Source organism: Rubrivivax gelatinosus (assembly GCF_016583785.1).
In the GTDB taxonomy this organism is placed as follows: Bacteria; Pseudomonadota; Gammaproteobacteria; order Burkholderiales; family Burkholderiaceae_C; genus Rubrivivax; species Rubrivivax gelatinosus_B.
In genome coordinates this window covers 1-42,841 of the sequence record NZ_NRRU01000044.1, presented here as the reverse complement: position 1 = coordinate 42,841, position 42,841 = coordinate 1, and the positions used below count along the sequence as shown (strand labels likewise).

32 protein-coding genes and 1 pseudogene are annotated in these 42,841 nt (G+C 70.3%); 18 read left to right on the top strand and 15 right to left on the bottom strand.

Annotated features, from left to right (window positions below):
- The coding region (locus CKO43_RS13085; RefSeq protein ID WP_200378911.1) for a hypothetical protein at positions 1 to 668 on the bottom strand (668 nt) is incomplete at its 3' end.
- Entirely contained in the window at positions 665 to 2,167 is a 1,503-nt protein-coding gene (locus CKO43_RS13080; RefSeq protein WP_200378910.1) for a hypothetical protein, read from the bottom strand. The genes CKO43_RS13085 and CKO43_RS13080, both read right to left, overlap by 4 nt.
- Before the next feature lie 196 nt (positions 2,168 to 2,363).
- On the opposite strand from CKO43_RS13080, the gene CKO43_RS13075 reads away from it, so the two are divergent.
- Complete coding sequence (locus CKO43_RS13075; RefSeq protein ID WP_200226075.1) at positions 2,364 to 3,992, top strand: 3-(methylthio)propionyl-CoA ligase; 1,629 nt, start codon at positions 2,364 to 2,366, stop codon at positions 3,990 to 3,992.
- A 281-nt stretch (positions 3,993 to 4,273) separates the two neighbouring features.
- Positions 4,274 to 5,086 carry a Crp/Fnr family transcriptional regulator gene (locus tag CKO43_RS13070; protein WP_242477772.1) on the top strand — a complete coding sequence of 271 codons (813 nt, stop codon included), beginning with the start codon at positions 4,274 to 4,276 and terminating at the stop codon, positions 5,084 to 5,086.
- Positions 5,087 to 5,154: 68 nt separating this feature from the next.
- Here the strand turns inward: CKO43_RS13070 and xdhC are convergent, their stop codons facing one another.
- Genes xdhC through xdhA form a run of 3 tightly spaced genes read right to left on the bottom strand, consistent with a single transcriptional unit; the run spans position 5,155 to position 9,730 of the window.
- Entirely contained in the window at positions 5,155 to 5,937 is a 783-nt protein-coding gene (xdhC, locus tag CKO43_RS13065; protein ID WP_200378909.1) for a xanthine dehydrogenase accessory protein XdhC, read from the bottom strand.
- The gene (gene xdhB, locus CKO43_RS13060) at positions 5,934 to 8,273 is read right to left on the bottom strand and encodes a xanthine dehydrogenase molybdopterin binding subunit (RefSeq protein WP_200378908.1); all 2,340 of its coding nucleotides are present in this window, start codon (positions 8,271 to 8,273) and stop codon (positions 5,934 to 5,936) included. The genes xdhC and xdhB overlap by 4 nt, the downstream gene beginning before the upstream one ends.
- Positions 8,270 to 9,730 (bottom strand): xanthine dehydrogenase small subunit, encoded by a 1,461-nt coding sequence (gene xdhA, locus CKO43_RS13055; protein WP_200378907.1) that lies wholly within the window; start codon positions 9,728 to 9,730, stop codon positions 8,270 to 8,272. Before xdhA ends, xdhB begins: the two co-directional genes overlap by 4 nt.
- A 228-nt stretch (positions 9,731 to 9,958) precedes the next feature.
- On the opposite strand from xdhA, the gene guaD reads away from it, so the two are divergent.
- The 5 genes from guaD (at position 9,959) to CKO43_RS13030 (ending at position 16,117) form a co-directional block, all read left to right on the top strand.
- On the top strand, positions 9,959 to 11,287 hold the full coding sequence (gene guaD, locus CKO43_RS13050; protein ID WP_200378906.1) for a guanine deaminase: 1,329 nt from the start codon (positions 9,959 to 9,961) through the stop codon (positions 11,285 to 11,287).
- A gap of 102 nt (positions 11,288 to 11,389) precedes the next feature.
- Positions 11,390 to 12,898 carry an ABC transporter ATP-binding protein gene (locus tag CKO43_RS13045; protein WP_200378905.1) on the top strand — a complete coding sequence of 503 codons (1,509 nt, stop codon included), beginning with the start codon at positions 11,390 to 11,392 and terminating at the stop codon, positions 12,896 to 12,898.
- The gene (locus tag CKO43_RS13040) at positions 12,892 to 13,971 is read left to right on the top strand and encodes an ABC transporter permease (RefSeq protein WP_200378904.1); all 1,080 of its coding nucleotides are present in this window, start codon (positions 12,892 to 12,894) and stop codon (positions 13,969 to 13,971) included. Before CKO43_RS13045 ends, CKO43_RS13040 begins: the two co-directional genes overlap by 7 nt.
- Before the next feature lie 6 nt (positions 13,972 to 13,977).
- Complete coding sequence (locus CKO43_RS13035) at positions 13,978 to 14,904, top strand: ABC transporter permease (RefSeq protein WP_200378903.1); 927 nt, start codon at positions 13,978 to 13,980, stop codon at positions 14,902 to 14,904.
- Positions 14,905 to 14,950: 46 nt separating this feature from the next.
- Positions 14,951 to 16,117, top strand: a complete 1,167-nt coding sequence (locus CKO43_RS13030) for a BMP family ABC transporter substrate-binding protein (RefSeq protein WP_200378902.1) — start codon at positions 14,951 to 14,953, stop codon at positions 16,115 to 16,117.
- Between the two features lie 338 nt (positions 16,118 to 16,455).
- On the opposite strand, the gene CKO43_RS13025 is transcribed toward CKO43_RS13030, so the two are convergent.
- The 4 genes from CKO43_RS13025 to CKO43_RS13010 all read right to left on the bottom strand — a co-directional run bounded on the left by CKO43_RS13025 (position 16,456) and on the right by CKO43_RS13010 (position 24,243).
- On the bottom strand, positions 16,456 to 17,511 hold the full coding sequence (locus CKO43_RS13025; protein WP_200378901.1) for a porin: 1,056 nt from the start codon (positions 17,509 to 17,511) through the stop codon (positions 16,456 to 16,458).
- 261 nt (positions 17,512 to 17,772) lie between these two features.
- Positions 17,773 to 19,674 carry an oligoendopeptidase F gene (pepF, locus tag CKO43_RS13020; RefSeq protein ID WP_242481156.1) on the bottom strand — a complete coding sequence of 634 codons (1,902 nt, stop codon included), beginning with the start codon at positions 19,672 to 19,674 and terminating at the stop codon, positions 17,773 to 17,775.
- Between the two features lie 145 nt (positions 19,675 to 19,819).
- On the bottom strand, positions 19,820 to 20,791 hold the full coding sequence (locus CKO43_RS13015) for a response regulator (RefSeq protein WP_200378900.1): 972 nt from the start codon (positions 20,789 to 20,791) through the stop codon (positions 19,820 to 19,822).
- A complete protein-coding gene (locus CKO43_RS13010) occupies positions 20,788 to 24,243 on the bottom strand; it encodes an ATP-binding protein (RefSeq protein WP_200378899.1) in 3,456 nt (1,151 codons plus the stop codon). The genes CKO43_RS13015 and CKO43_RS13010 overlap by 4 nt, the downstream gene beginning before the upstream one ends.
- Before the next feature lie 66 nt (positions 24,244 to 24,309).
- On the opposite strand from CKO43_RS13010, the gene CKO43_RS13005 reads away from it, so the two are divergent.
- From CKO43_RS13005 to ureC, 3 genes are read left to right on the top strand one after another with little or no spacing between them, the layout of a single operon-like run.
- On the top strand, positions 24,310 to 24,612 hold the full coding sequence (locus tag CKO43_RS13005) for an urease subunit gamma (protein ID WP_200226101.1): 303 nt from the start codon (positions 24,310 to 24,312) through the stop codon (positions 24,610 to 24,612).
- An 8-nt stretch (positions 24,613 to 24,620) separates the two neighbouring features.
- Positions 24,621 to 24,926 (top strand): urease subunit beta, encoded by a 306-nt coding sequence (locus tag CKO43_RS13000; RefSeq protein ID WP_200226103.1) that lies wholly within the window; start codon positions 24,621 to 24,623, stop codon positions 24,924 to 24,926.
- Positions 24,926 to 26,707, top strand: a complete 1,782-nt coding sequence (gene ureC, locus CKO43_RS12995) for an urease subunit alpha (RefSeq protein ID WP_200378898.1) — start codon at positions 24,926 to 24,928, stop codon at positions 26,705 to 26,707. Before CKO43_RS13000 ends, ureC begins: the two co-directional genes overlap by 1 nt.
- Before the next feature lie 138 nt (positions 26,708 to 26,845).
- On the opposite strand, the gene cphA is transcribed toward ureC, so the two are convergent.
- Together cphA and CKO43_RS12985 are read right to left on the bottom strand one after the other, a co-directional pair.
- Positions 26,846 to 29,431, bottom strand: a complete 2,586-nt coding sequence (gene cphA, locus CKO43_RS12990; protein WP_200226107.1) for a cyanophycin synthetase — start codon at positions 29,429 to 29,431, stop codon at positions 26,846 to 26,848.
- Positions 29,432 to 29,442: 11 nt separating this feature from the next.
- Positions 29,443 to 31,599: a cyanophycin synthetase gene (locus tag CKO43_RS12985; RefSeq protein ID WP_200378897.1), complete on the bottom strand. Its 2,157-nt coding sequence runs from the start codon at positions 31,597 to 31,599 to the stop codon at positions 29,443 to 29,445.
- A 121-nt stretch (positions 31,600 to 31,720) separates the two neighbouring features.
- On the opposite strand from CKO43_RS12985, the gene CKO43_RS12980 reads away from it, so the two are divergent.
- Positions 31,721 to 33,961, top strand: coding sequence for a cyanophycin metabolism-associated ABC transporter (locus CKO43_RS12980; RefSeq protein ID WP_207185024.1), 2,241 nt, complete (start codon positions 31,721 to 31,723; stop codon positions 33,959 to 33,961).
- 11 nt (positions 33,962 to 33,972) lie between these two features.
- Complete coding sequence (locus tag CKO43_RS12975; RefSeq protein WP_200378896.1) at positions 33,973 to 34,443, top strand: cyanophycin metabolism-associated DUF1854 family protein; 471 nt, start codon at positions 33,973 to 33,975, stop codon at positions 34,441 to 34,443.
- Positions 34,444 to 34,695: 252 nt separating this feature from the next.
- Here the strand turns inward: CKO43_RS12975 and CKO43_RS12970 are convergent, their stop codons facing one another.
- From CKO43_RS12970 to CKO43_RS12955, 4 genes are all read right to left on the bottom strand, one after another.
- Positions 34,696 to 35,259 (bottom strand): ORF6N domain-containing protein, encoded by a 564-nt coding sequence (locus tag CKO43_RS12970; protein WP_200378895.1) that lies wholly within the window; start codon positions 35,257 to 35,259, stop codon positions 34,696 to 34,698.
- Positions 35,260 to 35,388: 129 nt separating this feature from the next.
- Entirely contained in the window at positions 35,389 to 36,468 is a 1,080-nt protein-coding gene (locus tag CKO43_RS12965; RefSeq protein WP_200378894.1) for a tartrate dehydrogenase, read from the bottom strand.
- Positions 36,469 to 36,541: 73 nt separating this feature from the next.
- Positions 36,542 to 36,778 carry a DUF1653 domain-containing protein gene (locus tag CKO43_RS12960; protein ID WP_200378893.1) on the bottom strand — a complete coding sequence of 79 codons (237 nt, stop codon included), beginning with the start codon at positions 36,776 to 36,778 and terminating at the stop codon, positions 36,542 to 36,544.
- Entirely contained in the window at positions 36,775 to 37,458 is a 684-nt protein-coding gene (locus CKO43_RS12955; protein ID WP_200378892.1) for a TetR/AcrR family transcriptional regulator, read from the bottom strand. Before CKO43_RS12955 ends, CKO43_RS12960 begins: the two co-directional genes overlap by 4 nt.
- A 130-nt stretch (positions 37,459 to 37,588) precedes the next feature.
- On the opposite strand from CKO43_RS12955, the gene CKO43_RS12950 reads away from it, so the two are divergent.
- The 6 genes and pseudogenes from CKO43_RS12950 to CKO43_RS12925 all read left to right on the top strand — a co-directional run.
- On the top strand, positions 37,589 to 38,800 hold the full coding sequence (locus CKO43_RS12950; RefSeq protein WP_200378891.1) for a Tm-1-like ATP-binding domain-containing protein: 1,212 nt from the start codon (positions 37,589 to 37,591) through the stop codon (positions 38,798 to 38,800).
- A gap of 38 nt (positions 38,801 to 38,838) precedes the next feature.
- The gene (locus CKO43_RS12945) at positions 38,839 to 39,675 is read left to right on the top strand and encodes a phosphoenolpyruvate hydrolase family protein (protein WP_200226127.1); all 837 of its coding nucleotides are present in this window, start codon (positions 38,839 to 38,841) and stop codon (positions 39,673 to 39,675) included.
- A gap of 108 nt (positions 39,676 to 39,783) precedes the next feature.
- Positions 39,784 to 40,173 (top strand): 4a-hydroxytetrahydrobiopterin dehydratase, encoded by a 390-nt coding sequence (locus CKO43_RS12940; RefSeq protein WP_200378890.1) that lies wholly within the window; start codon positions 39,784 to 39,786, stop codon positions 40,171 to 40,173.
- Positions 40,174 to 40,346: 173 nt separating this feature from the next.
- Positions 40,347 to 41,351, top strand: coding sequence for a beta-ribofuranosylaminobenzene 5'-phosphate synthase family protein (locus CKO43_RS12935; RefSeq protein WP_200378889.1), 1,005 nt, complete (start codon positions 40,347 to 40,349; stop codon positions 41,349 to 41,351).
- Positions 41,352 to 41,371: 20 nt separating this feature from the next.
- A complete protein-coding gene (locus CKO43_RS12930) occupies positions 41,372 to 42,286 on the top strand; it encodes an NAD(P)-dependent methylenetetrahydromethanopterin dehydrogenase (protein WP_200226133.1) in 915 nt (304 codons plus the stop codon).
- Positions 42,287 to 42,291: 5 nt separating this feature from the next.
- Positions 42,292 to 42,841 (top strand): annotated as a pseudogene (locus CKO43_RS12925) (ATP-grasp domain-containing protein); the annotation flags it as partial.

Here is a 42,841-nt window from a genome sequence, read left to right as displayed (position 1 = left end):
GTGCGGGTGTCAGCGGGGTCGTCGGGGGGCATGGCGCCGCGAGCCGACTGGCCGCGAATGAGGAACTGGGCACAACCGACCGCAGCGGGAAGGTAGACGCCGCTGATGAGCACTTCTTGCCCGCTTTCGATGCGGACTGAGTTGCTCGGGCGGTATATCGGCCAAGTATTGGGTGGATTCAGTGGCCCACGAGACCTCTCATCGTAGCCCTTCGTCAGGAACCCAGGCTCCCAAGTGCAGTAGTAGGTGTGATAGATGTTCATCGCCATCAACCAAGCCAGCGCACGCTCAAGACAATACGTCTCTCGATAAGCGTCTGGCATCCAATCTGACGCGTAATCGCGAGATATGGAAGCAAACGTTGTACTGACGTTTCCGCACATACCCATCCCATCTAGGCTGCCGTGCGACACATCGATATAACCTCGATTCAAGCCATCGAGAGCCCATCGCATGTTGGGAATAACTCGACCACCCCAGACGACATCAGGCTGCTGCCACAACTCCAGGCCACGATAATTACGCGGCAAACTCCGCATAAATTCCTCAAGCGCCTCCTCTGCTGCGAGAACACACCTCCCAAAGTGATCACGCATCGCACCAAAGTACTCTAGCGAGGCATAGCGGTCGAGCAAATAGACTTCAGCAGGATCCAAGACAACAGTCATTTCTTTCCTTCCCGCCAGTTATTGTTGAGCACAGGCAAACCGATCGGCGCAACCACGTCGTCACTTACTTCGCTGGCGTACCCCCATCCAGTCTTCCCACGCTTACTTAGATGAGATGGATCCAAGTCCGCCGGATACACAGCGATCTGCTCCGCCCCTCCTCCAAGCCACAAGCTCTTTCCATCCCATCCAACAACAGGCCCGCCATTCGAGTCAAGCAGCTGCTGTGACGCGGCGGGGCCACGCCACACCCTCAGTCCGGGCCCCGGAGGAACTTCGTAGACAACGTACTCACCATTACCGTTCCAATGGTGCCAAACCGCGAACCTTGATCGCCAAGACTCTTTACTCTTCAGCGCCTTGAAATCGCTTTCCAGCATCCAGTAAACACCATTATCGACCGACTGAGGATCAACCACGCGCACAAGACGCGTCCCCGGCCTCAACACGTCTGGCACGACTCGCTTAGAGAAGGTCGCATAGACGCCAGTCATCGGATCTTTGGCTAGCGAGCCAATATCAAAATGCCCAGGCGGAACCTGTGGCTCCACCCCCAAACTAGGGTGAGGAGGGTCAATGGCGCGGATTACTGAACCCGGAGAACGACGAACTGACGCCACCACGCGATTGACCGGCATCTTGGTAGGCACAACAAGGTGGTCATTCCGGGCATTCACCATCGCCCGGTACTGCATATCCCCCTGCACCTCCAGCCGTCGTGCCAGGCAGTCGAGCCAATGTCGCAGCGGTTCCAGTGCCAGCGCAAGACCGTCGTTCAAGCGCCCGCGGATCCGGACCAGCGACGCCAACAGTTCGCCGGCGGCACCGCTGCTCGCAGACGCCCCCCAACGCTGCACGCGACTCAGCACCCATTCCAGCGCGTCGAGCGCACGGTCGTAGGCGGCACGCAGGCTCTTGGTATCGAGCGAGGAAGCCAACGCGCGGATCTCCTGCGACAGATAGCGATACGGCTCGTCGATACGCAGCCCGGCGAGTGCCTTGCGCATCGGCGCGCTGGCCAGCAGCGCATCCAGGCGCCCGATGCCGCGTTCGACAGACGCAGCCGTCTCCTTCCAGAGCTTGCTGCCTTCGAGCCGGTTGCGGCCTTTGTAGGCGACCTTCCCGACCCGATACACCTCCCGCCTCGCCTCCGCCACCACCACCTTCAACCCGGCCTTCACCGGACTGCCCAGCGTCGGAAACAGCCCCAGCAGCGTCAACGCCAGCGCCACCCAGCGCCACGGATCGTTCTCGTCCTCCCGCAGCGCCCGCACGTTGGCGACCAGGTCGCGCAGGTCGCTCAGCTGGTCGACCAGCGGGATCATCGAGATCAGCCCGCCGGTGATCGTCTGCGCGGTCGTCGGGTCGTCGGCGAAATCGCCCTGCAGCACGACCCAGACCCACTCGGCCACGCCCTCGGCTTCGCCGAGCCAGCGGGCCGGCGCGCTGGCGAACCAGGCGAGCGCGTTTTCCAGCGGGTTGGCGGCGGGCGTGGGCATCGGCGCGGTGATACGCGCCGCCGTGCCGCCCCGCATCGCCCCGGCGGGTGGGCCGCCCCATCCGGGCGCCAGTCACCTTAGCGACCGCTGCGGGCCACCCCGCATGCGGCAGGGCCAGGGCCTTGGACAGAATGGGCCACGACAAGGCCGCGCCGCGTCGGACACGGCCCACGCCAGAACAGACCAGGAGACAAAAATGAACGGCCTGATGATGCAGCAGCCGCTGCTGATCTCTTCCCTGCTGGTGCACGCCGAGCGCCACCACGGCGAACGCGAGGTCGTCTCGCGCCGCGTCGAAGGCGACATCCACCGCTACACCTACCGCGAGCTCGCGGCGCGCTCGCGCCGGCTGGCCAAGGCGCTGGCGGCGCTGGGCGTCAAACCCTCGGAACGCGTCGGCACGCTGGCCTGGAACGGCTACCGCCACATGGAGCTGTACTACGCCGTCTCCGGCGCCGGCTCGGTGCTGCACACGATCAACCCGCGCCTGCACCCCGACCAGATCGTCTACATCGCCGACCACGCCGAAGACCAGGTGCTGTGTTTCGACCTCAGCTTCCTGCCGCTGGTGCAGGCGGTGGCGGGGCGCACCAAGACGATCCGCCACTTCGTCGCGATGACCGACCGCGCCCACATGCCGGCGGACCCGAAGATCCCGAACCTGCTGTGTTACGAGGACCTGGTCGACGGCCAGGACGACCGTTACGACTGGCCGGTGTTCGACGAGAACACCGCGAGTTCGCTCTGCTACACCTCGGGCACCACCGGCAACCCCAAGGGCGTGCTCTACAGCCACCGCTCGACGGTGCTGCACACCTTCGCGATCGCGCTGCCCGACGCACTCAACTGCTCGGCGAGCGACGCCATCCTGCCGGTCGTGCCGATGTTCCACGTCAACGCCTGGGGCCTGCCCTATGCGGCCTGCATGACCGGTGCCAAGCTCGTGTTCCCTGGCCCGGGGCTGGACGGCAAGTCGCTGTACGAATTGTTCGAGGCCGAGCAGGTGACGGTCTCGGCCGGCGTGCCGACCGTCTGGCAGGCGCTGCTGGCCTACGTCGACGCCAACGGGCTTAAGTTCAGCACGATGCGCCGCACCGTCGTCGGCGGCTCGGCCTGCCCGCCGGCGATGCTGCGCCAGTTCGCCGAGGACTACGACGTGCACGTGCTGCACGCCTGGGGCATGACCGAGATGAGCCCGGTCGGCACCGTCGCCGCGTTCAAGCCGCAGCATCTGGCGCAGCCGGTCGAAGAGCGCTACGCGGTGATGTCCAAGCAGGGCCGCGCCGTCTACGGCGTCGACATGAAGATCGTCGACCCGGCCGGCCGCGAGCTGCCCTGGGGCGGCGCCGCTTCCGGCGACCTGCTGGTGCGCGGGCCCTGGGTGCTGTCGCGCTACTTCAAGGGCGAAGGCGGCGAGGCGCTGCGCGACGGCTGGTTCCCCACCGGCGACGTCGCCCGCATCGACGCCGAGGGTTACATGCAGATCACCGACCGCAGCAAGGACGTCATCAAGTCCGGCGGCGAGTGGATCGGTTCGATCGACCTGGAGAACATCGCGATGGCGCACCCGGCGGTGGCGATCGCCGCCTGCATCGCGGTGCCGCACCCGAAATGGGACGAACGCCCGCTGCTGGTGGTCGTGAAGAAGCCCGGCGCCGAACTGACGAAGGAAGAGCTGCTCGGCTTCTACGAAGGCAAGATCGCCAAGTGGTGGACACCCGATGACGTCGTCTTCGTCGACGCCATCCCGCTGGGCGCCACCGGCAAGATGCAGAAGAACCGGCTGCGCCAGATGCTGAAGGACTACCGGCTGCCGGTGGCCTGAGCACGCCGCGCAGGGGCCGGGGCCATCGCAGCGGCGCAGGCCGTGCGCGCGCCAGCGCGCTGACATGTTGGATCCGCGCGCACGCATCGCGCGCGCGAAGGCCCGCAGGCGATGGAACCGCTTCGTAACCGGCCTGCGCATGGGCAAGCCACTTGTCCTGGCGCAGATGCCGTTTTGCCGGGCCGCATACAGCGCCTCGCACTTGATCTGGCGCAATCGGCGCCTCGGAGGGGTACTGGAAAGTGGCTCCACCCGCCTGTAGGCCGGGTAGGGGTGAACACATGCAACACAGTTACCAGATGCCCGACGGCGCCCTGGCTGAACGATCAGCGCGCCCGCCATTGCGTCCGACGACGGCTCGCCCGACGGGCGCCGCGCCGGTGCGCGACGACGAACGGACCGAGACTCGCGGTCCGGACGCGCGCACCTGGCAAGGTCTTTTCGGCTCGCCAGCGCTGTCCACCGCCGAGCAGCTCGCGCTGTCTTCGGTGGCGCGCATGCGCACCGTGCCGGCGGGTGCCGCCGTCTTCGACCGCCGCGACAGCGCCAATGCGCTGGTGCTGGTGCAGAGCGGCGACGTCGCGCTCGGCTACCGCGGCAGCGATGGTGTCTTCCACATCGAACGTCCGGTGCGCGGCCCGGCCTGGCTCGACCAGAGCTCGGCCTGGCTGCACGAGAACCACGCGATGGACGCCCGCGCGACGACCGAAGCCGTCGTCGTCGAGCTGCCGCGCGACGCGGTCCAGGCGCTGATCGAGCGTTACCCCGCGCTCGGCCGCCACCTCGTCGCCAGCCTCGCGCGCGAAGTGCAGACGCTGCAGATGAACACGCACGAGCTGATGCACAAGGACGCGCCGGCGCGTTTCGCCGCGTGGCTGGTGCAGCGCATCGAGCTGACCGACGCCGCCGGCATGCGCGGTGTCGTGCGCCTGACCGAACGCAAGCGCGACATCGCGTCGCAGCTCGCGATCACGCCCGAGACGCTGTCGCGCCTGATGCGCAGCCTGACGCGCCAGGGCGTGATCTCGGTGGCCGGCTACAACGTCCAGGTGCTCGACGCACCGGCGCTGCGCCAGATCGCCGCCGGCGGCTGATTCCGCCTCAAGGAAGAACGTCGAAAGACTTCGGGGGCCGATGGCCCCCGTTTTTCTTGCTGCCGCCGCTAGCCGGGCAAGGCCAGCAGCTGGGCGACGACCGCGACCGCGATCACAGCCGGCTCCTTGCCGGCGATGCCCGGCAGCCCGATCGGGCAGACCAGCCGCGCCAGCGTCTCGCTCGTGTGCCCACGTTCGGCGAGCCGGGCGCGGAAACGTTCGCGCTTGGTCTGCGAGCCGATCAGGCCGACGAAGGCGGTGTCGGCGCGGCGCAGCAGCGTGTGCACGATCTCCAGGTCGAGGTCGTGGCGGTGCGTCAGCACCAGGTGGCAGGCGCCGGCCGGCGCGCGCGCGGCTTCGTCGGGTGCCGACGCGGCGACGACGGGCTCGATGTGCGGCGGCAGGTCCAGGCCGTCGAAGGCCTCGTCGCGCTCGTCTATCCAGCGCACGCGGCAGGGGATCTCGTCCAGCAGCCGCACGATGGCGCGGCCGACGTGACCGGCGCCGTGCAGCTCGAGCACGAAACGCGGCGCCGGCAGCGGCCAGTCGGGGCAGTCCGACAGCGGCACGAAGGCCAGCGTGACGTGGCCGCCGCAGCACTGGCCCAGCGCCGGCCCCAGCGGCACGGCCCACTCGGGCGCCAGCGCCTCGCCGCGCAGCAGCGCACGTGCACGCTCGATCGCCTTCAGCTCGAGGTGGCCGCCGCCTATCGTGCCTTCGACCGCGTCGGCGGCCACCAGCATGCGCGTGCCGGCCGCGCGGGGCGCCGAACCGCGCACCGCGCGCAGCTCGACCACGAGCGCCGGCCGGCGCTCGCGGCGCCAGCGCAGCGCGGTCGCGGCCAGCCTCATGCGGCCGCCCGCACCGCCTGCACCGCGGCCAGGATGGCTTCGCCGGTCGCCGGCGCCGACAGCGGCGGGTCGACGCGGTGGCCACCGGCGGCCGAGACCGCGTCGCGGATCGCGAAGAACACGGAGAACGGCAACAGCAGCGGCGGCTCGCCGACCGCCTTGCTGCGGTGGATGCTGTCGCGTGCGTTCGGCCGGCCGTACAGGCGCACCTTGAATTCGGCCGGCACATCGTTGGCGGTCGGGATCTTGTAGGTGCTGGGCGCGTGTGTCGCCAGCGCGCCGGTGCGCGGGTTCCAGACCAGCTCTTCCATCGTCATCCAGCCCATGCCCTGGATGAAGCCGCCTTCGATCTGGCCGATGTCCAGCGCCGGGTTCAGCGAGGCGCCGACGTCGTGCAGCACGTCGGCACGCACGAGCCGCCACTCGCCGGTCAGCGTGTCGATCAGCACCTCGCTGCAGGCGGCGCCCCAGGCGAAGTAATAAAACGGGTTGCCGCTCATCGTCTGCCGGTCCCAGGACAGGCCGGGCGTGGCGTAGAAGCCTTCGCTCCAGAGCTGCACACGCTCGAGGTAGGCGGCGTTGCAGAGTTCGGCGAAGTCCATCGCCTGCCCGGCGACCACGACGCGGCCGTTGGCGAACAACACCTCCTGCGGCTCGCCACCCCAGCGTTTTGCGGCAAAAGCCGCCAGGCGCTCGCGGATGCGGCGTGCCGCGTCCTGCGCCGCCTTGCCGTTCAGGTCGCTACCGGTCGACGCGGCCGTGGCGGAGGTGTTGGCGATCTTCTGCGTGTCGGTGGCGCTGACACGCACGGCTTCGAAGGGCAGCCCGAGTTCGTGCGCGACGACCTGCGCGACCTTGGTGTTCAGGCCCTGGCCCATCTCGGTGCCGCCGTGGTTCACCAGCACCGAGCCGTCGAGGTAGACGTGCACCAGCGCCCCGGCCTGGTTCAGGTGCACGACGTTGAACGAGATGCCGAACTTCAGCGGCGTCAGCGCCAGCCCCTTCTTCAGCACCGGGCTGGCGGCGTTGAAGGCGGCGACGGCCTCGCGCCGCGCGGCGTAGCCGCAGCCCGCGGCCAGTTCGTCGACCAGCGGCGCGATGATGTTGTCGTCGACGTGCTGACCGTAAGGCGTGGTGTCGCGTTCGCCGACGCCGTAGAAGTTGGCGCGGCGCACCTCCAGCGCGTCGCGGCCCAGGCGGCGCGCGACGCTGTCGAGCGCGTATTCGATCGCGAACGCACCCTGAGGCCCGCCGAAACCGCGGAACGCGGTGTTGCTCTGGGTGTTGGTGCGCGCCGCGTAACCCTGCATCGCGACGTTCGGCAGCCAGTAGGCGTTGTCGAAGTGGCACAGCGCGCGTGTCATCACCGGCCCCGACAGATCGGCCGAGTGGCCGGCGTTGGCGACCATCACCACCTCGGCGCCGAGCACACGGCCTTCTTCGTCGTGGCCGAGCGCGAGCCGGTAGCGGAAACCGTGGCGCCGGCCCGTGATCAGGAAGTCGTCGTCGCGGTCCAGCCGCAGCTTGACCGGCCGCCCCGTGCGCCGCGCCGCGACCGCGGCGACGCAGGCGATCAGCGCCGACTGCGACTCCTTGCCGCCGAAACCGCCGCCCATGCGCCGGCACTCGACCTGCACCGCGTGCGACGCGCAGTGCAGCGCGTGCGCGACCAGGTGCTGCATCTCGCTCGGGTGCTGGGTCGAACAAAGGACCTTCATGCCGCCCTGCTCCTGCGGCAGCGCGTAGGCGATCTGGCCTTCCAGGTAGAAGTGCTCCTGGCCGCCGACGCCGAAGTCGAGCTCGACACGATGCGGCGCCGCCGCCAGCGCCGCGGCGGCATCGCCTCGCGCCAGCTTCAGCGGCGGCACGACGTACTGGCCGGCGGCGTGGGCCTGGAGCGCGTCCAGCACCGGCGGCAGCGTCTCGGCGCTGATGACCTCGCGCGCCAGCGCCGCGGCGCGGCGTGCGGCTTCGCGCGTGCGGGCGACGACGGCGTAGACCGGCTGGCCGACGTGGCGCAACGTCGCGCCCGGGCCGCCGGCGAGGATGGGGTCGTCCTTGACCAGGGAGCCGCACTGGTTCTCGCCCGGGATCGCGTCGGCGCAGAAGGCGTCGACGACGCCTGGCATGGCGCGCACACGCGCCAGGTCGACCGCGCGCAACACGCCGTGTGCGAGCGGCGACAGGCCCAGCGCCGCGTGCAGCGTGCCGGCGAGTTCGGGCAGGTCGTCGGTATAGGGCGCGCGGCCGGCGACGTGGGCCGCGGCCGACTCGTGCGGGCGCGAGCGGCCGACTTCGGCGGCGGTGTCGGCGGGCAGGGTCTCGGGCCGGTTCATGCCCGGAGCTCCAGCGCCGCGGTCGGCAGCGGCGCGTCGGGGCGGGTTTCCAGCCAGAGCCGTTCGAGCAGGTTCTTCGCCACCTGCATCCGGTAACCGGCGCTGGCGCGCAGGTCCGACAGCGGCTGGTAGTCGGCTTCGAGCGCCGCCTGCGCGGCGCGCAGCGCGGCTTCGTCCCAGCGCCGGCCGGCGAGTGCGGCTTCGGCGGCGGCGGCACGTTTCACCGTCGCCGCCATGCCGCCGAAGGCGATGCGCTGCTCGGCGATGCGGCCGTCTTCGTCCAGCCGCAGCCGGAACGCGGCGCAGACCGCCGAGATGTCGGAGTCCCAGCGTTTGGAGATCTTCCAGCCGCGCACGACGCTGCCCGGTGGCGCCTGCGGCACGACGATGGCCTGCACGAACTCGCCCGCCTCGAGCCGGTTCTTCATGTAGTCGACATAGAACTGGTCCAGCGCCAGCTCGCGCACGCGCTCGCCGCGGCGCAGTACCAGGCGCGCGTCCAGCACCAGCAGCACCGGCGCCGAGTCGCCGATCGGCGAGCCGTTGGCGACGTTGCCGCCCATCGTGCCGGCGTGGCGCACCGGCGGCGACGCGAAGCGCCGCCACAGATCCGTCAGCTGCGGGTGCTCGGCCGCGAGCGCGGCCCAGGCGTCTTCCAGCGAGGCCGCGGCGCCGATGACGAGCGCGTCGTCGCGGCGCTCGACCCGGCGCAGCTCGGCCACCTCGCCGGTCCAGATCAGCTCGGGCAGCACTCGCAGCTGCTTGTTCACCCACAGGCCGATGTCGGTGCCGCCACCCAGCAGGCGCGCGCCGGGTCTGGCCTCGTGCAGCGCAGCGAGTTCGTCGACGCTGCGCGGCGCGTGGAAGCCCGAGGCGGTGTGCAGCGCCGGCTGCGCACGCAGGCTTTGCAGCGCGGCAGCGACGGGCGCGTGGTCCAGCCGCAGCGGCGGCGCATCGAACATCGCCAGCCCGGCGTCGAGGATGGGCCGGTAGCCGGTGCAGCGGCACAGATTGCCGGCCAGTTCGTCGGCCAGTTGCTGGCGCGTCGGGCGTGTGCCGGTGTCCTGGTGGCGCTCGTAACAGGCCCACAGCGACATCACGAAACCCGGCGTGCAGAAGCCGCACTGCGAGCCGTGGTGCTCCACCAGCGCCTGCTGCACCGGGTGCAGCAGGCCGCCGGGCGCCAGGTCCTCGACGGTGAACAGCGCGCGCCCGTCCAGCGTCGGCAGGAAACGGATGCAGGCGTTGACGGTCTCGAGCTTCAGCCGGCCGTCGTCGGCCAGTTCGCCGACGACGACGGTGCAGGCACCGCAATCGCCCTCGGCGCAGCCTTCCTTGGTGCCGACGGCCTGTTCGTCCTCGCGCAGCCAGTCGAGCACGCTGCGGGTGGCCGGCGCGTCGGCGATCTCGACGATGCGCTGCCGGTGGAAGAAGCGGATCGGGCGGGTCAGGGTCATGTGTCGGCCGGGTGATTCAGGACAGGACAAGACGCATGGCGCGGGCGTTCGACACGGGCAAAATACGCGTTTTCCGCGAAACGGCCGGATCCCGTCGTCTCGCGCCCCACCCCCGCCGAACTTGTACTCCGAACGCAGCGTCCTTGCGGCCGACCTGCGGGCCGCCGCCGGCCCGTGTCTGCGCGCGCCTTTTTGCATGCAAACCGCGGGCCCGGTCGGACGCACACGATGAACAAGCTCGCGCTGCACGGCGACCTGCTGGACTTCAGCGCCACCCCGGGCTGGGGCGACCCGTCGACCGCCGGCGTGCGCTGGCGCCCCGACCACTGGCTGCTGATCGAGGACGGCCGCATCGCCGGCACCCTGCCCGGCCACCAGCCGCCGGGCGAGGACTGGCGGCGCGAGGAGCACAGCGGCCGGCTGCTGATGCCGGGTTTCGTCGACACCCACGTGCACTGCCCGCAGCTGGACGTGATCGCCAGCTGGAGCCCCGGGCTGCTGCACTGGCTCGAGACCTACACCTTCCCGGCCGAGCAGCGTTTTGCCGACCCGGCGGTCGCCGCCACCGGCGCCGCGCTCTTCCTGGACGCGCTGCTGGCGCACGGCACGACCAGCGCCGTCGTCTTCCCGACGGTGCACGCGGCCTCGGCCGAGGCGCTGTTCGCCGCCGCGTCGGCGCGTGGCATGCGCCTGGTCGCGGGCAAGGTGCTGATGGACCGCGGCGCGCCGCCGGCGCTGACCGACGACGTCGCCAGCGCCGAACGCGACTGCGAGGCGCTGATCGCACGCTGGCACGGCCAGGGCCGCAACGCCTATGCGCTGACGGTGCGGTTCGCGATCACGAGCACGCCGGAACAGCTGGCGATGGCCGGCCGGCTGCTGGCGCGCCACGAGGGCCTGTTCATGCAGACCCACGTCGCCGAGAGCCGCGACGAGGTCGCCGAGGTCGCGCGCCTGTTCCCCGAGGCGCGCAGCTACCTCGACGTCTACCACCGCCACGGCCTGCTGGGCCCGCGTTCGGTGCTGGCACACGGCATCTGGCTCGACGACGAGGACCGGCGCCTGCTCGCCGCCACCGGCGCCCAGATCGCCTTCTGCCCGACCAGCAACCTGTTCCTGGGCAGCGGCCTGTTCGACTGGCAGGCGGCGGTGGACCACGGCCACAAGGTCTCGGTCGCGACCGACGTCGGCGGCGGCACCAGCCTGTCGCTGCTGCGCACGCTGGCCGAGGGCTACAAGGTGCAGGCGCTGCGTGGCACCCGGCTCACCGCCTGGCGCGCGCTGCACGCCGCCACGCGCGGCGCCGCCGAGGCGCTGGGGCTGGACACCGAGATCGGCCACTTCGACCCCGGCGCGACGGCCGACGTCGTCGCCTGGGACTGGGCCCACGGCCCGGCGGCGCACCATCGTGACGCGGTGGCACGCGGCGCGGTCGCGACGCTGCCGGCCCAGGACCTGCACGCGCGTGTCTTCGCCTGGATGACGCTGGCCGACGAGCGCAACGTCGCCGCGACCTGGGTCGCCGGCGCGCCGCGTTTCGAACGCGGGTGGCGATGATTCAAAATGTAGACATTGGCACGGGCTTTGCGACCCGTCCCCTTCCACAAGACCTCCAACAAGCCGGCGCCGACGATGCCGGTTCGCGGCAGCCCTGAGCCCATGTACCGCCTCGAACTCGACGGCATCACCAAGCAGTACCCCGCGGTCCGCGCCAACGACGGCGTCGCCCTGCGCGTCAAGCCCGGCGAGATCCACGCCGTGCTGGGCGAAAACGGCGCCGGCAAGTCGACGCTGATGAAGGTGATCTATGGCGCGGTGCAGCCCGACGCCGGCACGATCCGCTGGAACGGCCAGCCGGTCGCGGTGAAGAGCCCGGCCGAGGCGCGTGCGCTGGGCATCAGCATGGTCTACCAGCACTTCTCGCTGTTCGACACGCTGACCGCGGCCGAGAACGTCTGGCTCGGCCTGGACAAGGCGATGAAGCTGCCCGAGGTGATCCGCCGCATCAACGAGGTCGCGCACACCTACGGCCTGGACGTGGACCCGCTGCGCCCGGTGCACACGCTGTCGGTCGGCGAGCGCCAGCGCGTCGAGATCGTGCGTGCGCTGCTGACCGACCCCAAGCTCTTGATCCTGGACGAACCGACCTCGGTGCTGACGCCGCAGGCGGTGGACAAACTCTTCGTCACGCTGCGCCAGCTCGCCGAGCGCGGCACCAGCATCCTCTACATCAGCCACAAGCTCGACGAGATCCGCGCGCTGTGCCACCACTGCACGGTGCTGCGCGGCGGCCGCGTCACCGGCGAGGTCGACCCGACGCAGGAAAGCAATGCCAGCCTGTCGCGGCTGATGATCGGCGCCGAGCCGCCGCAGCTGCAGCACGGCACACGCCCGGCGGGCGAGGTGGTGCTGGCGGTGCAGGGCCTGTCGCTGGCGCGCGAGGACCAGTTCGGCATGGACCTGAGCGACATAGCCTTCGAGGTTCGCGCCGGCGAGATCGTCGGCATCGCCGGCGTCTCGGGCAACGGCCAGCAGGAACTGATGGCCGCGCTCTCGGGCGAGGACACACGCTCGCCGCGCAACAGCATCCGCCTCTTCGCCCGCGACATCGCCCAGCACAGCGCGCGCCGCCGCCGCCACGAAGGCCTGCACTTCGTGCCCGAGGAACGCCTGGGCCGCGGCGCGGTGCCAACGCTGAGCCTGGCGCAGAACACGCTGCTGACACGCACCGAGGCGGTGACGGGCAGCGGCTGGATCCCGACGGCCCAGGTGACGACGCTGGCCGGCCGCATCATCGAGCGCTTCAAGGTCAAGGCCGGTGGCCCGGCGGCGGTGGCCAAGAGCCTGTCGGGCGGCAACCTGCAGAAGTTCATCGTCGGCCGCGAGATCGACGCCAACCCCAAGCTGCTGATCGTCAGCCAGCCGACCTGGGGCGTGGACGTCGGCGCCGCGGCGCTGATCCGCGGCGAGCTGCTCAAGCTGCGCGACGCCGGCTGCGCGCTGCTGATCGTCAGCGAGGAACTGGACGAACTCTTCGAGATCAGCGACCGGCTGATCGTCATCGCGCAGGGGCGCGTGTCGCCGTCTGTTCCCGTGGCACAGGCCACGGTCGAGCAGATCGGCGAATGGATGAGCGGCCTGTGGGCGCCGCGGGAGGCGGCATGCTGAAGCTCGAGGCACGGCCCGAGCCGTCGAAGTGGATGGCGATCGCCTCGCCGCTGCTGGCGCTGGCGATCACGGTGGTGATCGGCGTCGCGCTCTTCGCTCTGCTGGGCAAGGACCCGGTGCGCGGGCTGCAGGTGTTTTTCGTCGAGCCGGTGAAGAACCTCTACGCGCTGTCCGAGCTGTCGGTGAAGGCGACGCCGCTGATCCTGATCGCGCTCGGGCTGTCGGTCTGCTACCGCAGCAACGTCTGGAACATCGGCGCCGAAGGCCAGTTCGTCGTCGGCGCGCTGGCCGCCGGTTGGGTCGCGATGCAGGCACCGGCGCTGGCCTGGATGGGGCGCGGCATCGTCGTCGTGATCCTGTTCGCCGGGGTGCTGGGCGGCATGTTCTGGGCGGGGATCGTCGCCGCGCTGCGCGACCGCTTCCACGCCAACGAGATCCTGGTCAGCCTGATGCTGGTCTACGTCGCCGAGATGATCCTGGGCTGGCTGGTCTACGGCCCCTGGAAGGACCCGAACGGCTACAACTTCCCGCAGAGCATCACCTTCGACGCGGTGACCAAGATCCCGCGCCTGGTGGACGGCCTGCGCGCCAACATCGGCGTCGTCATCGCACTGGCGGCGGTGGTCGGTTTCTGGGCCTTCATGTTCCGCACCTACCGCGGCTTTCAGCTGCAGGTCGGAGGCCTGGCGCCGGCGGCGGCACGCTACGCCGGCTTCTCGTCGCGCAGCGCGCTGTGGACGGCGCTGCTGCTGTCGGGCGGCATGGCAGGACTTGCCGGCGGGCTGGAAGCGGCCGGGCCGCTGGGCCAGCTGACGCCGTACCTGCCGGCCGGCTACGGCTTCGGCGCCATCATCGTCGCCTTCGTCGGCCGGCTGAACCCGCTCGGGATCGTCTTCTCGGGCATCCTGATGAGCATGTTCTACATCGGCGGCGAACTCGCGCAGTCGCGCCTGGGCCTGCCCAAGTCGCTGACCGGCGTCTTCCAGGGCCTGCTGCTGTTCACGCTGCTGGCCTGCGACACGCTGATCCACTACCGCGTGCGCTGGTGGCACACGGTGCGAGCCAAAGGCTGATCCCGGATGGACTTCACCACCCTGCCCCTGCTGATCGCGGCGACGCTGAACGCCGGCACCGTGCTCGCGATCGCCGCGCTCGGGCTGCTGATCAACGAACGTGCCGGCATCGTCAACCTCGGCGCCGAAGGCCTGATGCTGGTGGCCGCGATCGCCGGCTTCGCGACCGCGGTGCACACCGGCAGCGACTGGCTGGGTTTCGCCGCCGGCGCTGCCGCCGGCGGCACGCTGGCGGGGCTGTTCGGGCTGCTCGTCATCTGGCTCAACACCAACCAGTACGCCAGCGGCCTGGCGCTGAGCCTGTTCGGCGCCGGCTTCTCGGCCTTCGTCGGCATCGACTACGTGCAGGGCAAGCTCGGCGAACGCCCCGAGTTCCACATCCCCTTCCTGGCCGACCTGCCCTTCGTCGGCCCGGCCTTCTTCCGCCAGCACCCGATGGTCTACGGCGCGATCGCACTCGCGGTCGGACTGACCTGGTTCCTGTACCGCTCGCGCGCCGGGCTGGTGCTGCGTGCGGTGGGCGAATCGCCCGAGTCGGCGCACGCGCTGGGTTATCCGGTGCGCAAGATCCGGCTCGCGGCGGTGGTCGTCGGCGGCGCGCTCTGCGGTGTCGCCGGAGCCTACATCTCGGTCGTCTATACGCCGCTGTGGGTCGAGGGCATGGTCGCCGGCAAGGGCTGGATCGCGCTGGCGCTGACCACCTTCGCCACCTGGAGGCCGGCACGCGTCCTGCTCGGGGCCTACCTGTTCGGCGGCGTCACGATGCTGCAGTTCCACCTGCAGAGCCAGGGCGTCGAGATCCCGAGCCAGTTCCTCAGCATGCTGCCCTACCTCGCGACCATCGTCGTGCTGGTGCTGATCTCCCGCAACCCGGCGTGGATCCGGGTCAACATGCCGGCCTCGCTGGGCAAACCGTTTTTCCCCGGCTCGTGACCCGAGCCAATAATTTCCCTTTCCTCACCCCCTGGAGAGAAGACCGATGTCTTTCGAATCGAAGCGCTCGCTGCTGAAGCTGGCCGGCTGGTCCACGCTGGCTGCTGCCGCCGCCCTTGCCGGCTGCGGCAAGAAGGACGAAGCGCCGCAGGCGGCGGCCGAACCGGCGTCGGCGCCGGCCTCGGCCCCGGCGGCCAAGCCTGAACCGCTGAAGGTCGCCTTCGCCTACGTCGGCCCGGTCGGTGACGGCGGCTGGACCTTCGCCCACGACAACGCGCGCAAGAAGCTCGAAGCCGAGTTCGGCGACAAGATCGTCACCACCTTCGTCGAGAAGGTGCCCGAGGGCGCCGACGCCGAACGTGTGTTCCGCGACCTGATCGGCCAGGGCAACAAGCTGGTCTTCGGCACGACCTTCGGCTACATGGAGCCGATCCAGAAGGTCGCGGTCGACGCCAAGGACGTCAAGTTCGAACACGCCACCGGCTACAAGCAGGGCGAGAACGTGCGCACCTACGACAGCCGCACGTATGAAGGCGCGTACATGGCCGGCGTCATCGCCGGCTCGGTGACCAAGAGCAACACGCTGGGCGTGGTCGGCTCGGTTCCCATTCCCGAGGTCATCCGCAACATCAACAGCTTCACGCTGGGCGCGCAGAGCGTGAACCCGAAGATCAAGACCAAGGTGGTCTGGGTCAACGAGTGGTTCAACCCGCCCAAGGAAACCGAAGCCGCGCAAAGCCTGATCAACGGCGGCGCCGACATCCTGTTCCAGAACACCGACTCGTCGGCCGTGCTGCAGACCGCCGCGAAGAACAAGAAGTTCGCTTTCGGCTGGGACAGCGACATGACCGCCTACGCGCCGGAAGCGCACCTGGCCTCGTCGATCATCGACTGGACGCCGTACTACATCAAGGCGACCAAGGAAGCGCTGGAAGGCACCTGGACCGGCGGCAGCCACACCTGGTGGGGCGTGAAGGAAGGCGCGATCGACATCGTCTCGATCAGTGACAAGGTGCCGGCCGAGGCCAAGGCCAAGGTCGACGAAGTCAAGGCCGGCCTGAAGGACGGCAGCTTCGTGATCTGGAAGGGCCCGATCGTCAACAACGCCGGCAAGGAAGTGCTGAAGAAGGACGAGGTCGCCGACGACAAGTTCCTGGGCGGCATCAGCTTCTTCGTCAAGGGCGTCGAGGGCAAGGTTCCTACTGGGAAGTGAGCCCCCGGTCGCCTGGCGACCGCCCCCCCGAGGGGGGGCAACCTGACCGGACCGGGAGACCCGGATCCGGTCAGGCGCGTTAACACCGCCGCTCCCCCTGACCGCCTTCGGCGGTCTGTCCCCGAGGGGAATGCAAAGGCCACCGAGGTTCGCCCGGTGGCCTTTTCTTTGTCCGCTCCCCTGACCGCCGTTGGTGGTCTGTCCCCAGAGGGGAAGAAATCAACAGCCACCGTGGTCTGCCCCCGGTGGCTGTTTTGTTTGGTGCGGGCAATAAAAAGCGGCACCCGAAGGTGCCGCGTGAAGCTGAGGTACCGAGGCGGGGTTGCCCCCGCGAGGGTTTAGAACTTGTGGCGGATGCCGACGGCGTAGGTGTCGCCGGAGTCGAAGCCGGTGACCTTGTCCTGCATGTAGATCGCGTAGACCTCGGTGCGCTTGGACAGGTTGTAGTCGTAGCCCAGGGTCAGCGTCTTGTTGGTCTTCTCGACCGCATTGCCGTCTTCCTTGGCGTGGCCGTACTGGGCCAGGACCTTGCCGCCGGCCAGCGGGATCGAAGCGCCGACGCCCCAGATGTCGGTGCCGGTGTCGGTCGCCGCCGTCGTGTCGACCGCGGTGTACTGGCCGAAGAGCTTGGCGACGCCGAGGTCGTAGGAAGCGCCGAACTGCTTGGTTTGCTGGTCTTCGAAGCCGGCCGGCACGCCGTTGACGAAGTCCTTCACATCGTTCTTGACCTTCGAGTACGACAGCGTCGCGGCCAGAGGGCCGTTCAGATACAGCACGTTGCCGGCGATGTTGTTGCCGAAGGACGTCGGGCTCGAGCCTTCGCCGACGTTGGCTTGCACGTTGAAGCTCAGGCCGTTCCAGCTCTTGCTCTTGAACAGCACCGAGTTGCTCCAGCCGGTGTCGCCATACCAGGCGAGCATGCTGGCGCCGCCCGGGCGGGTGTCGGTCTGCGGGGTCAGGACCTGCAGGATGCTGGGCGAGAACGCGAACGAGTCGCCGATCGCGTTGAACATCAGCGTCGAGACGAACATCGTCGTCGTCGTGCGGCCGAACTGGTACTCGCCGTAGTTCGTGGCCAGGCCGACGTAGGCGTTGCGCGCCCAGAAGCGGTCACCGACAAAACGGCCGGCGGTGCCGGCATCGGCTTGCAGGAAGTGCTCCATCGCGAACGTGACCTTCAGGCCGTGGCCGAGATCTTCGCTGCCGCCGAAGCCGATGTACGAGGTGGTCATGTTGCCGCTCTGGACCTTGGTGGTCGAGTCGGCGCCGGCCATCTGGAAGCTACCGGCGGCGGCGTCCATCAAACCATAGATGTTGACGTTGGACTGGGCGTGGGCCAGGCCGAAACACAGCAGCGCGGCAGCGCCAGCGACGGCCTTCAGCGAACGGGACATGAGGACTCCTGGGACGGGTGATGAAGAGGAAAGAGGAGGAAAACCACTTGTCTGGAAGCAAGCGTTATGCCGCTTCTGTATACAAGTCAGCGGTGCGGTAGTCATTGTGTGACATACCCGTGACGCGACCGGGGGTTTTCCCAGGTGCACCGCGATGGGCGTGGGCGAGGCACCACAGGCGAGCGGGTGCACCGTCCGGAATCACGCGATCCACAAGAAAAAGGCCGCCCCGGAGGGCGGCCTGGCCTGTCGCGGCGGCGCTCAGCGCGCGGCCGGCGCGAGCTTGGCGGCTTCGGCTTCCATGCGCGTCACCAGCGCGTCGAGCTGGTCGACGACGGCCTGCACCGTCTGGCGCTGCGTCAGGTCGACACCGGCCTTCTGCAGCTGCTTCATCGGCTGGTCGTTGCCGCCCGAGGACAGCAGCTCGGTGTAGCGCTTGACCGCGGCCTCGCGCTGCGCCTTGGGGCCTTCGTTCATCGCCTTGAACAGCTGCGCCGACGAGGCGAAGCAGGTCGCGTACTGGAAGACGTAGTACGGCGTGTTGAAGAAGTGCGGGATGCGCGCCCAGGTGTACTGGTAGAACTCGTCGTGGGCGATCGCGTCGCCCCAGTAGTCCTTCAGCACGCCGGCGTAGAGCTGGTTCAGCACCTCGGTCGTGACCGGCTCGTCGCGTTCGACCAGCTGGTGCGCACGCAGCTCGAAGTCGGCGAACAGCACCTGCGTGTAGAAGGTGCCGACGATGGCGTCGACCGCTTCCTGCAGCAGCAGGAAACGCTCCTTCGGGTCGGTGGTCTGCTTCAGCAGGTGCTCGAGCAGGAAGCGTTCGTTGGTCGTCGACGCGACCTCGGCGACGAAGATCGTGTAGTCGGAGGTGGCGTAGGGCTGGTGCTCGTAGGACAGCACGGTGTGCATCGCGTGCCCCGCCTCGTGGGCGAAGGTGAACATCGCGTCGCGCGTGTCGTTGTAGTTCATCAGCAGGTAGGGGCCGACGCCGTAGACGCCGGCGTTGTAGGCACCGCTGCGTTTGCCCTCGTTCTCGTAGACGTCGACGCGGCCGCCGCTGACGAACTTCTCGTAGCGCTGCACATAGTCCTTGCCCAGCGGCGCCACCGAGGCGATCGCCTGCTTGCGCGCCTCTTCATAAGGCCAGGTCTTGTCGCTGCGGAACACCGGCACGAACTGGTCGTAGAGGTGGTAGCTGGGCAGCCCCAGCAGGCGTTGGCGCAGCCTGGCGTAGCGCTGCAGCGGGCCGGTGCCATGGCGCGCGACGTCGATCAGCGTCTCGACGACCTGGCGCGGGATCGCGTTTTCGTCCAGCGCCGCGTCCAGCGTCGTCGGGAAGTTGCGCGCGCGCGCCATGAACCAGTCGCGCTGCAGGATGCCGTTGTAGATCGCGGCGTAGGTGTGCGCGGTCTGGCCGTAGGTGCCGACGTGGGCGGCGGCAGCGGCGGCGCGGTCGGCCTGCACCAGGTTCTCGGAGAGCAGCGCCGAGTAGTTGCCCGGCGTCAGCGTCACGTCCTTGCCGTCGGACAGGCGCACGGTCGGGAACTTGATGTCCGAGGTGCTGAGCTCGCTGTAGGTCTCGTTGGACGCACGGTTGCTGCGCGCGGCCAGCGACAGCAGGCGTTCGCCCTTCTCGTCGAGCACGTGCGCCTGGCGGCGGTAGACCTCGGTGATCGGGAAGCGGTAGGGCGCGAGCGCCGGGGTCTTCGCGAGCCAGGCGCTCATCGTCGCTTCGGGCACGGTCAGCAGCTCGGGCGTGAACCAGGCGCTGGCGGTGTCGAACTTGGCGAACAGCGCGCCGACCCGCTGGAAGCGGCCGGCGACGTTCTGGTCGCGCGTGTCGGTGTCGCGCTGCAGCTGCGGGTAGCGATAGATGCGGTACTGCAGCTTGCCGATCTCGTCGTAGGCCTGGTAGGCGGCCAGCACCGCCTCCGGGCCGTTCTTCAGCGTGCCCTGCAGCTTGGCGAAGGCGTCGATGCGCTGGTCCATCTCGCGCATGCCCGCTTCCCAGGCTTCCCAGTTGGCGTAGATCGGGCTGAAGTCCCAGCGGTACTGCGACGGGATCTCGGCACGCACGCGGGTCGTGGGCTTGGCGGCCATCGCGGAGGCGGCCATCGAGACGGCTGCGGCGCAGACGGCGCCGGCGACGAAGGTGTGCATCTTCAAGGTGTGGAGGGCACGGCACGGGCCGCGCGCGGGATTCTGCGGTGGATTCGAAGGTGGGCCGGCCCGAAGGGCCGTCCCGGCGAAAGAGGAAGAGTGTTCCGCCCCGGCGACGAAGGTCAAGCGCCGTGCGACGAACGGCCTACGCGCCGCGACCAAGCTGCGGCACACGCGCCATCGCCAGCCCGGCGGCGGCGGTGCGGGTCTCGACGCCGAGCTTCTCGAACACGTGCTCCAGGTGCTTGGTGACGGTGCGGTGGCTGGTGCCGAGGATCTCGCCGATGTCGCGGTTGGTCTTGCCCTGCACCACCCAGTACAGCACCTCGGCCTCGCGCGCCGTCAGCTCCAGCGCCAGCGCCATCGCCTCGACGATGGCGGCGTCGTCGCTCTGGCGCAGCACCACCAGCCACTCGCCGCCGCCGGCCTCGGCGTCGTCCTCGGGCATCGGGTGCAGCGCGAAGCTGATGCGGCGCGCGCCGCGCGCCACCGTCAGCCCGGCCGGGTCGGCGCCGGCGCGGCGGCGCAAAGCCTCGCGTGCGACCCAGGCCATCAGCTCGGGCGGCGTCGCCGTGTCCTCGCCGCCGAAGTGTTCGGACAGCATGCGCCGCGCCAGCGCCGTCTGCCAGAGCCGGCGGCCGTCGCGCTCGCGCACCACCAGCGTCGCGTGGCCGAAGGCGTCGAGCGCGTTGCGCGCCTGGCGCTGGCTGCGCGCCTGATGCAGGTGGGCGGCAATGCGCGCCAGCACCTCGCGCGGACGGATGGGCTTGGTGACGTAGTCGGTGCCGCCGGCACCGAAGGCGGCGACCACGTGTTCGGTCTCGGTCAGGCCGGTCATGAAGACGATCGGGATCTGCGCCGTGTCGGCGTCGGCCTTGAGCCGGCGCGCGACCTCGAAACCGTCCAGGCCCGGCATCACCGCGTCCAGCAGCACGATGTCGGGCTGGGCGCGGGCCGCCAGCGCCAGCGCCGCTTCGCCCGAGGTGGCGACGAGCACGGTGTAGCCGGCTTCGTCGAGCGCGTCGTTGAGCAGCGCCAGGTTGTCGGGCACGTCGTCGACGACGAGCACGACGTCGGCGTCGCCGCGGGGCTCGTCCTCAGGCCGTTCGGGATTCATGGTGGGCATTTCGCCAGGATCTGGTTCATCGCTTCGTAATTGAACTGACGCGCCAGCAGGCGCATCTTGGCGGCAAAACCCGCGTGCGCGGGGTCGGCGGCCTCGATCAGGTCGAGCTGGCGCGCGACGCCGCGCACATGGCCCAGTTCGAGCGCGTCGCGCAGCGGGCGCAGCAGTTCGGCTGGCGGCAGCGCTGGATTCGCCGGCGGCGGTGCGGCCGGTTCGGGCGGGCGTTCGGCGACACGCCAGCTCAGACCCAGGCGCGCGCCCAGCCAGTCCAGCAGCTCGCCGACCCGCACCGGCTTGACGAGAAAGTCCTCGCCCGGCAGGCCGACGTCGTTGTCCAGGCGTTTGTCGAAGGCGTTGGCCGAGATCACCGCCACCGGCATCGTGTGGCCGGCGCCGCGCAGCCGGCGGATCGTCTCCCAGCCGTCGATGCCGGGCATCGCCAGGTCCATGAAGACCGCGTCGTATGGCGGGTCGGCGGCCAGGCGTTCGAGCGCTGCTTCGCCGCTGGCGGCGCCTTCGACCTCGAAACCCAGCGGCTGCAGCAGGTCGGCGACGAGGCGCCGGTCGGCTTCTTCGTTGTCGACCGCGAGCACGCGCCGCGGCGCGCCTTCGTAGCCGATGCGGCGCGCGTGCAGCGCCTCGACGCCCACGGCAGCGGCTTCGGGCAGGAACAGCCGGATGCGGAAGGTGCTGCCGGCACCGGGCGTGCTCGCCACCGTCATCTCGCCGCCCATCAGCTCGCAGAGCATGCGCGCGATCGTCAGCCCAAGGCCGGTGGAGCCGGCCGACTGGCCGCTGGCGGCCGAGCCGCGTTCGAAGGGTTCGAAGACACGCGCCAGTTCGTCGGGCGTCATGCCGGGGCCCGTGTCCTCGATCTCGAAACGCGCCATCTCGCGCTGGTGGGCGACCCGCAGCGTCACCTGGCCGGTCTGGGTGAACTTGATCGCGTTGCCCAGCAGGTTGATCAGGATCTGGCGCAGGCGCTTCTCGTCGGCGCGCACGACGGCCGGCAGCCGGCCCTCGACGACGAAGCGGAAAGCCAGCCCACGGCCGGCGGCCTGCAGCTCGAACAGGCGCGCGATCTCGGCCAGGCCGTCGGCAAAACGCATCGCGCGCACCTCCAGTGCCAGCTTGCCCGACTCGATGCGCGCGATGTCCAGCGTGCCTTCGATCAGGCTCAGCAGGTGGTCGCCGCCGCGGCGGATGACCGAGACCGCCTGGCGCCGGTGGGCCGGCATCGCCTCGTCCTCCTCCAGCAGCTGGGCGTAACCGAGGATGCTGTTGAGCGGCGTGCGCAGCTCGTGGCTGATGGTGGTGATGTAGCGGCTCTTGGCGCGGTTGGCGGCTTCGGCGTGGCCGCGGGCACGGTCGGCTTCCTCGCGCGCGGCCTGCAGCGCGGCGTCGGTGCGTGCGTGCGACTCGATCTCGCGCTGCAGCGCCAGCGTCTGGCGGTTGGACTCCTCCTGCGCCGCGACGCGGCTGCGGTGCGCCAGCACGCCCCACCAGACGCCGATGCCGGCGGCGATCCACAGCAGCAGGAAGCTGCTGACGAAGCCTTGCGCCAGGGTCGGCCCCAGGACCGCCGCCTGATCGCCCAGCAGGCGCAGCGCCTGGCGGTGGGCGATGCCCAGCACCAGCGCCAGCAGCGGCGTGACGATGCCCATCAGCAGCAGGTAGTCGGCGAGCCCAGCGTCGAGCTGCGGCGCCATGCGCGCCGGCAGCAGCCGGCCGAGCAGCGCGCGCCACTGCGCCATCAGCTTGGCCTGCGGTTTGCACAGGTCGTGGCAGCGCGCGTCCAGCGTGCAGCACAGGCTGCAGATCGGCGCCTGGTAGGCCGGGCAGAAGGCCATGTCCTCGACCTCGTACTCGCTCTCGCAGACCGTGCAGCGGTGGCGCAGCCGGGCGTAGCGGCCGTCGGCGGCGGCGCCTTCGGCGACGATCGGGATGCTGCCCGCCGGCAGCGTGCTGCTGCGCGCCAGGTAGTAGCGGCCCTTGGTCGCCCAGGCGATCAGCGGCGAGGCGACGAAGGCGGTGACGAGCGCGATCGCCGCCGAATAAGCCTGCGCCAGTTCGCCGAAGGCGCCCAGGTGCGCCGCCACCGACAGCAGCGAGGCGATGCCCATCGCGCCGACACCCACCGGGTTGATGTCGTAGAGATGCGCACGCTTGAACTCGATGCCCGGCGGCGACCAGCCCAGCGGCTTGTTGACGACGAGGTCGGCCACCACCGCCATCATCCAGGCGATGGCGACGTTGGCGTACAGGCCGAGCACGTGCGACAGCGCCTGGAAGACGTTCATCTCCATCAGCACCAGCGCGATGCCCGTGTTGAACACCATCCAGACCACGCGCCCCGGGTGCGCATGCGTCAGCCGCGAGAAGAAGTTGCTCCAGGCCAGCGAGCCGGCGTAGGCGTTGGTGACGTTGATCTTCAGCTGCGAGACGAGCACGAAGGCCGCCGTCACCGCGACCGCGAGGCCGTAGTCGGAGAACACGGTCTCGTAGGCCGCCAGGTACATCTGGTTCGGGTCGACGGCACGTTCGGGCGGCACCATGCGCGTGATCGCCAGATAGGCCAGCAGCGCGCCGCCCAGCATCTTCAGCACGCCCGGCAGCACCCAGCCGGGGCCGCCGGCCAGCACCGCCAGGTGCCAGCGCCAGCCGCGGCGCTCGGGCATGAACCGCAGGTAGTCGGCCTGCTCGCCCATCTGCGTGATGAGCGCGATGCCGACCGTGGTCGCGGCGCCGAAGGCGAGCACGTCGAAGCTCGCCGCACCGTGTTCACCGCCGTAGCTCGTCAGGCCCGCCAGCAACTCGGGCTCGGCGCGGAAGACGAAGACATAGGGCACGACCAGCATCGCCAGCCACAGCGGCTGGGTCCAGACCTGCAGCCGGCTGATCGCGGTGACGCCGTGCGTCACCAGCGGGATCACGACCAGCGCGCAGAGCAGGTAGCCAAGCGCCGGCGGGATGTCCAAGGCCAGCTCCAGCGCATAGGCCATCACCGCCGCTTCGAGCGCGAAGAAGATGAAGGTGAAGCTCGCGTAGATCAGCGAGGTGATGGTCGAGCCGATGTAGCCGAAGCCGGCGCCGCGGGTCAGCAGGTCCATGTCGACGCCGTGGCGCGCGGCGTAGACGCTGATCGGCCAGCCGGCGAGAAAGATCACCAGGCCCGTGGCCAGGATCGCCAGCGCCGCGTTGACGAAGCCGTGCTGCACCAGCAGCGTCGCGCCGACGGCTTCGAGGATCAGGAAAGACGAGGCGCCGAAGGCGGTGTTGGCCACCCGCCACTCGCTCCAGCGCCGGAACGAACGCGGCGTGAAACGCAGCGCGTAGTCCTCGATGGTCTCGCGCGCCACCCAGGCGTTGTAGTCGCGGCGCGTCTTCACCACGCGCTGCGGCGCTTCGTTCGGGGCGGCAGCGGGGTCGGCCTGGGGACTCATCGAGGCATGGCAATCAAGAAGCGCACCAGCCTTGACATGGCGCCGGACTTGCAGAGAAATCCGCCCATGGACCTGACCCCGAGAGAAAAGGACAAGCTGCTGATCTTCACCGCCGCGCTGCTGGCCGAACGCCGCCAGGCGCGCGGGCTGAAGCTCAACGTGCCGGAGGCCATCGCGCTGATCACCGCCGCCATCCTGGAAGGCGCGCGCGACGGGCGCACGGTGGCCGAGCTGATGAGCGCCGGCAAGCAGGTGCTGTCGCGCGCCGAGGTGATGGACGGCGTGCCCGAGCTGATCCCCGAGATCCAGGTCGAGGCCACCTTCCCCGACGGCACCAAACTGGTGACGGTGCACCAACCGATCGCATGAGGGCGGCCATGATTCCCGGAGAACTGCTGACCGACGACGGCGAGCTGACGCTGAACCCCGGCCGCCCGGCGCTGACCCTGGTGGTCGAAAACGCTGGCGACCGGCCGATCCAGGTCGGCTCGCACTATCACTTCGCCGAGACCAACCCGGCGCTGCGTTTCGACCGCGCCGCCGCCCGCGGCATGCGCCTGGACATCGCCAGCGGCACCGCGGTGCGTTTCGAGCCCGGCCAGCAGCGCACCGTGCAGCTGGTGCCCTACGCCGGCGAGCGCCGCGTCTGGGGCTTCCGCGGCGACATCCAAGGGGCCTTGTGATGAGCACCACCATCGGCCGGCGCGCCTACGCCGAGATGTACGGCCCGACCGTGGGCGACCGCCTGCGCCTGGCCGACACCGAGCTGATCGTCGAGATCGAAGCCGACTACACGCTGCGTGCCGGCGGTTACGGCGAAGAAGTGAAGTTCGGCGGCGGCAAGACCATCCGCGACGGCATGGGCCAGGGCCAGGCGGTCAACGGCCCCGGCCACCACGAGGCCTGCGACTGCGTCATCACCAACGCCGTCATCGTCGACCACTGGGGCATCGTCAAGGCCGACATCGGCCTGAAGGGCTGCCGCATCGCCGCCATCGGCAAGGCCGGCAACCCCGACGTGCAGCCGGGTGTCGACATCGTCATCGGCCCTGGCACCGAGATCATCGCCGGCGAAGGGATGATCGTCACCGCCGGCGGCATCGACAGCCACATCCACTTCATCTGCCCGCAGCAGATCGACGAAGCGCTGAACTCGGGCGTGACGACGATGCTGGGCGGCGGCACCGGCCCGGCCACCGGCACCTTCGCGACCACCTGCACACCGGGGCCGGAGAACCTGCACCGCATGCTGCAGGCGGCCGACGCCTTCGCGATGAACCTCGGTTTTCTCGGCAAAGGCAACGCCAGCCGGCCCGAGGCGCTGAGCCAGCAGATCGCCGCCGGCGCCATCGGCCTGAAGCTGCACGAGGACTGGGGCACGACGCCGAGCGCGATCGACAACTGCCTGGACATCGCCGAGGCCACCGACACCCAGGTCTCGATCCACAGCGACACGCTCAACGAGTCGGGTTTCGTCGAGGACACGATCGCCGCGACGCACGGGCGCACGCTCTGCGCCTTCCACACCGAAGGCGCCGGCGGCGGCCACGCGCCCGACATCCTGCGGGTCGCCGGCGAGCCCAACTTCCTGCCCAGCAGCACCAACCCGACCATGCCCTACACCGCGAACACGGTGGACGAGCACCTGGACATGCTGATGGTCTGCCACCACCTCGACGCCGGCATCGCCGAGGACCTGGCATTCGCCGAAAGCCGCATCCGGCGCGAGACCATCGCCGCCGAGGACGTGCTGCACGACCTGGGTGCGATCAGCATGATGAGCAGCGACAGCCAGGCCATGGGCCGGGTCGGCGAAGTCATCATCCGCACCTGGCAGACGGCGCACAAGATGAAGCTGCAGCGCGGCTGGCTCCAGGCCCCCTCTCCCGCAGCGCGGGAGAGGGCGGGGGGTGAGGGCGGTGTCGCGGAGCAGAACTCCCGCAACGACAACTTCCGCGTCAAGCGCTACGTCGCCAAATACACGATCAACCCGGCGATTGCCAACGGCATCAGCCACGAGGTCGGTTCGGTCGAAATCGGCAAATGGGCCGACCTGGTGCTGTGGAAGCCGGCGTATTTCGGCGTCAAGCCCAGCCTGGTCTTGAAGGGCGGCTTCATCGCCACTGCGGCGATGGGCGACCCCAACGCCAGCATCCCGACGCCGCAGCCGGTGCATTACCGGCCGATGTTCGGCAGCTACGGCCGCGCACGCACGGCGACATCGCTCACCTTCGTCAGCCAGGCGGCGCTGCGTGCCGACATCGGCGACGAACTCGGCCTGGCCAAGCGCCTGGCCGCGGTGCAGCACTGCCGCAGCGTGAAGAAGGGCGACATGGTGCACAACGGCTGGCTGCCGAAGATGGAGATCGACCCGCAGACCTACGAGGTGCGGGCCGACGGGCAGCTGCTGACCTGCGAGCCGGCGACCGTCCTCCCGCTCGCCCAGCGCTACTTCTTGTTTTAGCCCCCAAGCTCGCTGACGCTCGCTACCCCCCAAGGGTGCCGTCCGCCGACGGACCGGCAAAGCCGGTCCGTGGCGGGAAGCTTGATGGGCGAACCAGCGTCTGCAACGCGTGCTCGCTGACCGGCCCTGGCCGGGGCCTCAGGCCGGCACCGGCTCCGAAGCTTCGGCGATGCGGCGCTCCAGGTGCGCCAGCGCTTCTTCGACCTGGTCGACGAGCACCAGGCACAGGTCACCGGGCTGCAGCGCCTCGAGCGCGCGGTCGATGGCGACGAACTCGCCGTGGATCTCGTCGACCTGGCTCGTGCGCGGCGCGTCGCGCAGTCCCTGGCGCAGCAGCGCCATCACCTCGCCGTCACCGCGGCCGCGCTGGGCGGCGTCCTGGTACAGCAGCACGCTGTCGAAGGCCGCGCCCAGGATCTGCGTCTGCTCGCGGATGTCCTGGTCGCGGCGGTCGCCGGCGGCGCTGATGACGACCGAGCGCCGGTTGGCCGGCATCGCCTCGACGGCACCGACCAGCGCCCGCATCGCGTCCGGGTTGTGGCCGTAGTCGGCGATGATGGTCGCGCCGCGGTAGTCCATGACGTTGAAACGCCCCGGCGCGTTGTGCGCGTCGTTGACGAAACTCGCCAGGCCGGCGCTGACGGCGTCGAAGGACAGCCCGCAGCCCCAGGCCGCGGCAACTGCGGCGAGCGCGTTCTCGACCTGGAAGCCGATGGTGCCGCCGCGTGTCAGCGGCACCTCGCGCAGCGGCAGCTGGGCGCGGGCCGAACCTTCGACGGCGACGATGTGGCCGTGTTCGACGAAGACCGACCGTTTGCCCTGGGCGCGGTGCGCGACCAGAGCCGGGTGGTGGCCGTCGACCGCGAACAGGATCACGCCGCCCGGGCAGTGCTGGGCCATGGCCAAGGTGATCGGGTCGGCGGCGTTGAGCACCGCGAAGCCGCTCTCGGCGACGTTCTGCACGACGACTCGCTTCAGCACCGCCAGGTCCTCGACGGTGGTGATGTAGTTCAGCCCGAGGTGGTCGCCGGCGCCGACGTTGGTGACGACGGCGACCTGGCAGCGGTCGAAACCCAGGCCTTCGCGCAGCATGCCGCCGCGCGCGCATTCGAGCACCGCAGCTTCGGTGTCGGGGTGCATCAGCACGTTGCGCGCGCTCTTCGGGCCGCTGCAGTCGCCGCTGTCGATCTGGTGGCCGTCGACCCAGACGCCGTCGGTGTTGGTCATGCCGACCTTCAGCCCGGCGGCGGCGAAGAGCTGCGCGATCAGCCGCGTCACCGTGGTCTTGCCGTTGGTGCCGGTGACGGCGACGACCGGCACGCGCCCGTCCTGGCCGACCGGGAACAGGCGCTCGACGATGGCTTCGCCGACCGGCCGCGGCTTGCCGAAGCTCGGCGCCAGGTGCATGCGCAGCCCGGGCGCGGCGTTGACCTCGACGACGCCGCCGCGCTGCCGCTCCAGCGGCACGCCGACGGTCTCGCAGACGACGTCGACGCCGCAGATCTCGAGCCCGACCATGCGCGCCGCCGACACCGCACGCGCGGCGACCTCGGGGTGCACGTCGTCGGTGACGTCGGTGGCGCTGCCGCCGGTGCTGAGGTTGGCGTTGTGGCGCAGCACGACCCGCTGGCCGTTGGCCGGCACGGCGTCGGGCGCCAGGCCCTGCAGGTCCAGGCGCGCCAGCGCGATGTCGTCCAGGCGGATGCGTGTCAGCGCGTTGGCATGGCCGTCGCCGCGGCGCGGGTCGGCGTTGACGATGTCGACCAGCTGGCGCACCGTGTGCACGCCGTCGCCGACGACGTAAGGCGGGTCGCGGCGCGAAGCGGCGACCAGCTTCTCGCCGACGACCAGCAGGCGGAAGTCGTGGCCGGGCAGGAACTGCTCGACCATGACTTCGCCGATCTCGTCGGCGGCGCGGTAGGCGATCTCGTAGTGGGCGCGGTCGGCGACGTTGACGGTGACGCCCTTGCCCTGGTTGCCGTCGCGCGGCTTGACGACGATGGGCAGGCCCAGATCCAGCGCCGCGGCCCAGCCGTCTTCCAGGTCCTTGACCGGACGGCCGCGCGGCACCGGCACGCCGGCGGCGGCGAGCAGGCGTTTCGTCAGGTCCTTGTCCTGGGCGATGGCCTCGGCCACGGCGCCGGTGGAATCGACCTCGGCGGCCCAGATGCGGCGCTGGCGCGCGCCCCAGCCGAACTGCACCAGGCTGCCTTCGGTCAGGCGGCGGTACGGGATGCCGCGCACCAGCGCGGCGTTGACGATGGAGCCGGTGCTCGGGCCCAGGCGCACGTCCTCGTCGATCGCCCGCAGCTGCGCGACCGCGGCTTCGGTGTCGAAAGCCTGGCCGCCGGCGGCCGCGGCGAGCAGCTGCTGCGCCAGCTCGAGCGCACGCCGGCCGACCTTCTCTTCGGTGTATTCGACGACGATCTGGTAGACGCCGTCCTCGGGTGCGAGCGCGGTGCGCGAAAAGCTGACGCGGCAGCCGGCACGCGCCTGCAGCGCCAGCGTCAGGTGTTCCAGCCAGCGCGCCAGCGGCACGGCCTCGGCGGTGCCGACGGCGCGCAGCGGGCCGACTTCGGGCAGCAGTTCGCGCAGCCGGCGCTCCAGCGGGGCGCCGCGCTCGATCGCGCGTTCCTCGGGCGCGCAATGCACCACGGCTTCGATCGCCGTCTGCCGGCTCCAGAGATTGGGACCGCGCAGCGCGCGGATTCGGGTGACGTCCATGACGGGTGCCTTCAGCGGGTCTCGGCAGGGGATTGGGCTTCGAAGGTGTCGATGCCGGCGGCCAGCAGCGCCGGCGCCAGGCCGAAGGCCCAGGCGGCGGCGACGGCCGGCAGCAGCACCGCCGGCGGCAGCACGCTGCGGCCACGCAGCGCCAGCGGCGTCTCGGCATGGCCTTCGCAGAGCCAGATGCGGCCGTCGCGCAGCAGCACGGCCTGCCCGCCGCGCTCCAGGTGCGCGGCCAGCGGCGCCGCCTCGGTGGCGTAGAGCGTGATCTCGCCGTCGCAATGGTCGGCGAGCGCGGCGATACGTTCGTCGTCGGCGTTGAGCACGCCGATGCCGTCGCCGAGCACGACGTCCATCTGCGTGCGCAGCACACGCGGCAGGTCGCCGGCTTCGTGGATGTCGTGGCGCTCCAGCGCCTGGGCACCGTCGAGGTCGGTGACGACGCCGATGCGGCAGCGGTCGTAGACCAGGCCTTCGTCGAGGATGGTGGCGGCGCCGTTCTCGAACACCGCGGTGTCGATGTCGCGGTTGAGCAGCAGGCGCTCGGAGATCGTGCCGTGGGTCGCGTCGCGTTCGTCGACGCGGCGCGTGTTCAGGAACAGGCCGTCGCGGCAGGCCAGGCCGACGTGGCGGCCCGAGAGCTGCAGCAGCCAGGCGACGAGCCGCGCCAGCGGCGTCGCCACCGCGTCGCCGCCGGCGATGCCGACGATCGGGATGCGGCCGTCGTCGCCGGGCGGGAACAAGCGGTCGATGATCGCCTTGCCCACCGGGCGCGGCGAGCCGACCGCGGGCTTGGTGTGCGCCAGCAGGCCCGGGCCGGCGTTGACCTCGACTACCGCCGCCTGCTGCGCCCGCAGCGGCCGCGAGATGTCCTGGGCGACGAGGTCGATGCCGGCGATGTCCAGGCCGACGGTGCGTGCCGCCAGCGAGGCGATGCGCGCGAAATCGGGGTGGACTTCGTCAGTGCAGTCGTTGGCGACGTTGCCGTTGCGCTGGATCAGCACGCGGCGGCCGGCGGCCGGCACGTCGTCCGGGCCCAGGCCCTGGCGGCGCAGGTCGACGAGGATCGCGCCGTCCTCGCGCACGCGGATGCGGCCCAGCGGGTGGTCCTCGGTCTCGCCGCGGCGCGGGTCGCTGTTGAGCTGCTCGTCGACGAGCGCGGCCACGGCCTGGCGGCCGTCGCCGACGATCCAGGCGGCTTCGCCGCGCGCGGCAGCGACGAGCTTGCCGTCGACCACCAGCAGCCGGTGTTCGTCGCCGGGGATGTAGCGCTCGACGATGACCTCGCTGCCTTCTTCGGCAGCCAGGGTGTAGGCGGCCTCGATCTGCTCGCGCGTGGACAGGTCCAGCGTGACGCCACGGCCGTGGTTGCCGTCGCTGGGCTTGACGGCCACCGGCAGGCCGACGTCCTCGGCCGCGTCCCAGGCTTCGGCGGCACTGCCGACGATGCGGCCATCGGGCACCGGCACGCCGACGGCGGCGATCAGGCGCTTGGTCAGGTCCTTGTCGCGGGCGACGCCTTCGGCGATCGCGCTGGTGCGGTCGGTCTCGGCGGTCCAGATGCGGTGCTGGCGGTTGCCCTGGCCGAGCTGCACCAGGTTGCCGTCGTTCAGACGCAGGTGCGGGATGCGGCGCTCGGTGGCGGCGGCGACGATGTGCGCGGTGCTGGGGCCCAGGTAGGCCTCGTCGATCGCGTCGCGCACCGCCTGCACCGCCGCCGGCACGTCCAGCGGCGCGGCGTTGATCACCGCCATCAGCAGCCGGTGGCCGTGTTCCAGCGCGCAGCGCGCGACGGCCTCGTCGCGCGCCCGGAACACCATGCGGTAGACGCCGGTGCGCGAGGTGCTGCGCGTCTGGCCGAAGCCGGTGGGCATGCCGGCCAGGTTCAGCAGCTCGATGATCACGTGCTCGAGCACGTGGCCCATCCAGGTGCCGGCGTTCAGGCGCAGCAGGAAGCCGCCGCGTTCGCCGACACCGCAGTGGTGTTCTTCCAGCGCCGGCAGCGCAGCCAGCAACCGGTCGACAAAACCGGGCAGCTTGTCCGACGGATGCTGCTCGAGTTCGCCCAAGTCGAGCCAGACCTCCAGCGCCGAACGGTAGGTCCAGAGATTGGGGCCGCGCAGGTACGTCGCGCGCAGCAGGCGGATATCGTCGAAAGTCTTCATCTTTTTCGTGCAATCACGCCGCTTCGGCGCACGGCGGCGCGGATTATTCGCAGATGGCGGTCGGCGTACCGCCTGGTCGGCGCGTTACGCGACAATCGCGCGCCCGCCGCTTTTCCGACCCATGCCTTCATCCGATCCGTCTCCTGTGCTCGTCGCGACGCCTTCGACGCCGCTCGAACCAGGGGAAAACGCACTGGCCAGCCTGGACGTTGACCTGGACGCGTCGGAGCGCTTCGCCAGCAGCGAAATAGTTCTCACCGATCGCCGTCTGCTCGCCCGCGACACCGCCGGTGGCTGGCGCGCCTGGCCGATTTCGCCCGCGCTCACCCTGCAGCACGCCGACCAGGGCGGCGTCGGCCAGCTCTCGCTGCACGACGACTCGGCGCGCCTGGCCGTCTGGCGCTACACGCTCGGCCACGACCCGGACGCGCTGCGCCTGCTGGCGCTGTTCGAGCGCCAGCGCCGGCGCCTAGCCGCCGGCGACGCCGAGCCCGAAGACGAAGCCGAGGCCGAAGAAACCGACTTCGGCGTCGAGTCCGCCGTGCCGCCGTCGACCTGGGTGCTGCTGCGCCTGGGCCGTTTCGCCAAGCCCTACCGCTGGCAGCTGGCGCTGGGTTTCGTGCTGACGCTGGCGGCGACCGCGGCGTCGCTGGTCGCGCCCTATCTGACGATCCCGCTGATGGACGAGGTGCTGATCCCGTACCAGAACGGCAAGCAGATCGACACCGTGCTGGTGTGGAAGCTGCTGGCCGGGCTGCTGGGCGCCGCGCTCGTCGCCTGGGCGCTGGGCTGGCTGCGCACCTGGCTGCTGGCGCTGGTCAGCGAACGCATCGGCGCCGACCTGCGCACCGCCACCTTCGACCACCTGCTGCGGCTGTCGCTGGACTATTTCGGCAGCAAACGCACCGGCGACCTGATGTCGCGCATCGGCAGCGAGTCCGACCGCATCTGCGTCTTCCTGTCGCTGCACGCGCTGGACTTCGCCACCGACGTGCTGATGATCGTGATGACGGCGACCATCCTGTTCAGCATCAACCCGTCGCTGGCGCTGGTGACGCTGCTGCCGCTGCCTTTCATCGCCTGGATGATCCACCTGGTGCGCGACCGGCTGCGCACCGGCTTCGAGAAGATCGACCGCGTCTGGGGCGAGGTGACGAGCGTGCTCGCCGACACCATTCCCGGCATCCGCGTCGTCAAGGCCTTCGCCCAGGAACAGCGCGAGGCCGAGCGCTTCCGCCGCGCCAACCGCGCCAACCTCGAGGTCAACGACAAGCTGAACAAGACCTGGAGCCTGTTCACGCCGACGGTGTCGCTGCTGACCGAGATCGGCCTGCTCGTCGTCTGGGCCTTCGGCATCTGGCTGGTGAGCCGCAACCAGATCACGGTCGGCGTGCTGACCGCCTTCATCGCCTACATCGGCCGCTTCTACGGCCGGCTCGATTCGATGAGCCGCATCGTCTCGGTGACGCAGAAGGCCGCGGCCGGCGCCAAGCGCATCTTCGACATCCTCGACCACGTCAGCAACGTGCCCGAGCCGGCGCAGCCGGTGAAGATCGAGCGCATGCAGGGCGGGCTGTCACTGCAGGGGCTGGGGTTCCGCTACGGCAGCCGGGCGGTGATCCGCGGCGTCGATCTCGAGATCCGCCCGGGCGAGATGATCGGCCTGGTCGGCCACAGCGGCTCGGGCAAGAGCACGCTGGTCAACCTGATCTGCCGCTTCTACGACGTCACCGACGGCGCGATCAAGGTCGACGGCGTCGACCTGCGGCGTTTCGGCGTCGCCGACTACCGGCGCCACATCGGTCTGGTGCTGCAGGAGCCCTTCCTGTTCTTCGGCACCGTGGCCGAGAACATCGCCTACGGCAAACCCGGCGCGACGCGCCAGGAGATCGTCGCCGCGGCGCGTGCCGCGCACGCGCACGAGTTCATCCTGCGCCTGCCGCACGGCTACGACTCGCTGGTCGGCGAACGCGGCCAGGGGCTGTCGGGCGGCGAGCGCCAGCGCATCTCGATCGCACGCGCGCTGCTGATCGACCCGCGCATCCTGATCCTCGACGAGGCCACCTCCTCGGTCGATACCGAGACCGAGAAGGAGATCCAGAAGGCGCTGGACAACCTGGTGCAGGGGCGCACGACGATCGCCATCGCCCACCGGCTGTCGACGCTGCGCCGCGCCGACCGGCTGGTGGTGATGGACCGCGGCCGCATCGTCGAGGTCGGCACCCACGACGAGCTGCTGGCGCGCGAAGGCGCCTACTGGCGGCTGTACGAGGCGCAACTGCGCCAGGTCGACGAAAGCGGCGTCGATCACGGCCCGCTGCCGGCGCCGGTGCCGGCGGCGCATCCGGCGGGCATGGTCTGAGGACGAAGCCGATGAACGACATCCTGGACATCCGCCTCACGCGCGACCCGCACGGCCGGCTGGTGCTGCACGACGCCGAAGGTGACCACGTCGGCGTGCAGCCGGTGCGCGCTTTCCCGCTGACCGATGCCGATGGCCCGGTGTCGGTGGTCGGCCCCGACGGCCGCGAGCGGCTCTGGATAGACCGCCCCGAGACGCTGCCGCAAGAAGCCCGGGCCGTGCTGGCCGAAGAACTGGCGCGGCGCGAGTTCGCGCCGGTGATCCAGCGCCTGGTCGAGGTCTCGACCTTCTCGACGCCCAGCACCTGGACCGTGGTGACGGATCGTGGCCCGGCCAGCCTGGTGTTGAAGGGCGAGGAAGACATCCGCCGCCTGGGCGGCAGCGCCTTGCTCGTCACCGACAGCCACGGCATCGGCTACCGCATTGCCGACGCGAAGGCGCTGGATCGGCGGTCCAAGCGCTTGCTCGAGAGGTTTCTTTGAGCCCCCGAGCTCGCTAGCGCTCGCTACCCCCCGAGGGGGCCGTCCGCCGACGGTCCGGCGGAGCCGGACCGTGGCGGGAAGCTTGATGGCGGATGACGCGGTGTTTTGGCGGCGCTCGCTGACATCGCTGACATCGCTGACATCGCTGACATCGCTGACATCGCTGACATCGCTGCCGCGGCCTGCAAGGCCGCCCACCGCCCACGACGTGCGGCTCTACCGCGCTCCCATCGGCTATTCGTTCCGGTCCCCTTAGGGTACGAACCCGATCGGCCGCTTGGGCGGATCGGGCGGCGTCATCAGCTCGCGCAGGGCGTCAAAGACCTGCTTGAGCTGGTTGCGCGTGTTTCGGCTGAAGGTGTCGTGGTGCATCGCCAGCGCCTCGGTTTTCTCTTCCAACTCGGCCAAGCGTTTGGCCAGGTCGCCGTGCGTCGCCGCCAGCTCACGCATGTGCACGAAGGCTCGCACCACGTACACCGAGACCTCGATGGCGCGCGGGCTGCTCAGCAGGTTCGCGGCCATGATCGTTCCATGCTCGGTGAAGGCATAGGGCAGGTACTTGCGGTGCCGGCCGCGCCCGCCGGGCGCCGCGTCCAAGGTCGCAAACTGCGACCTTAGAGCCGCCCACTCCTGGGCGGTGAGCTGGAACATGAAGTCGGCCGGGAACTTGGCCAAGTTGCGCCGAACCGCCTCGTTGAACCGCTTGGTCTCGACCTCGTAAAGCGCGGCCAGGTCAGCGTCCAGCAGCACGCGCTGGCCACGCACGGTGGCGATGCGCAACGTGATCGCCTCGGGCGCGAGCAGTTGCGTGCTCATGGAACCGAGCCGCCTGTCGCGCCGCGCACGCGCATTTCGAGGCTAGCCACTCTGCCGGCCTCCTGTCCGGCACTGTGTGCGCCGCCGACGCCACCGGCAAGGCGGGACTCGTCCCCCGAAGGGGCGCGCTCAGATCAGTGCCGCCACCGCCGCGCCGAGCTCGCTGGTGCTGGCCGTGCCGCCCAGGTCGCGCGTGCGCGGGCCCTCGCGCAGCACGGTCTCGATCGCGCCGACGATGGCGTCGTGCGCGGCGCGGCCGGCGCCCTGGCCGGCGGTCAGGAAGTCCAGCAGCAGCGCGCCCGACCAGATCATCGCGATCGGGTTGGCGATGTTCTGGCCGAAGATGTCGGGCGCCGAGCCGTGCACCGGCTCGAACAGCGACGGGAAACGCCGCTCCGGGTTCAGGTTCGCCGACGGCGCCAGGCCGATGGTGCCGGCAGTGGCCGGCCCCAGGTCGGACAGGATGTCGCCGAACAGGTTGCTGGCGACGACGACGTCGAAACGCTGCGGCTGCAGCACGAAACGCGCGGCCAGGATGTCGATGTGCTGCTTGTCGACCTGCACCTGCGGGAAGGCCCTGGCCATCTCGTCGGCGCGTGAATCCCACCACGGCATGCTGATCGCGATGCCGTTGCTCTTGGTCGCCACCGTCAGGTGCCGGCGCGCGCGCGAAGCCGCCAGTTCGAACGCGTACTTCAGCACCCGGTCGGTGCCGTGGCGGCTGAAGACCGACTCCTGGATCACGATCTCGCGCTCGGTGCCGGCGAACATCGTGCCGCCGAGGTTGGTGTACTCGCCCTCGGTGTTCTCGCGCACGATCAGGTAGTCCAGGTCGCCCGGCTTGCGCCCGGCCAGCGGACAGGGCACGCCGTCGAATAGCCGCACCGGGCGCAGGTTCACGTACTGGTCGAACTCGCGCCTGAACTTCAGCAGGCTGCCCCAGAGCGAGACGTTGTCGGGCACCGCGGCCGGCCAGCCGACGGCGCCGAAGAAGATCGCGTCCATGCCGGCGAGTTGCTGCTTCCAGTCGGCCGGCATCATCGTGCCGTGTTCGAGGTAGTAGTCGCAGCTGGCCCATGCGATGTCGGTCAGCTCGAGCTGCAGGCCGAAACGTTCGGCCGCGCGCCGCAGCACGCGCACGCCCTCGGGCGCGACTTCCTGGCCAATGCCGTCTCCGGGGATGACGGCGATGCGATACGGGCGGTTCATGCGGCTCCTGGCGGTGTCGAGGCGGCGGCGATGCTAAACGCGCGCGCCGCCACGCGCCGGCGCAGGGTCGGCCTCAGCCGACGCGCTCGAAACGCGGCCGCAGCCGGCCATCGAGCTCGACGGCTTCGCCGAACATCGCGAACGGCCGCACCCAGGTGTCGGCGCTGGCGTACAGCGGCCGGTACAGCACCAGCGGCTCCAGCGTCTCGCTGTGGCGCACGACGCCCAGCACCTCGTACTCGCCGCCCTTGTAGTGGCGGTAGCGGCCGGCCGCGATCGTCGGCAGCGGTGGCAGGCTGTCGTCTTTCATGTAGAGACTTTCGTGCGTGTGCGGCGCGCCGGTGGCGCAGCCTCGGCCTCGCGCAAGGAACTCGTGACCAGCGCGTCGGCCATCCAGGCGACGATGGCGTCGACCTCGGCGTCGGCCAGGCCCCAGATGTCCTTCAGCACGACGCGCGGCTCGATGCCGTAGAGCACCGACAGCGCCCGGTGCAGCCGCTCCAGCGCCGCCGCCGGCAGCACCGGCTGCAGCGGCGCCAGCGCGTGCGCGAGGATGCCGACGCGGTGGCCGCGCCGGTACGGCACCTCGTCGAGCAGGCCGGCACGTTCGCGCGCCCAATGCTCCAGCGCCAGCTGCGCGGCGGCGCGCATCTGCGGCTCGAACTCGCGAAAACGCGGAAAGGTCGACTCGAACAGCTCGGCCACGCGGCGGCGGCCGTCGGGCTCGGCCGAGTCGAAGCAACGCAGCGGACCGAGCGAGACGTCGATCACCGCGGTGATCAGCGCGCTGCGGCTGGGGAAGTAGCGGTAGGCGGTGGCACGCGAGACCTGGGCGCGGCGTGCGACCTCGGGCAGCGTCGGCACCTGGCCTTCGCGGATCAGCAGCATCGCCGCCTCCAGCAGCAGCCGGCGCGTGGCGCCGCGGATGCCGCCTTCGATCTCGACGACCGGCGGCGGCGCGGGCAGGGGCTGGCGGGTGGTCTTCGACATCGCGGCAACGGCGGGCGTGGTCAGGATTGCAACACAAGTCCGCCGATGAGACACTTGTCTCACCCTTTTACCCCCTATCTCAGCCGTCGCGCGTGAGCTCGCGTTCCTGCTCGGCGCCCCAGGAGCTCCCATGATCTCGTCCGCATCGAGCCCCCGCCTGGCCTACGTCGCCGGCACCTTCGACACCAAGGCGCGCGAACTCGGCTACCTGGCCGAGCGCCTGGCGGCGATGGGCGTTCCCGTCTGCACCGTCGACCTGTCGACCAGCGGCTGCGAGTCGGCCGCCGACGTCCGGCCGCAGGAAGTGGCGCTGCACCACCCGCAGGGCGGCGCCGGCGTCTTCACCGGCGACCGCGGCAGCGCGGTGACGGCGATGGCGCTGGCCTTCGAGAACTTCATCCTCACCCGCACCGACGTCGGCGGCCTGCTGTCGGCCGGGGGCTCGGGCGCCACCGCGCTGGCGACGCCGGCGATGCGTGCGCTGCCGGTGGGCGTGCCCAAGCTGATGGTCAGCACCGTCGCCTCGGGCGACGTGCGGCCCTACGTCGGCCCGAGCGACATCTGCATGATGTATTCGGTCACCGACGTGCAGGGCCTGAACCGCATCAGCCAGCGTGTGCTGGCCAACGCCGCGCACGCGCTCGGCGGCATGGTGCTGGAGCGCGCCGAGGTGCTGGCCACCAAGCCGGCCATCGGCCTGACGATGTTCGGCGTCACCACGCCCTGCGTGCAATCGGCCACCGCGCTGCTGGAGGCCGACTACGACTGCCTGGTCTTCCACGCCACCGGCACCGGTGGCCAGTCGATGGAGAAGCTCGCCGACTCGCGGCTGCTGGCCGGCGTCATCGACGTCACGACGACCGAGATCGCCGACGAGCTGATGGGCGGCGTCTTCAGCGCCGGCGCCGAGCGCCTGGACGCGATCGCGCGCAGCCGCGTGCCTTATGTCGGCAGCTGCGGCGCGCTGGACATGGTGAACTTCGCCGCGCTCGAGACCGTGCCGGTGCGCTACCGCGAGCGCAAGCTCTACCGCCACAACGCCAACGTGACGCTGATGCGCACCAGCGTCGATGACAACGTCGCGATCGGCCGCTTCCTCGCCGAGAAGCTCAACCGCATGACCGGCCCGGTGCGTTTTTTCCTGCCTGAAGGCGGCGTCTCGATGCTCGACGCACAAGGCCAGCCCTTCTGGGACCCGGCCGCCGACCAGGCGCTGTTCGACACCCTCGAGATCGAGTTCCACGCCAGCGCCGAGCGCCAGCTGCTGCGTTCGCCGCTGCACCTGAACGACCCGGGCTTCGCCGCCCAGCTCGTGCACGCCTTCAAGGAGATCGCCGGCTGACAGCCGGTGCCGCCAGCCCCGAAAGAGAGAGACGCACCATGGCACGCATTCCCCGACAGCAGATCCTCGAGAGCTTTCGCGCCCAGATCGCGCGCGGCGAACCCATCATCGGCGGCGGCGCCGGCACCGGGCTGTCGGCCAAGTGCGAAGAAGCCGGCGGCATCGACCTGATCGTGATCTACAACTCGGGCCGCTACCGCATGGCCGGGCGCGGCTCGCTCGCCGGGCTGCTGGCTTACGGCAACGCCAACGAGATCGTGCTCGACATGGCGCGCGAGGTGCTGCCGATGGTGCGGCACACGCCGGTGCTGGCCGGCGTCAACGGCACCGACCCCTTCATGCTGCGCGAGCACTTCCTGCAGCAGCTGATCGCGGTCGGCTTCTCGGGCGTGCAGAACTTCCCGACGGTCGGCCTGATCGACGGCAACTTCCGCGCGAACCTGGAAGAGACCGGCATGGGCTACGGCCTGGAAGTCGACATGATCCGCGCGGCGGCGGAGCTGGACCTGCTGACCACGCCCTACGTCTTCGACGAGACCAGCGCCGCCGACATGGCGCGCGCCGGCGCCGACATCATCGTGCCGCACATGGGGCTGACGACCGGCGGCGCGATCGGCGCCGAGACCGCGCTGACGCTGGCCGACTGCGTGCCGCGCATCAATGCCTGGGCCGAGGCCGCACGCCGCGTGCGCCCCGACATCATCGTGCTCTGCCACGGCGGCCCGATCGCCCAGCCCGAGGACGCACACTACATCCTCGAGCACTGCCCCGTCGTCGACGGCTTCTACGGCGCTTCCAGCATGGAGCGGCTGCCGGTCGAAGGCGCACTGGTCGAGCAGACGAAGAAGTTCAAGGCGATCGTGCGCTCGCGCTGACGGCGCCCGAGGCCGCGGCGGCGGAAACCCCGCCGCCGTGTCGCCCGACGCCGCATGCCATCGTCGCGGCCGACCGCCCCGCACCGCGGGCGCAGCAAGGACCGCACGATGAGCACCTGGCGCAGAAAGCCGGCGAACGAACCGTTCACCGACGACGAAACCGAAGCCCGGCTGAAGGACGAACTGCCAGGCTGGACGCTGGAAGGCGGCTGGATCCGCCGCAAGTTCAAGACCTCGGGCTGGAAGGGCACGCTGATGGTCGTCAACACCGTCGGCCACCTCGCCGAGGCCGCCTGGCACCACCCCGACCTGGCGGTCTCCTACGCCTTCGTCACGGTGAAGCTGCAGACGCACGACGCCAAAGGCATCACCGAGAAGGACTTCGCGCTGGCGAAGAAGATCGACGAGGTCGTGATGTGGCAGCCCGGCCGCGAGGCCGAGCCGGTGTTCGAAGGCACGCCCGACGACCCGCGTTTCAAGTACATCAAGTACGACTGAGGGCCGCGCGCTGGGTTGACACAGTGTCCCCGGCGCGGCACAGCGGCCGGGCCGGGAGCCTCGTTTTGCGCGGGTAATCCCGGGGTTCGGGGCCCCGCCAGACCCCGCACCGACAGGGAACATGTCTTGCAATGAACGGGCATGCACCTCCCGCTTCCTGCGGCCCGCCGGCCATGATCTCGACGCTGCCCGCCCGCGCCGATGCCCTCGCGCGTGTCGCAGTGCGCGCGCCCGGCCGGCTGCACCTGGGTTTCCTCGACCCGGCGGGCACGCTGGGCCGGCGTTTCGGCAGCCTGGGGCTCGTGATAGACGGTTTCGAGACCGAGCTCGAGCTCGGATTCGCGGAACACGACTCGGCCTGCGCCGACAGCGACGACGGCCAGGCCGAACTCGGGCGTGCGCTCGAGCACCTGCGCCTGCTGCGCGAGCGCAGCGGCCACGACGCGCCGCTGGCGCTGCGCCTCGTGCGTGTGCTGCCGCCGCACGCCGGTTTCGGCTCGGGCACCCAGCTCGCGCTGGCGCTGGGCCGCGCCTTCGCACGCCTGCACGCGCTGGAGCTGACGACGCCGCAGCTCGCCGCCTGGCTGGGCCGCGGCCGGCGTTCGGGCATCGGCATCGCCGGTTTCGACGCCGGCGGGCTGATCGTCGACGGTGGCCCGGGACGCGACGGCGCGCCGGCACCGGTGCTCGCGCGGCTGGCGCTGCCTGCGGCCTGGCGTGTGATCGTCGTGCGCCATCCAGGGCGCCGCGGTCTGTCAGGCGACGAAGAGAAGCGCGCCATCGCCGCGCTACCGCCGCTGCCCCTCGAAGGCGCAGCCGAACTCTGCCACCAGGTGCTGATGCGCGTGCTGCCGGGCGCCGCGGGCGACGACTTCACCGCGTTTGCCGCCGGACTGAACCGCGTACAGGACCTGCTCGGCGGCCACTTCGCGCCGGCCCAGGACGGCAGCGCCTACACCAGCGCCGAGGTCGGCCGGCTGCTGCAGTGGATCCGCAGCGAAGCCGGCGACGCCGCCGCCGTCGGCCAGAGTTCCTGGGGCCCGACCGGCTTCGCGATCCTGCCCTCGGCCGCCGCCGCGGCGCGGCTGCTCGACGCGGCGCTGGCCGCCGGCGTCGTCTCCCCGGCGCTGGCCATCACCACCGTGGCCGCCCGCGCCCACGGCGCCCGCGTCGCCTGACCTCTTCGAAGAGCGAAACGATGGAACGTCCGTACATCCTGCACATGTTCACGCCGGGCAAACAGATGAGCCCGTTCGACGTCAACATGGCCGCCGACGCCGGCTACCAGATCATCGTGCCCTATGGCGAAGTCGGTCTGGACGCGGTCGCTGGCATGACGCAGGACGCGATCTTCTCGCGCGGCCCCAAGGGCGTCGCACGCACCGGCATCTTCATCGGCGGGCGCGACGCGCTGCTCGCCGCCGACATGCTGAAGAAGGCTCAGGCGGCGATGGTCAAACCCTTCGTCGTCTCGCTGATGGCCGACCCGAGCGGCGCCTACACCACCGCCGCGGCGATGGTCGCCTGCGTCGAGCAGGCGCTGAAGAAGAGCGGCGCCGGCCTCGCCGGCCAGCGCATCGTCGTGCTCGGCGGCACCGGGCCGGTGGGACGCATCGCCGCCGTCATCGCCGCCCAGGCCGGCGCACGCGTGCTGCTGTCCAGCCGCCAGGGCATAGACGCCGCCGAGGAGGCGGCGAGCGAGACCGCGAAACACTTCGGCGTCACGCTGCACGGCATCTCGGGCGGCGACGCCAACGCGGTGCGTCACTCGCTGGCCGAGGCCGACGTCGTGCTCTCCTGCGCCAAGGCCGGCGTGCAGGCGGTGTCGGCCGAGGACCTGAAACACGCGCTCGCGCTGAAGGTCGCCGCCGACGTCAACGCGGTGCCGCCCGAAGGCATCGCCGGTGTCGGCGTGATGGACGACGCCAAGCCGCTGGCCGGAACGTCGGCGCTTGGCATAGGCGCGCTGGCGATCGGCAACGTCAAGTACCAGACCCAGCACCGGCTGCTGCAGCGCATGCGCGAGGCCGACAAAGCCGTCTGCTACAGCTTCGGCGACGCCTTCGAGACCGCTCGCGGCTGGCTGGCGGAGAAGGCGGGCGCCAGCAGCTGAGCCTGATGCTCGCCGTCGCCGCCCTGTCCGCGCGTGCGCTGGTCGAACTGGCGGCGCTGGACGGCCAGCGTGTCGTCGCGCTCGACTGCTTCGGCGACGCCGACACCGTACAGCGTGCCGCCCACTGGCAGACCATCGGCACGCCCGGGCGGCTGGAGATCGACGGCGAGACCCTGCTGGCGGCGCTGCAGCGCCTGGCGCTGAACGGCGGTGTCGAAGGCTGGATCGCCGGTGCCGGTTTCGACGGCCGGCCCGAGCTGCTGCAGGCCGGCGCCGAACGCCTGCCGCTGATCGGCACAGCCGGCGCCGACCTGGCGCGCTTGCGCGATCCGCGGGCCTTCTTTGCCGCGCTCGACGAAGCCGGCATCGCCCACCCGGAGGTGTCGTTCACGCCGCCGGCCGAGCCCGCCGGCTGGCTGCGCAAGGACAGCGGCGGCAGCGGCGGCTGGCATGTGCAGCCGGCGTCACGCGAAGACCGGGCCGGGACACCCGGCTGCTACTGGCAGCGCTGGCGCCCCGGGCATCCGATGTCGGCGTCGCGGCCGTTGGCCACCA

Excerpts from the sequence above, each read along its gene's own strand:
- CKO43_RS13080 (WP_200378910.1), bottom strand. The coding sequence starts at position 2,167 with ATGCCCACGCCCGCCGCCAACCCGCTGGAAAACGCGCTCGCCTGGTTC.
- CKO43_RS13075 (WP_200226075.1), top strand. The coding sequence starts at position 2,364 with ATGAACGGCCTGATGATGCAGCAGCCGCTGCTGATCTCTTCCCTGCTG.
- CKO43_RS13070 (WP_242477772.1), top strand. The coding sequence starts at position 4,274 with ATGCAACACAGTTACCAGATGCCCGACGGCGCCCTGGCTGAACGATCA.
- xdhC (WP_200378909.1), bottom strand. The coding sequence starts at position 5,937 with ATGAGGCTGGCCGCGACCGCGCTGCGCTGGCGCCGCGAGCGCCGGCCG.
- xdhB (WP_200378908.1), bottom strand. The coding sequence starts at position 8,273 with ATGAACCGGCCCGAGACCCTGCCCGCCGACACCGCCGCCGAAGTCGGC.
- xdhA (WP_200378907.1), bottom strand. The coding sequence starts at position 9,730 with ATGACCCTGACCCGCCCGATCCGCTTCTTCCACCGGCAGCGCATCGTC.
- guaD (WP_200378906.1), top strand. The coding sequence starts at position 9,959 with ATGAACAAGCTCGCGCTGCACGGCGACCTGCTGGACTTCAGCGCCACC.
- CKO43_RS13045 (WP_200378905.1), top strand. The coding sequence starts at position 11,390 with ATGTACCGCCTCGAACTCGACGGCATCACCAAGCAGTACCCCGCGGTC.
- CKO43_RS13040 (WP_200378904.1), top strand. The coding sequence starts at position 12,892 with ATGCTGAAGCTCGAGGCACGGCCCGAGCCGTCGAAGTGGATGGCGATC.
- CKO43_RS13035 (WP_200378903.1), top strand. The coding sequence starts at position 13,978 with ATGGACTTCACCACCCTGCCCCTGCTGATCGCGGCGACGCTGAACGCC.
- CKO43_RS13030 (WP_200378902.1), top strand. The coding sequence starts at position 14,951 with ATGTCTTTCGAATCGAAGCGCTCGCTGCTGAAGCTGGCCGGCTGGTCC.
- CKO43_RS13025 (WP_200378901.1), bottom strand. The coding sequence starts at position 17,511 with ATGTCCCGTTCGCTGAAGGCCGTCGCTGGCGCTGCCGCGCTGCTGTGT.
- pepF (WP_242481156.1), bottom strand. The coding sequence starts at position 19,674 with ATGCACACCTTCGTCGCCGGCGCCGTCTGCGCCGCAGCCGTCTCGATG.
- CKO43_RS13015 (WP_200378900.1), bottom strand. The coding sequence starts at position 20,791 with ATGAATCCCGAACGGCCTGAGGACGAGCCCCGCGGCGACGCCGACGTC.
- CKO43_RS13010 (WP_200378899.1), bottom strand. The coding sequence starts at position 24,243 with ATGAGTCCCCAGGCCGACCCCGCTGCCGCCCCGAACGAAGCGCCGCAG.
- CKO43_RS13005 (WP_200226101.1), top strand. The coding sequence starts at position 24,310 with ATGGACCTGACCCCGAGAGAAAAGGACAAGCTGCTGATCTTCACCGCC.
- CKO43_RS13000 (WP_200226103.1), top strand. The coding sequence starts at position 24,621 with ATGATTCCCGGAGAACTGCTGACCGACGACGGCGAGCTGACGCTGAAC.
- ureC (WP_200378898.1), top strand. The coding sequence starts at position 24,926 with ATGAGCACCACCATCGGCCGGCGCGCCTACGCCGAGATGTACGGCCCG.
- cphA (WP_200226107.1), bottom strand. The coding sequence starts at position 29,431 with ATGGACGTCACCCGAATCCGCGCGCTGCGCGGTCCCAATCTCTGGAGC.
- CKO43_RS12985 (WP_200378897.1), bottom strand. The coding sequence starts at position 31,599 with ATGAAGACTTTCGACGATATCCGCCTGCTGCGCGCGACGTACCTGCGC.
- CKO43_RS12980 (WP_207185024.1), top strand. The coding sequence starts at position 31,721 with ATGCCTTCATCCGATCCGTCTCCTGTGCTCGTCGCGACGCCTTCGACG.
- CKO43_RS12975 (WP_200378896.1), top strand. The coding sequence starts at position 33,973 with ATGAACGACATCCTGGACATCCGCCTCACGCGCGACCCGCACGGCCGG.
- CKO43_RS12970 (WP_200378895.1), bottom strand. The coding sequence starts at position 35,259 with ATGAGCACGCAACTGCTCGCGCCCGAGGCGATCACGTTGCGCATCGCC.
- CKO43_RS12965 (WP_200378894.1), bottom strand. The coding sequence starts at position 36,468 with ATGAACCGCCCGTATCGCATCGCCGTCATCCCCGGAGACGGCATTGGC.
- CKO43_RS12960 (WP_200378893.1), bottom strand. The coding sequence starts at position 36,778 with ATGAAAGACGACAGCCTGCCACCGCTGCCGACGATCGCGGCCGGCCGC.
- CKO43_RS12955 (WP_200378892.1), bottom strand. The coding sequence starts at position 37,458 with ATGTCGAAGACCACCCGCCAGCCCCTGCCCGCGCCGCCGCCGGTCGTC.
- CKO43_RS12950 (WP_200378891.1), top strand. The coding sequence starts at position 37,589 with ATGATCTCGTCCGCATCGAGCCCCCGCCTGGCCTACGTCGCCGGCACC.
- CKO43_RS12945 (WP_200226127.1), top strand. The coding sequence starts at position 38,839 with ATGGCACGCATTCCCCGACAGCAGATCCTCGAGAGCTTTCGCGCCCAG.
- CKO43_RS12940 (WP_200378890.1), top strand. The coding sequence starts at position 39,784 with ATGAGCACCTGGCGCAGAAAGCCGGCGAACGAACCGTTCACCGACGAC.
- CKO43_RS12935 (WP_200378889.1), top strand. The coding sequence starts at position 40,347 with ATGATCTCGACGCTGCCCGCCCGCGCCGATGCCCTCGCGCGTGTCGCA.
- CKO43_RS12930 (WP_200226133.1), top strand. The coding sequence starts at position 41,372 with ATGGAACGTCCGTACATCCTGCACATGTTCACGCCGGGCAAACAGATG.